This window comes from Aquimarina sp. AU58, assembly GCF_900312745.1.
Taxonomy (GTDB): domain Bacteria; phylum Bacteroidota; class Bacteroidia; order Flavobacteriales; family Flavobacteriaceae; genus Aquimarina; species Aquimarina spinulae.
Genome location: NZ_OMPD01000014.1, coordinates 2,364,530 through 2,422,200 on the forward strand (window position 1 = coordinate 2,364,530; position 57,671 = coordinate 2,422,200).

Sequence of the window (57,671 nt, forward strand, 5' to 3'; positions counted from 1 at the left end):
TCTATTAATTTGGTGATTACCGGTTTTGTATCTCCGTAAGTAAGATCCTTGACTAATGAGGTTAATTGCATAGTAATTGTTTTTATACAACAAAACTAAAGATATTCTTCTCCTTGTTTTATGAGCTAAATCATAAGGTGAAGTAAATTCCTAATCGTAATTTGCAGGCATAATTAGATGTAATGTATACGATAAATGTTATAGATACTATTGGAGATGCTCATGTTTTAGAGTTTAAAAAATTTGAGTATCGCAACCTTATGGAGTTATTAGTAAACAGACTACATGATGAAATAGGAGATTGTAAAGGCAGAGGGTTATGTGGTACCTGCCATATCCGGGTATATTCATCTAATACTTCAATGCAATTTTTTGAAGGACTAGAGAACAACATACTAAAAAATCAATTAGATTATTATCCCAATAGCAGATTGGCCTGCCAAATTCTTTTAGACGAACATATTGATACGATGCAAATAGAAATTATAGGAGGGGATTGACCGTTCAACTTTCTTTAATTGCTAGATGTGAACATCCAAATTTTATAATCGTTTCTAAAGCTATAAATTATGCATGCATAATAAATTAACAGGATTAATCGATTAGTAAATGGTTAATTTTTCTTTTTGAAATCTCCAACACATTGTTACCCAAATTAAGATTCTATTAAATAGAAAATTGCTTCTGTTTTTTGTTTGATCATTCCTATAATTTCGTGAGAAACTATCTAATACTAACTTAAACAAAACTCACATGAAATTATTCTCACAAAAGCTAATGGTGTTATTTTTTACAACACAATGTTTCTATGCTCAACATATAGAAACCAGGTTAATAAAAATTGATCGTACCACCAATAACAAAGCTATCGATGATTATTTTGATGCCAACCTTGCTCCTTTTTATCATGGAGTTGCATCTGGAGATCCATTAGAAGATGCTGTTATTATCTGGACAAGAGTTACAACAAACGATGCTTCGGTACCTGTACGTTGGACAATAGCAACGGATGCAACAATGACTCAAATTGTAAAACAAGGCCAGGTAATTACTAATCAGAATAAAGATTATACAGTTAAGATTGATGTAAAAAATCTGGATGCTTTTACAACGTATTATTACCAGTTTGAAGCGCTGGGAATAAAATCAATTATTGGTAAAACGAGAACTGCTCCGGCAAAAGAAGATCTTGTAAATAATCTAAGATTTGCTGTAGTATCCTGCTCTAATTATCAAAATGGATATTTTAATGCATATAATCAAATCGCAAGTCGTAATGATATCGATGCCGTCATTCATCTTGGAGATTATATTTATGAGTATGAGTCCGGAGGATATGGATATAGCGACGAAATAGGGCGAGGACACCTTCCTAAAAATGAAATTATTACGCTAGACGATTATCGTGTGCGCTACTCTTATTATCGATTAGATCCAATGCTTCGCAATGCTCATCAACAACATCCTTTTATTAATATTTGGGACGACCATGAGTTTGCAAATGATGCTAATAAATATGGAGCACAAAATCACAGTCCTGAAACAGAAGGTAGCTGGGAAGTAAGAAAAAATAATGCCCATAAAGCCTATTTCGAATGGATGCCTGTTCGTGCCAATACAATAGAACAATACAGGTTATATCGTACCATATCTTATGGTAAACTTATGGATCTTATTATGTTGGATACTCGTATTGAAGGTAGAGATACCCAGGTAAATAGTTCAAAAAACCTGATCAGTGCGGCGGCTTCTAATAGAGAATTTAAGCAATATGCTAAAAATGTTATTGCTAAAAAAGACCTTACGAATAAGGAAGATGTAAAAGAAATTTTGACTACTGTGCTTCCGATGATACTTACAATATCAAATGATTCAAAGAAAAATCAGGTTGGATTATCTAAAGAAGAATTTAAGACCGTCGTGCATAGTTTTGCCGATTTTATTGTCGAGAAAAAAACTATCGGTATAGAAAGCAAACAGCAAACAGAATTAGAAACATTGTTAAGAAAAGGCGTGATGTATGATGAGCAATTTAATAGTAAAGAAAATAAAGTTACCTATAAATCGATACTTGGATCAGAACAATTTGATTGGCTAACAGATCAGTTGTCAATTTCTACTGCAAAATGGAGAATTATTGGGAACCAGGTAATGGTGATGCCATGGAATGGGGTACCTTCTAATGATGCTTGGGACGGATATGCAGAAGAAAGAGATCGGTTATTAAACTATGTAAAAACAAATGCTATAACTAATGTAGTGGTTCTTACAGGAGATATCCACAGTACTTTTGCCGGAGAAATTAGATATAAAGGCGAATGTGAAATGTGTGAGTTTGTAGTTCCTAGTATTACATCACAGAACTTAGATTTTTTAGGAGGATTTGCCTCTGGAGTAGTAGAGTTCTATACAAAATTACTGAATAAACATATCAAAGATGTAGATATGGATAACCATGGATATTTTGTGCTGGATGTGACAGAAAATAAGGTGCAGGCAGATTGGTTTGATATCGATGATTTGTCAAAACCTGTTATCGGTGAAAAAAGATCAAGAAGCTGGTATGTAAGTACTAATGATTGTAGGATACAAGAAGCTTCAAACGCAGCTGTAGCAACAACCAGAAGTGTAGACCAGGAACTATCTAACACCAAAGAACCTATGATAGAAACCCCTAAAGAAGATTTTATAGTAATAGGAGTGTACCCAAATCCAATGGAGAATGAAGGGAATATTCATTATTTGGTCAATAAACCAACTACCAAACTACTCATTTCTCTTTATGATATAAACGGAAAGCGAATACAACAACTACAAAATCAACAAGTGGTCAAAGGGATTTATAACCTGGCTTTTGATGTAAGCAATATTAAAAAAGGAAATTATGTGGTGGTTATTGAAGCTGGAAACATAAAGACAAGTAGAAAGATCATACTTAGATAAGAATACATACGATCACCTAAAAAAAAGAGACCCCAGACGGGGTCTCTAATAATGGTATAGGGTAAATATTACTTTACAGCAATTACAGAGATTTCTACATTCACAGATTTAGGTAGCGTTAATACCGCTACAGTTTCTCTTGCAGGTGCAGTAGCTTCATTAAAATAACTGCCATATACAGCATTTACTTCGGCAAAATTATTCATATCACTTAAAAAAATAGTGGTTTTAATCACATTTTCGAATGTCATTCCGGCTTCATCCAACACAGCTTTTAGATTCTGCATTACCAGTTTGGCTTCAGTAGTAATATCATCCAGAACTAATGCTCCTGTTTCTGGATTAATTGCAATCTGACCTGATGTATATAATGTATTTCCGGTTAAAATAGCCTGACTATAAGGACCAATAGGAGCAGGGGCTTTGGTCGTAGTTATGATTTTTTTCATGTGATAGGATATAATATTAATTTATAATTTTATTGCTAATCTGAAAATTTGAAAACCAGAAACTTGACTCTAAACCAAGAACTTATAGTTGTCTGTCTGGTTCACGTCTTTTGTCCCATTTAATATCGCTAAGCATCGATGATTTGATACCTATAAAGAAGTTCCATGATGTTCTTTCACTAAAAGGAATCCAATTAAAATTCATCACCCAACTTTCCAGGTCCCGTTGAAACCTTAAATTAGTATAGGTAAACCCGGGATTCTTTAGATCATATCCCGAAGATACTCCGACCGACCATCGCGGTGCAAGTTCTACATCACCAGAAAACATGATAGAGTGCGATGATATTTCATTTTGCCTGGCGCTATTGCTATAATTAACATTGTATGACAATCGCAGAGTCCAGGGTATTTTATAATTATAGTTTTTTATGTCTTTATCGGCATCTTTACTTTTGTTTTTATCAAAAGAACGATCCTCTCCAAAATCGGTAACCCCACCAAATAGATTATCAGGCCGACCTTCATTTCTAAAGTTTTGATTATCTAATGGATCTTCATTAACTTTTCCTTTTTCAAAATCTTTACTCGAAAACGAATACCCAAAATTAGCACTAGCTCTGGTTAAACGAAAAAGGCTACCTCCATTATCGATATTCCACACATCGATTTTACGATTATTATTATCTAAAGCATAAGGGTCTAATTGTGCATTAAAGTTAATATCCAGCTTATTTTGGATTATCGGGATATTACCGGTAATAGATAGCGGACTTAGCTTTAAAGAGTCTCCAGCTACATTATAAGATGTACTAAAATTAAGGTTGTTTAATAAAGTTACTTTTTTAGCTTCTGTAGCCGTACTGTCCTTACTTTTTACCTTCATTTCTACATTGTTACTAAGAGAAAATCCAATACTGCTAGAAAATGTATTACTGGGTGCTCCAAAATAGCCTCCTTCAAATCTAGAATATTCTACAACTTCTGTTTCATCAATAGTAGTCGTATTGGGATCATCGGTAACCGTATAGCTATCATAAAACTCACTAAATGCAGGGTTAATGCTGTAACTAATTGACGGTCTCATGGTATGGCGAATCGCTTCTATTTTTTTGCCTTTCTTAAACTTGAAAGTACCATAAATAGTGGTCCCCAGACTTGTTGAAAAATTATATGTACGAAAAGCATCAAAACCTTTTATAGTATCCCGTACTACTTCGCCAGCACCATCATTGGCACTAGAATCATAACTTTGCTTTATCGTTTCAAATACCCAGTTTTCCTGAAAATTTGTTCCCGCAGTAGCACTAAGATATTTAAACAACTTAAAATTTGTTGATAAAGGAATGGTATGTTGCATTCCTAATTTAGCACCTTTAAACATATCAGACGAGAATAAATCATCATCGGTCGTTTGTATTCTGTTTTCTCCTTTAAAATTATATTGCGTATTTATATTCTGTATGATTCCTTTTTTTGCACCTACTTTTGGAGCGAACGGAAATACCCTTGATACGCTCACATTCATATTAGGAAGCGATAAATTTACAGTTCCGGTATTGGTATTAGAGTTATGAGTAGCAGCAAGATTAACATTAACTTGTGGGTCTCCCTGAAATGTCTTTGAATAGGATATATTAGAACTAATTTGATTATTCAGGAAATTACCCGTATTAAGCTGGTTGGTAGATTGCTGAAAAAAGTCACTACTACCAAAATTTACAGAGGCCGAGAACCTGGAGTTTGGATTAGCTTTTGCATCCTGGCTATGTGTCCATTGGATATTGTATGTAGTGGTTTTGGCAAAATCGGGAAACCCTCTTTCGCTACGCAGGTTGTTTTCATACCTAAACCTAAGACTCCCCCTGTATTTATAGCGTAAGGCATAGGCCGATTCTGCAGCAAAAGTATAACTACCATTGGTATAATAATCCCCCATAAGAGTTAGGTCTACATAATCGCTAATGGCAAAATAATACCCACCATTTTGAAGAAAATACCCACGGTTATTCTCTTCTCCCGGACTGGGAATAATAAATCCTGAAGTCCTATCCTCTGTTAAAGGAAAATACCCAAAGGGTAATCCTAATGGTGTAGGGACATCGGCAATAAACATATTCACAAGCCCCGTTACGATTTTCTTTTTAGGTACAAACTTAATTCTACGAGCATAGAAATAGTATTCGGGGTCTTCGATATTTTCTGAAGTAGTAAATTTTACATTTTTCATGTAAATCACGGAGTCATTCTCCCGTTTTGAAATCTCATTTTTAATTCTAAACCCGTTCTGTTCTGTTCTGGAATTGTATATCAGTGCTTTTTCGGTATCAAAATTAAAACGAATAGAATCTGGCTCTACTACATTTTGTGCCTGTTTAAAAACAGGAGTTTGTACATATTCGCCCAGAGAATCTTTAATTCCATAAGCATATACTTCATTTTTGCTATTGTCTACTACAATAAACCCCGCATTAATCTGCATCTCTCCATATACGATTTCAGCATTATCATAAAGATACATTTTGTTCTCTTTACGGCTCAATCTCATATAATCAGTAGCTTTATAGACCACTTTGTCTGTTAATAGCTGTGGTTCTGCGAGTGTGTCTTTTTTAACCGTATCCTGAGCTTTTTCGTTAAGTAATTCCTCTGGATTGATTTCAAGAGGTTTTATAGTGTCCTGATTAGCAGGAATGGGCACCTCCTTAGTTTCGTTTATTTCCTGTGCTGTAATTTGACAAATACAAAGCAGTGAAAAACTTAGTGAATAAAGTATGTAACGTACCGTTGTTTGCAATGGTTTAAATCCTATTTTTGTATAACTATGGCTCAGTTTTTGAAGTGCCAAAATTACATATATTTTTTATGCTTAGATTGTAATTCAGAAAAAAATAAAAAATTATGTCAAAAGCATACCTTCTAAGCTGTATAAACATAGAAGATATAGGTTTATTATATAAATCACAATCTTAAGATTTTTAACTTGTTATATTAAATACTGAAACATAACAGAAATGTTTCAAAATTAGTAGTAAAATTATTGTAGTTGATGAGACGAAGTATAGTATGTAGTGTTTTTTTATTGGTCTTTATTTTTATTGTATCTGTCTTTAACGCAGATGTGGTTGCCCAGGAAAAAGAAAAGTTTGTTGTTGTTTTGGATGCTGGACATGGTGGTCATGATCCCGGCAACCGAGGAAATGGCTATAAAGAAAAAGAAATTGCACTAGATGTAGTTTTGGCCGTAGGCGCGGCTTTAGAAGATGATGATAGGTTTAAAGTAGTGTATACCCGAAAAACAGATACCTTTATAGAATTACATGAGAGAGGAAGTATTGCCAATAAGGCGGGAGCAAATCTTTTTGTATCTGTACATTGCAATTCGCACCGCTCTCAGGCTTTTGGTACAGAAACCTTTGTTTTAGGACTACATGCTAACAATGAAAATTTTAATGTAGCAAAAAACGAAAACTCGGTAATTCTTCTTGAAGATAATTACGAAGCTAATTATGATGGGTTTGATCCTAATTCTCCAGAATCAATTATCGGACTTACTTTAATGCAGGAAGAATATCTGGATCAGAGCCTTACACTGGCTAGTTTTGTGCAGAATAGATTTAAAAAAGCATTAGACAGAAAGAGTAGAGGAGTAAAGCAAGCTGGTTTTGTCGTTTTACATCAAACCTATATGCCCAGTGTTCTTATCGAATTAGGTTTTCTAACTAACAATAGTGAAGGGAAATATCTTAACTCTAAAAAAGGACAAGGAGAGATGGCAAAATCTATCACTACCTCGATTGTAGATTATAAAGAGAGCCTTGATGCTATCTATAAAGTAGATCCGCCTAAAACTCCCGAAGTAACAAAAGTAACTGCCAAAATGGATGGGGATCGTGTGTATGATGATATTACGTTTAAGGTGCAAATAGCAGCTGGATCCAGTGATATAGAATTACAATCGTTTAATTTTAATGGCTTGGATCAACTGTCTAAAAGTAAAACAGGAGACCTCTATAAGTATTACTTCGGAAGTACGTCTAATTATACTTTAATACAGGAATTAAGAGAAATTGCAGTTGGTAAAGGATTTGATTCTAGCTTTATCGTTGCTTTTCGTAATAGTGAATCGATTCCTTTAACCGAAGCTTTAAAAGCTGATACATCTTCGAATTAATCTAAATAAATACTGATAATTCCTTAGGAAATTACCAGTAGAAATGTATTTTTATTCTAAATTTGTGTCCTAAAATGTAATCTATTTTGAAATTTACTCGAGAAGTCAAAACAGGAATATTAGCAATCTGCGCAATAGCACTTTTAATCTTTGGCTATAGTTTCCTGAAGGGAAAAAATCTCTTAGAAAATGATAGAACCTTTTATGCTGTTTATGATAATGTAGAAGGGTTAATACCTTCTTCTCCCGTAACCATAAATGGTATGGTTGTAGGGCAGGTGGTTTCTATAGGTTTTGCAGATACCAAGGGTAACCTTGTTGTAGAGTTTAATGTAGATAGCGATTTTTCGTTTTCAAAGAATAGCCTGGCCAAAGTATATGGAGGTGGCTTGATAGGTGGTAAATCCCTTGCTATAATGCCTATATATGAACAAGGCCTCGAAGCAAAAGATAAAGACACACTACCCGGTAGAATAGAAGCAGGTCTTCTAGAGTTGGTAAATGATAAGCTCGCGCCTTTGCAAGAAAAACTTGAAGCCGCAATTACAGATGCAGATACACTTCTAAACTCGGTTAATGGAATTCTTAATGTAGATAATAAAAATAATCTGAATTCTATTTTTAAAGATTTAAGCATAACAGTTAAGAATTTTAAAGGAGCTTCAAACTCTTTAAATACGATTCTTTCGGGTAATGAGGAAAAGCTAAACAATACATTTACCAATCTGGATAAAATGTCGACTAATCTTAATAAGGTTTCAGATTCCCTGGCTCAGATAAATGTAGCCAAACTAGGAAAAGACCTGGAAAAGGTACTAGCTAATTTTGAGAAGATTTCAAAAGACATTAATTCGGGAAGAGGAACAGTTGGAAAATTACTGAAAGATGATAAATTATATGATAATTTAGAAAAAACCAGTAAACAACTAGAATTACTGATACAGGATTTACGATTAAATCCAAAACGATATGTTCATATTTCGGTTTTTGGAAAGAAAAATGCGCCTTACGAAAAACCAACAGATTCAATAAATTAAAAAATTATGCAATACATACCTAATATCCTATTTATACTTGTTTTGGTAGCGGGTATTGGATATTTTACAAAAAATGTCCGTAAAGTCATTCGTAATATCCGATTAGGAAAAGACGTAGATCGTTCTGATAATAAAGGAGAGCGATTTAAAAATATGGCTAGGATAGCATTAGGACAGTCCAAAATGGTACGACGACCTGTAGCTGGGATATTGCATATTGTTGTATATCTGGGATTTATTATCATCAATATAGAAGTATTAGAAATTGTCATCGATGGTATTTTTGGTACGCATAGGATTTTTGCCTTTTTAGGAGGATTGTATGATTTCTTAATTGGTTCGTTCGAGATTTTGGCATTCCTTGTATTTGTAGGGGTGGTTTTATTTTGGATTCGTCGTAATGTGATTAAATTAAAACGTTTCTGGAACCCAGAGATGAAAGGATGGCCGAAAAATGATGGGAACTTAATCTTGTATTTTGAGATGGTTTTGATGACTTTGTTCTTGGTAATGAATGCATCAGATCTTCAATTACAAGCGTTAGGAGCAGAGCATTATGTCAAGGCTGGGGCGTACCCAATAAGTCAGTATATATCCCCACTTTTTAACGGGATGTCAGAAACAGCTCTAATAGTATTAGAAAGAGCATGCTGGTGGGTGCATATTATAGGAATATTAGTGTTCTTAAATTATTTATATTTTTCAAAACATTTACATATCCTGTTGGCATTTCCGAATACATATTATGGAGACTTAAACCCTAAAGGAGAGCTTGATAATCTCGAAGCTGTTACCAAAGAAGTGCAATTAATGATGGATCCAAGTGCAGATCCTTTTGCTGCTCCTGCAGATGATCAACAAGAAGGGGAACCCGAGAAATTTGGAGCATCAGATGTTGTAGATCTAAACTGGGTTCAGTTACTAAACGCATACACATGTACCGAGTGTGGGCGTTGTACAAGCGAATGTCCTGCAAATCAAACAGGAAAAAAACTATCTCCGCGTAAAATTATGATGGATACCAGAGATCGTTTAAAAGAAGTAGGAGACAATATTGATAAGAATGGTAGTTTTGTAGATGATGGAAAGCAATTGCTGAATGACTACATCACTCCCGAAGAATTGTGGGCTTGTACTAGTTGTAATGCTTGTGTAGAAACTTGCCCGGTAAGTATTAGTCCGTTGTCTATTATTATTGATATGAGACGTTATTTGGTAATGGAGCAAAGTGCAGCACCATCTGATCTAAATAATATGATGACCAATATAGAAAATAATGGAGCTCCATGGCCATTTAACCAAATGGATAGATTAAACTGGAGCAATGAATAATTTTTATTAAATAACCAATTAGAATACATTAAATTTTAACCAAAACTTTTAACCAATTAAACCACAAATTAATAGAAATTATGAAAAAAGAAGAAGTAGAAAAATTATTGCATGATAAAATAGAAGAAGGAGAGCATGTAAGTCCGGTCTTGCCAGAAGGTGTCAAGAATTACCTTATTGATATTGATGGGACTATAACCGAAGATGTACCTAATGAAGAACCAGAACGAATGGTTACTTGTGAGCCTTTTCCTGATGCATTAATTACATTAAATAAATGGTATGACCAAGGACATGTTATATGCTTCTTTACTTCAAGAACCGAAGAACACAGAGATGTGACCGAGACATGGTTAAGAAAATGTGGCTTTAAGTATCACAGTCTTTTGATGGGAAAACCAAGAGGAGGAAACTATCATTGGATTGATAATCACCTGGTAAAAGCAACACGATATACAGGTAAATTTACAGAACTGGTAGAAAGAGTTGTGACGATCGAAGTTTTTGATGATGGAAAACATGATTAAATATGAGTTTTAGGATGTTAACCTCTGGGTAAACTTCTAAACTTTAAATAGTATAATATGAGTGAGACAGTAAAGGTGCCAACAATGGCAGAATATATGGCAGAAGGCAAAAAACCAGAAGTTTTATTTTGGGTGGGTTGTGCTGGTAGCTTTGATGACAGAGCTAAAAAAATTACAAAAGCTTTTGTGAAATTACTTCATAATGCAAATGTAGATTTTGCTGTATTAGGTACCGAAGAAAGCTGTACGGGAGATCCAGCAAAAAGAGCAGGTAATGAATTCTTGTTTCAAATGCAGGCCGTTACAAATATAGAGGTAATGAATGCTTACGAAATTAAAAAAGTAGTTACCGCATGTCCTCACTGTTTTAATACTTTAAAAAATGAATATCCTGTACTAGGAGGAGATTATGAAGTAATGCACCATACGCAATTCTTAAAATCCCTTCTTGATGAAGGTAGATTAAAAGTTGAAGGAGGAAAATTTAAAGGCAAACGAATTACATTTCACGATCCCTGCTATCTCGGTAGAGCAAATAATGTATACGAGGCACCAAGAGATTTACTTAGAAAATTAGAAGTAGAACTTGTAGAAATGAAACGCTGTAAGCGAAATGGCTTATGTTGTGGAGCTGGTGGTGCACAGATGTTTAAAGAACCAGAACCTGGAAATAAGGATATTAATGTCGAAAGAACAGAAGATGCCTTAGAAACCAAACCAGATATTATTGCCGCTGGATGTCCTTTTTGTAATACAATGATGACAGATGGGGTAAAAAGTAAAGAAAAAGAAGAAAGTATACAAGTGATGGATGTGGCCGAACTTATTGCCAACGCTCAGGATTTGTAATTTTTTTCTTAATTATACACAATTTTATTAGAGTTAATATGTTTTTTCATATTAACTCTTTTCTATAATCGTAAATAGCAATAGTTTTTGTTACTTTAGTAAAAAATAGCTCATGTTGGTAGATTTTAATGACCTTCCGGAAACATCTCGAGTGTGGATTTATCAGGCAAATCGGTCATTCACTTTGGATGAACTGGAAGAGATCGAGAAAAAAATAAAAGAATTTATAACTCAGTGGACAGCCCACGGTGCTGATCTAAAAGCGGGTTATGAAATAAAGTATAAACGATTTATAACCATTGGACTAGATCAAGGAGTGAATCAGGCAACTGGATGCTCTATAGATGCTTCTGTTCGTTTTATTCAGGAATTAGAACAAGCATATAATGTAGATTTAATGGATAAGATGAACGTGTCTTTTAAACAAGGAGAATTTGTAGCCTATAAACCTCTTGCAGATTTTAAGAAAATGGCTAAAAATAGATCAGTATCCCCAAATACTATCGTTTTCAATAACCTGGTTACTAATATTGCCGAATATCGAATCAATTGGGAAATCCCTGCAAAAGATAGTTGGCATAACCGTTTTTTAAATTAAAATTTACGTGCGGCAGATCATAAAAAAGTATTTTTATTTTATATTTTTTCTAATAACTTTTGGCGTTGATGCTCAATCAGAAAATCCTTTATTAGTAGAAGATGTTGAGACCCAAAGAAGATGGGTAGATAGTATTTATAATAGAATGACCCTTAAGGAAAAAGTGGGGCAGTTGTTTATGGTAAATGTATCTTCTTCTGATCCCCAAAAAGAAACAGATAAAATAAAACGACTCATCGAAGAGTTTATGATCGGAGGCGTTATTTTTTCTAAAGGAGGACCTAAGCGACAGGTTAAACTAAATAATGAATATCAGAAGTTATCCAAAATACCATTGTTAATAGGTATTGATGCAGAGTGGGGACTTGGTATGCGATTAGATTCGACACAAGCTTTCCCTTGGAATATGACTCTTGGAGCAATACAAGATGATCATTTAATAGAAGAAACCGGAAGACAGGTAGCACGGCATTGTAAACGAATGGGAGTCCATATTAATTTTGCACCCGTGGTAGATATTAATACAAACCCCAAAAACCCGATAATTGGTAACCGTTCTTTTGGAGAGGATAAAGAAAAGGTAGCTCAAAAAGCACTGGCTTTTATGAAAGGTATGCAAAGAGAAGGGATTCTGGCTGCTGCTAAGCATTTTCCTGGCCATGGCGATACCGATACTGATTCGCATAATACATTGCCAACTATTAATTTTGATGCCAAAAGAATTGATAGTATCGAATTATACCCATATAAAAAGCTTATTAATGAAGGGTTATCTAGTATTATGGTTGCTCATCTTAATATTCCTAGTTTAGAATATAGATCAGACTATCCATCTTCTATTTCTAAAAAAGTAGTTTCTGGAGTATTAAAAGATAGCTTAAAGTTTGAAGGTTTAATTTTTACAGATGCTCTTAATATGAAAGGAGCTTCTGATTTTAAAGCGCCTGGAGATATTGATTTGGCAGCTTTTTTAGCAGGAAATGATATTCTTTTAATGTCTGAAGATGTACCGTTGGCATCTCAGAAAATAGTATCTGCATATTACTCTGGAGCTCTAACAGAAGAGCGTTTGTCTTATTCTGTTAGAAAGATCTTATTTGCCAAATATAAAGCAGGCCTTAATACCTATCAACCTGTAGAAACAGGTTTTCTTTATGAGGAACTAAATAGTGTTAAAAATAAAGTGCTACTTCATGATTTAGTCGAAAATTCTTTGACCGTTATAAAGAATGAAAGAGCAACACTGCCAATTAAAAATCTTGACCTGAAAAAAATTGCTTATGTTTCTCTTGGTGATGACTCTGGAGAAGCTTTTTATGAAGAATTAAGTAAATATACTCAGGTCGAATGGGTGAAAGCCAATCAATTGGGTGAAATGGTAGAACAATTGAAAAACTATAATTATGTTATTGTAGGTTTTCATAAATCAAACGATTCACCCTGGGCAGAATATAAGTTTAAGGATAAAGAATTAGTTTGGTTATACGAGATTGCCAGATTAAATACTACGGTTCTTAGTGTATTTGCAAGACCTTATGCTATGTTGGATATGTTAACCACTACGAATTTTGAAGGTATAGTGATGTCTTATCAAAATAGTAAAGTGGCTCAGGAAAAAACAGCACAATTACTTTTTGGAGCGTTAGAAGCCAAAGGAAAACTTCCTGTAAGCATCGGAGAAGAGTTTCCTGCTGGTACAGGGCATCATACCAGGATCTTAAATAGATTATCTTATGGGTTACCCGAAAGTGTTGGGATGAATTCTTATAAACTTAATAGAATTGATTCTATAGTGGATTTTGCACTAAAAGAAAAAATGGCACCTGGTGTGCAACTCATTGTTGCAAGAAAAGGAAAAGTAGTATTTAATAAAAATTATGGGTACCATACCTATAGTAAATTTAGAAAAGTTAAAGGATCTGATGTTTATGATTTGGCATCTTTAACCAAAATATTAGCTACTTTACCACTTACTATAGAATTAAAGGATAAGGGGATAATCTCCTTAAATACAAAGGTAGGAAAGATGTTGCCTTCCTTTAAAGGTTCTAATAAAGAGCATATTACTATAAGATCAATGCTGTCGCATTATGCAAGATTAAAGGCTTGGATTCCTTTTTATTTGCAAACAATGGATTCTATTACCCGAAAACCGGATAAGAAGTATTATCGAAATAGTCGCTCTAAAGATTTTAATATAGAAGTTACTAATAACCTTTATTTCAGAAGTGATATGAAGGATTCTTTACTGCTAAGAATTAGAGATAGTGAATTGAGAGATAGGTTAAAGTATAAGTATAGTGATTTACCGTACTATCTTTTAAAAGCATATATAGAAAGCCATTATAGTAATACATTGCATAAGTTAACCCAACAACATTTTTATAAGCCATTGGGAGCTAATAATACCTCGTATTTACCTCTAACACGTTTCAGAAAAAAAAGAATAGTTCCTACAGAGTATGATAAGATCTTTAGAGACGAAGTTGTTCATGGGTATGTTCATGATCAGGGAGCTGCTATGTTAGGAGGAATCGCTGGGCATGCAGGACTATTTGCTAATGCTAATGATGTTGCCAAGATCATGCAAATGTATCTCAATAAGGGGTATTATGGAGGTAAGCAATATTTTAGAGAAGAAACATTAGATGTGTTTAATACATGTCATTATTGTCATCGAAATGTACGAAGGGGAATAGGGTTTGATAAACCACAACTAGGAGATATAGGCCCGACTTGCGGGTGTATATCAATGACTAGTTTTGGGCATAGTGGATTTACAGGAACCTTTACGTGGGCAGATCCAGAACAGGAAATGATATATGTCTTTTTAAGTAACCGTACTTTTCCTAATGCCGCAAATAGAAAACTCATATCACATGATATTCGCTCAGAGATACAAAAGCTGATCTATGAGGCAATAGATTATTGATTGTATCTAGGAAGAAGAATAATTTTTAAAAGTTAAAAACATGAGTATCAGGGTTTCAAATCAAGATGCTATATGCTCGCGTATAATAGCCGGGTGTATGAATTGGGGAGAATGGGGAGCTAATTTAACCATAAATCAGGCTCAGGAATTGATAGAAGATTGTCTTGCTATAAATGTTACTACTTTTGATCATGCAGATATCTATGGGTATTATACCACAGAAACATTATTTGGTAATGCGCTTAAAAAACGACCTTCTCTTCGAGAAAAAATGCAACTTGTTACCAAATGTGGTATTAAACTAGTAACACCTAATCGCCCTAATACTGCTATTAAGTCATATAATACTAGTAAAGAATATATCATAAGTTCTGCAGAACAATCTTTACAGAATCTAAATACAGATTATATAGACCTGTTTTTGATTCATAGACCAAGCCCGTTAATGAATCCTGAAGAGATTGCAGAGGCTTTTACCCAACTTAAAAATGATGGTAAGGTATTGCATTTTGGAGTATCAAACTTTACGATACATCAATTTGAAATGTTACATAAGTTTATACCTCTGGTAGCAAATCAGATAGAAGTATCTCCTCTTCATCTGGATCCTTTTGTAGATGGTACTTTAGATCAGTGTATTACCAAGCATATTATGCCTATGGGATATTCTACATTAGCAGGAGGAAAATTCTTTGCCAAACAGCCAAAAGATAGAGTTATGAGGATTAATAAGGTGGTAAATGTATTGGCAGAAAAATATAATGTTGCCCCCGACCAGATTCTAATATCCTGGATCATAAAACACCCTTCTGGTATTCTTCCAATTATCGGTTCAACCAAAATAAATCGTATTAAATCTGCAATAGATGCTTTAGCTATTGATATTACAGATGAAGAATGGTTTATGATTTGGGAAGCTTCTACAGGGAAAGAAGTAGCTTAGAAGAAGACTGTGTTGGCTATAGAATATGTATCAAAGTATATGTAATTGGTTGCCAGTTTCTTTGCTTTACATACAGATGAGAGCACGTTAATTGGGTCTATACATAATGTTAAAATACTTGTAAATTACTGCATGTTGCTGTTTTTTACTATATATTTAATATTGAAAATCGAACGTTTATTTACAATTTTATGTAAAATTTGTAAACCGTAACATTTAAATTCTTCACAAATCGTTATTCCCCTAACCCCCTAACCTTAAACTAATGAATAAGTATAAACTAACATGTATCGGATTAGTGTTGTCTGTTTTTATTTATGTAACAACTATTGTTTTAGAATTAGAATTGTTTGAAAAAGCTATCGCATTATTGGAGAGTATAGAGCAATTTGAGTTTGACGAAATGATAATTCCATTAATAGTGTTTTTTGTATTTCTATTTATAGATACACAACAAAATGCTAAAAAAGTAAAGATGGAAAACGCTAAACTAAATATTTATAAAGCTATGCTTTCTTCTAGTCATCATATCCTAAATAATTTTATTTATCAAATGGATATATTTAAAATCACGGCAGAAGATACTCCTGGTTTTGATGTAAAAGTTTTGGCTTTTTATGAAGATATTATTAGTAATGCTGCTCATCAAATTCATTCTTTAAGCAACCTTACCACTATTGATGAATTTTCAATACGAACTTCGGTAATGAATGAGACTTAATGCGTAGTATGCGGGTTTTTACGTAGATTTATATTTCAAAAAAGCTAAAAACAGATCCTCCATATTTTCTCGAATTACTAAAATATGGTGATTCTTCGAGAGAGGTATGCTTAGAGTGCTCAATAATCAAGACCCCGTGTTCATTTAGTAATTCATTTTCAAAAACTAATGTTGCAATTTTGTGAAACTGATCTGTTGTAAAATCATATGGGGGATCAGCAAAAATAATATCTACTTTTCGTTTTACTTTTTCGAGGTAACTGTACACATCACTTTTTATAGTCTCAATAGGAGCATCTAGTTCTTTTGCTACGCTTTTGATATACCCAAGACAGGCATAGTGAGCATCTACTGCAGTTATATCCTCTGTTCCTCTGGATAAGAATTCATAGCTTATGTTTCCTGTACCTGCAAAAAGATCTAGAATTGATATCTGAGAGAAGTTATATTGATTTCTTATGATATTAAACAATGCTTCTTTTGCCATATCGGTAGTAGGGCGTACAGGCAGTTTTTTAGGTGCTGTAAGTCTTTTTCCTTTATATTTTCCTGAAATAATACGCATATTTAAAAATGGCTAAGTAATACAAAATGTTTATGAGGCTCAAAAGATGTTATATCTTCTGTTATTTGTGGTTTCTTAAGAAGGCTTCCGAAACGTATATGACGAATATAAGTATATGCAATATTGAAAAACTCACTATCCTTAGAAATATCTCCCAAAAACACTAAACTAAATTCTTCTGGATTTAGTTGTAGTTGTTCTGTTGTGTACAATAGATAATACAAAAAATCTTCTTTAGTTTGATATTTATAGGTGTTACTTAATATCAAATTCCCTTTATTGATTACTATAATATCGAAAGAAGCATCATTTATATTCGCAAAAACGGTGATAGATTCACTGTTTTTTTCTTGAGTAAGTAAAGAATTTATTAAAATGGTACTAGAATGCTTATAAGTAAAAGATCCAAATGTATCAAAAAAGAAATTATTGATGTTGGTGTAAGGAATGTAGACTGTTGCTATATTATGAGGGTGTAATTCATCATAGGCAATAAAATCATTTTGAAGCACTTTGGTGTTAAATTTAAGGTACTCCTTTAATGAATCTTCGTTAAATAGAGCTTTAGGAACAACAGTATATAAGTCATTTTGATGAATTACTTCGATGGTATCGAAAGTCCCTTTTAGATTATGATTGTGATCAAAAGTATATTTGATTTTATCAAGTACTTGTGTGGGAGTTAATTGTATACCAAAGGATTCATGCGCTATTGATGTTATTTGATTATTAGTATTTACGGTGCAAAAAGAAAGTCCATTCAAGCTTACCTGAATGGACAATGTTTTTGATGTATTATCAATTGTATTATTGATCGTTTGCACCATAAGTTCTTGGCCAGTTACCAGAAGTCATTACTTCTGTCATTGATCCTACCGAAAGGAATCCTCCATTAACTTCATCAACAGAACGTACTTCTTTCTCTTGAGCTAATAAATCTTTATCTTGATCGTGTAGTAGTATATCTTTAGCTACTTTAGCTTCAAAAACCGGAATTCGTAGATCATTTTTGTTAATAAAACCTGCATCCATTTCAAAATTAGATTCAACACCTTCGATCGGTATTTTAATCATATTTTTATGATTTCCTGTTTTAAATAAAGAATCTTTTACCGATGCATATCCAAGGGTATCAACAATAACTGTATCTCTTGGCTCATCAATTTTAAGTATCTTATTAAATGCAATATAACTAGAATCTCTTCTTTGGGTTAGTGTAAATTTAGCAGTATCTATAAAAGCAACTAATTTAACAGGATCTTTAGCAAATTTTCCAGTTACTGATCTGTATGCCAATTGAGCTGTACGAATATCTCTTAAATTTTCAACAGCTTTTGCATATCTAGCTTGCTTTATTTTATTGAACTTTACAGGACCATTAACAGAATTGAATACCAAGTATCCTAAAACTCCTATAATAACCCACAGAACTAATTGAACAACAATTTTCATTTTATGATTTAGCTTTAAACATTAGTGTATACGCAAATCTACAATTTTTTTTTAATCGTAAAAGTTTATTGCCAAAAAATCATCCCTATCTTTGATTTATTAATAGCGATATGAACCATATGGACAAGTTTTTTTAATGAAGGAAAAAGAATTTTATGAATTATTAAAAGAAGATTTTCCTTTTGAACCTACTATAAAACAAGATATTGTTCTACAAAAACTATCTTATTTTGTATTATCAGGGGCAAAAGAATCACTTTTTCTATTAAAGGGATATGCAGGTACAGGAAAAACTACTTTAATAGGGTCTTTAGTGAAAAACCTCTGGAAAGCTAAATTAAATGCTGTTTTACTTGCCCCCACTGGTCGTGCGGCTAAAGTGATTAGTAATTTTTCGGGAAAGCAGGCTCAAACCATACATAGGAATATTTATTATCCCAAAAAGGATAAAAGTGGGGGATTAGCTTTTCAATTAAAACAAAATAAAAGCCGTAATACTATTTTTATTGTAGATGAAGCTTCTATGATACCAGACACACCCAGTGATAGTAAATTGTTCGAAAACGGATCTTTACTAGATGATCTAATGATGTATGTGTATTCTGGATTTAATTGTAAAATCCTTTTTATCGGGGATACTGCACAATTGCCACCAGTAAAACTAGAAGTAAGCCCAGCACTTGATCCTAATAACCTTGCAATGGGATTTAATAAAGAGGTTACCCAGATAGAGTTAGACGAAGTAGTACGGCAAGCAGAGAATAGTGGCATTTTAATGAATGCTACCCAGCTAAGAGAAACAATTAATGATGGATTTTATGACTCTTTTCGGTTTCAGGTGTCAGGGTATCCAGATGTAGTTAGGTTTTTTGATGGCCATGAGATTATGGACGCATTAAATGAAGCATATGCTAGTGTGGGGCACGAGGAATCAGTGATTATACTTCGTTCTAATAAAAGAGCTAATATTTATAATCAGCAGATTCGCTCAAGGATACTTTTTCAGGAAGAAGAACTGTCACCCGGTGATTATTTAATGGTGGTTAAGAATAATTATTTTTGGCTGGATAACAAAAGCGAAGCTGGTTTTATTGCTAATGGAGATATAATTAAAATTTTAGAGATTTTTTCTATAAAAGAATTGTATGGATTTCGGTTTGCGATAGTTAATGTTAGTATGGTTGATTATCCAAATCAAAAACCTTTTGAAACGGTCTTGTTATTAGATACATTAACATCAGAAACTCCATCTTTATCTTACGAAGAATCAAATAAATTGTATCAGGAAGTCCTAAAAGATTTTGAAGATGAGAAATCGAAGTACAAACGGTTTATGGGAGTAAAGAATAATAAGTTTTTTAATAGTTTGCAGGTCAAATTCTCTTATGCCATTACATGTCATAAGTCACAAGGAGGGCAATGGGATAATGTTTTTATAGAGCAACCTTATCTTCCCGATGGGATCAATAAAGATTATTTGAGATGGCTGTATACTGCTGTTACCAGAGCTAAGAAAAAGTTATATTTAATAGGATTTAAAGATGATTTTTTTATTGAAAACTAAAATTTGCATAACATATGTATATTGTAGTTTAGTTTTTTTTAAATAAATTATGAAACTAAATATAAAGGTTGGCCCGAAAATTGATTTAAAAAAGTTATTTTTGCAACTCTAGAAAAGCAACAAATTTTGAACAAAAATACTCTAAAAACTATCGCAATGATACCTGCGAGGTATGCTGCCACGCGTTTTCCTGGCAAGCTAATGCAGGATCTAGAAGGGAAAAGCGTTATAAGAAGAACGTATGAAGCGACCCTAAATTCAGGACTTTTTGATGCCGTATATGTAGTTACCGATAGCGATGTTATATATAAAGAAATTACTTCTCATGGTGGCGTAGCTATAATGAGTAAGAAGGAACATAGCTGCGGTAGTGATCGAATAGCCGAAGCAGTCGAAGATATGGATGTTGATATTGTAGTAAATGTCCAGGGAGATGAACCTTTTACCGATAGAGAAAGCTTAGAAAAAGTGCTAAGCGTATTTTATCAGGAAGATTCTGATCGCATAGACCTAGCTAGTCTAATGACTCCTATGGATGACTGGGATGATATCATGAATCCTAATAGTGTAAAGGTTATTGTAGATGAAAATAATTATGCATTATATTTTTCTCGTGCACCTATACCATACCCAAGAGATAAAGAAATAAACCACGTTTACCATAAACACAAAGGTGTTTATGCGTTTAAGAAACAAGCTATTTTAGATTTTTACCGTTTACCAATGCGTTCTTTGGAAGCTTCAGAGAAAATAGAATGTATTCGATATCTCGAATATGGTAAAAATATTAAAATGGTTGAAACGCACCACGAAGGTGTAGAAATTGATACCCCGGAAGATTTAGAAAGAGCAAAAAGAATAATAAATAAAGAAAATCTATTGAATCCAAAATCTATAATTACTCCAGAAGAATCTACTTCTACGCATAAAAATTTCCCAATGGTACCAAAAGTAGTATTTGGGAAAGGAGCTTTTAATCAGATTTGTGATATTATTTCGCCCGAACGAAATGGTGTTGCTCCTTTTATCTTTTTGGTAGATGACGTTTTTAAGAACAATACCTCGTTTATAGAGGATAGAATACCATTATCTTATACCGATGAGATAATTTATGTATCAACTGTTGAAGAACCTAAAACATCACAGGTAGATGATATAGTCACTAAAATAAGAAATGATTATCAGTATGTTCCCAGTGGAATTATCGGAATAGGTGGGGGCTCTATATTAGATTTGTCCAAGGCTGTAGCGATCATGCTTACCAACCCGGGAAGTGCTGCAGATTACCAGGGATGGGATCTGGTAAAGAATAAAGCTGTATTCCATGTTGGGATTCCAACAATCTCAGGAACAGGAGCAGAAGTGTCTCGTACTACTGTACTAACAGGACCCGAACGTAAATTAGGAATCAATTCTGATTTTACACCCTTTGATCAGGTTGTATTAGATCCAGAATTAATAAAAGATGTTCCTAAAGACCAATGGTTTTATACAGGTATGGATTGTTATATTCACTGTATTGAATCGCTAGATGGGACGTATTTAAATGCATTTAGCCAGAGTTATGGCGAAAAAGCCTTAGACTTATGCAAAGAGATTTTTCTCGAAAATAATCTAAGCAAAGAAGAGATAGATGCAAAGCTAATGATGGCTTCCTGGCATGGCGGGATGAGTATTGCATACTCTCAGGTTGGTGTTGCTCATGCGATGAGTTATGGGCTGGCATATGTGTTAGGTACAAAGCATGGGATAGGTAACTGCATCGTATTTGATAAATTAGAAAAATACTATCCCGAAGGTGTAGCTGTGTTTAAAAAAATGAAAGAATTTCATAACATCAATTTACCCACAGGAGTTTGTGCTAATGTAACCGAAGAGCAATTAGATGTAATGACTAAGGTTGCACTAAGTTTAGAACCGCTTTGGGAAAATGCCCTGGGATGCGATTGGAAATCTAAAATAAATGCAGATATGTTGAAAGAACTTTATCGTTCTTTGTAAATTGTTTTTCAATCTTTTATTTTCATGCGATACTTTTCTTCCTTCATATATCATAAAATTATAGGGTGGAAGTTTATCGGTGATTTCAGTGCCGATACTGTAAAAAAATGTATTGTTATTGTAGTGCCTCATACGAGCTGGCACGATTTTTACATTGGCCTTTTGGTACGACAAGTAGCCGGAATTAAGATAAGTTTTTTGGCTAAAAAAGAACTTTTTAAATGGCCATTAGGTTGGTACCTTAAAAGAGTAGGGGGGATTTCTCTGGATAGAACTCCTGGTCAGAATAAGGTTGAAGCTATTGCAGAGTTATTTGAAAAAAAGGATGAATTGCGTTTAACTGTTGCCCCCGAAGGAACAAGAAAAAAAGTTAAAGAGTGGAAAACAGGGTTTTACCATATCGCCAAAGCTGCAAATATTCCTATTATTATGGTTGCTTTTGATTTTGGAAAAAAACAATGTATGGTCTCTGATCCTTATTATCCTACCGAGGATATTAAAAAGGATTTCGAATATATGTATCGTTTCTTTAAAGGTGTTAAAGGTAAAGTCCCCGAAAACAGCTTTGACGGGACTTAAAATTTATGAATTTTTTCTTCTGGGGTAGCATCTTTAGTTTTTTCCTTTATGCTTCCGGCTCCAAAAATAAGCTCTGTACTAGAAAAAGTAGTACCAAAAGTTTTTGCGGCATAATATACTTGTGATATGGCACTGTTTACCTGCTCATTCGTAAGTTCTTTTAAAGGATGGATATAAACCGACCATAAAATTTTATTGGTGATAGCATATTTTACATCAAGAGCAGAATGAAAATTGGCAGTCATTGCATCAAGTAATATATCTTTATCAAGACGATCTGATGCTGTAATAGGAGAGATAATTCTCATTCGATTATTGGTTTCATCAGTAACACAAAGCATAGGAGTGTCTTTGTATATAAATTTCCAGTTACCGGGAATACCATCTAGAGTATCTGCATTTTTTTTGATTATTAACTCTAGTTTGGTATTATCCATATGTTGAGCATGTACTATACCTGCAAAGGAAAATAGAAGAAGTATGGCTAATCTTTTCATAGCTTATATTTTATCTATAGTCGGGGTATTATAGTAAACATAACAAAAAAAAGTTTATCACGGTTCGGCAGAATGAATGTTAGAGAATCAAAAAAGTTTGATTGAGACCATAATACGAAAAGAAACTACCAGTATATCTAACGAGTTCAAAAACAAAAATAAAAAAACTTAAAGTTAAAAAGACGGGAAGATGGATTTAACTGTAGAAGCAATTTTGGATAATGAAGCTATAACAATAAAAACTAATGAATATAATTTATGCTCTCGAAATTAGAGCATGGAATTCTATGGTATATAGAAGTAAAATGATGTAATATATACCAATCTTTTTGTTTTTTTAAACATAATATTATCGAAATAGGTAAAATATAGTAACATTTTCATTAGTTGGGACATTAATAATAAACTTAAAACCTAAAAAATGAAAAAACTTCTTTATTTATTAGTAGCTATGTCGCTATTTATTTCTTGTGAAAAAGATAGCCCAGATGAAAATTCGACTGATCAAAATTTAACCTCTATTACTATTGATGGTATTTCAGATATTGTGAACAAAAGTTCATCTTCGGGTTGTTCTATTACTGGTCCTACAATTGTAACACCAGGGACGTTAGTGAAATTTGATATAATACGTGACACCAGTGTAGGAGCTTCAATATCTCTTCATCCTATTATTGGTAATAGTAGTGATTGGGCGATTAGACCTGGAGGTAATATTAATGAATTATTTGTTCAAATTGGACCATCTTTTACATGTGGAGAGATTCGACTGAGAAATGGTGATGGATGTAATTTTAATTTGGTTGTAAGTTCACCCGGTAATATATGTGGATTAGGTATTAGTGATGTAGGAGAACTTAATGGTAATCAGGCTGATGAAGTAGCATTTTTTACTATTCCAACATTAAGTTCAGGATGGTCAATAACTAGCAGTTCCTTTTCAGTAACTTATCAGTCTAATAATGTATCTAATTTTATTGGATACCAAAACCCTAATGGTTACCCTCAAATATTAATTCCAGTGTATTGTACAGATAGGGTTAAAAGTGTTACAGTTTCAGTAACAGCTTCATCAGGATCAAGCTCTGTTGTAAGAACTAGAACCACTAATTTTTCTCCACCGGTTTGCGGTAGTGGAGGAGGAGGAATAGGTGGTTTCTGAATTTAAAAAATAATTATCCCCTTCTGAACTACCATAGAAGGGGATTACTTTTATCTCTTTTTTTATAATAATATTGAAATATCTTTATCCTTCAGAAGAAGATTCTTCCATAGTATGATAAACGTTCTGCACGTCATCATCTTCTTCTATTTTTTCTAGTAATTTTTCTACATCTGCAGCTTGCTCTGGGGTTATTTTTTTAGTAACCTGTGGTATACGTTCAAATCCAGAGGATAGAATTTCGATTTCACGGCTTTCTAATTCCTTTTGTATCGTTCCAAAACTTCCAAAAGGAGCATAGATCAATATTCCATCGTCATCTTGAAAAACTTCTTCTGCTCCAAAATCAATAAATTCTAGTTCGAGCTCTTCTGGATCTAATCCTTCACCATTGATTCTAAAATTGCAAGTATGATCAAACATAAACTCTACAGAACCAGATGTTCCCAGGTTACCATCGCATTTATTAAAATAGGATCTAATATTGGCAACCGTTCTGTTATTGTTATCTGTTGCAGTTTCTACCAAAATTGCAATTCCGTGAGGAGCATACCCTTCAAAAAGAACTTCTTTATAGTCACCTTGATCTTTATCAGATGCCTTTTTAATTGCTCTTTCGATATTATCTTTTGGCATGTTCACAGATTTGGCATTCTGGATCACTGCTCTTAGACGAGAGTTAGAAGCTGGGTCAGGCCCACCTTCTTTTACTGCCATTACAATATCTTTACCAATTCGAGTAAACGCTTTTGCCATTGCCGACCAGCGTTTCATCTTACGTGCTTTTCTAAATTCAAAAGCTCTTCCCATATGCTAATTTTAAAATCTAAATACAAACATAAGTAGAAACCAAGTTTTTGACAAATGTTTGTATATGATCAATTTTGATTACGCCTAAAGTACCAAAATTCAAAAAGTAAAACAAGAAGTTTTGACCTTAGAATTTGATATTTGTTTTTTGATTTAAAATGAGTTCAATAACTATTCTCCTTCGATAATGTTATCTATGGTTTTTGCAAGATTAAAATCGTTTTCGGTTATACCGCCAGCATCATGGGTAGAAAGGCTAATGTGTAATTTGTTATAAACATTAGACCAGTCGGGATGATGTTGTTGTGCCTCGGCTTCAAAAGCAATACGAGTCATTACAGAGAAAGCATCTTTAAAATCGTTAAATTCAAAAGTGGTATGAAGGGCATTATCATGGTATTCCCAACCATCAATAGTGTTTAGTTTTTCTTTTATGTCAGATTCTGATAATTTTACCATTAGTATAGTATTAGTTAGTTGTAAATTAATTGATGTTTATTTTTGATTTGTAAGCCCTAATTCTTCACGCAAGACTTCGTCTTTATTACTGTTTTTACCCCAATAAGCAGATTTAATGCTTTTGATTTTAGTTGCTTTTGTAGTAAGCTTCTTTGCATTTGGCCCAAACCCACTTTTATAGGTTTCTGTCCAATACTCAATTTCATACGGAAAAGAGGCATTAAAAGTAATACTGATACTTCTATCGAGTTCTGGGTATTCTAGAGTATATGTATTAGTATCAGTATCTTTTTGTATAGATGCTTTAGCAGAGTATGCTTTGATTTCTTTGTGCCTTAATCTAGAATACTCAAAAGAAGGGATGATTTGTAGATCTCCTTGCGGCAATGCATCAGGATTAATTCTGATTTTTGTCCAAAGTTCATTTTCTAAAATAGCTTTGTCTAATTTAAAATCCTGATCTGATTCATTTTCAAAATAGGAATGCGAGGTAATCTCGAATTGTTTTCTGTTATTTAATTGCGCATATACATGACCACACCATTCCTGCATCGAATTAGATACTTTAATAGCATGTCGATTATCTGCTACGGGATAAAATGTACTCTGCATCACAGAATATGGATAGATTCCTGTATTAAATTTTTTGGTAGCATTAAGTTTTAGAACGGGTATGTTACTTGTATTTTGGCGATCTGCTTTTACCTGTTTTTTGGGTAAAAAATCCTCAGTAACATAAATAAGAACCGCAGTTCCTTTTCTTATTTCACCATATCGAGCTTGTTCTAGTTGATATGATGATATTTCTGCTTCACCAGCATACCAGTATTTCTTAAAATCTTCAGAGAGCGTTTTTGCAGGTGGTATCTTTTCTTTAATAACCTCTTCTGTTGTAGAGGCTTTGCTCACTTCGTCTGCCTTAATATTGCTACAAGCAATAAAGACTAATACGCCTAATAAAGCGAACAGTAGTATTGACTTTTTCATGATAACGTTTTTATATAGCAAATTACAATAAACCTTGGATTTGACAAGTACTGTTAACGTTTCAGTAACTATCTAACCTTTATAATTGACAAATGAATGAGAAATTATCTAATGTAATGAGTAGTTAAGAATGTTTTTTGGTATAGAGAGAAATTTATGTATAAGAATAAAAGAGAGAACAGACAAAAGTTAATAGAGACAACTTAGGAAATACCTCACAATTTAAAAACAGAAAACGGGATATTGAGATCCCGTTTTTATTTTTGATATGGTATTAGTTAGGCCCACAAAAAACCTGATTCATACACACGTATCCTGGAGGTAAATATTGATCACAAGAGTGACACATAACATAGGTCCAACCTCCTTTTAGAGATTTTTGTTCTGTTTTGTTAAGTGTTTTGATACCATCCAGGTTTAAGAGATTCTTTAGCATAATATTAAGTTTTAAAAATAATTAAAGAAATATAAACAAAATAAAAACCAGGTAATTACGGAAAAACCTCATTTAACATTTTGTTACGATAAGAAATATTAATTAAAAAATTAATATATTCTATGCGCTAAATTTATTGAGATGGTATTTTTAGGCTAGCTGTCTTAATGTTTCGTAGACAAGATGTGTGGGGAGCCCCATTACATTAAAATGACTCCCTTCTATATTGGATATACCAATAAAACCTATCCATTCTTGTATACCATAAGCTCCGGCTTTATCCAGAGGCTTATAAGTTTGTACATAGTATTCGATTTCTTCTGGAGATAACTCCTTAAAAGTAACCTTGGTGGTTTGATGCACTACAATGGTCTGATTGATTGTCTTAAAACACACCGAAGTAATAACCTCATGCGTATCTCCGGATAGAGAATTAATCATTTCTGAAGCTTCTATCAGGTTTTTAGGCTTACCTAAGGCGTTATTATTATGCCAAACAATGGTATCGCTGGTGATTAAAATATCTTTTGGATGTAAATCTGTAAAAGCATTTGCTTTAAGTTTAGCGAGATAATCCGAAATTTCTTCGGCTTTAAGATGATCAGGATAAACCTCGTCGACCTCTTTTATTTGTATTGTAAAATCCAGGTCCAGATCCTTAAAAAATTGTTGTCTTCTGGGAGAACCAGATGCAAGAATTATATTTTTATCTTTTAATATATTTTTTAACATATGTTATACTAAAACAAATTGATAAAATAACAATGAAATAGATGCACCAAATAAAATTATCTTTAAAAGCAATGCTAACCTTTTAAACTGTTTATCTGATTCGGCACTAAAGCTTTTGATCATAAAATAGAGTAAAGGAGCAACAATAAGGATCAGTACAAAAATAACAGCTTTACTGTTCGAAAAAAGATAAGTGTAGATGTAATAAATTACAGATATAATTGGAAGGAATGTTAATGCTCCGATTAATTTTGTTGTTCGATTTTTTCCTAGAACTATTGGGACGGTTCTAATTCCTATATTATGATCTCTATCTATATGCAGACAATCTTTTACAATTTCTCTTAAGAGTATAATCGTGAATGCAAATATTGAATAATCTAAAATAATAGAAAAAATAACGGTTTGTGATGCTCTATTCTTTTCGGTGATAGCAGGAAGAAGATCAAAAATCCCAACGACAATTAAACTCAATGAAGCAAGCAATGCAGGAATAAAATTTTTAAGAACAATGATTTCTTTTAAATAAGATGCGTAGATATAAAACACTCCAGAAATTACTATAAATAATGCGGCAAAACCTGGTCTGTTAATAAGGTTAGCTAAGTAAAATCCAATAAGAACACCGATTATATTAAGAATAATAAATAATCGATTGGCCGATTTTTCGGTTATAGAATCATATAATACACCTTTTACACCGGTATCTTCTTGATTGTAAATTTCGATAATTATGTTTCCTGCAGCAGCAATACAAAATGTAGCTACCATTAAAATAGCAATACCCAAGCCATTTAGGGTAATAGCAATATTAAAGGGTTCAAAAAGACCATATTTAAGACATAATTGTGCAAAGGCAATTATAAGTAAGTTATCAAATTTTATAAGCTTCAGATAAGATAGCATAGAGGTGATTGGTTAATTAGTCAGCAAATGTAATAATTAATACCAATTTTTGCCCTATTAACATAGATACTTAAAAGCCTTGTATTTATAGTAATGAAGAGGTGTATTAACGTTAATAGAGGGTTAATGGAGGCTGATTCTATTGAATAAAAGGATGTTTGCTATACTTTTGGAATCATCATCAATCAAAAAACGAATAAGTGTTAAAAAAACAAATAAGCTGTATATCACTACAATGAAGAAAAAGATAAACATACTCATTATTACATCTATTTTAACCTTATTGGCATTGTCTGGTATTCAGGGGTATTTGATTTATAACACGTATCAGCTTAAAAAGGATGTGTTTATTAAAGAAACCAAGAAAGCTGTCTCGAGTATCGATAATACCAAAGAAATGGATTCTATAGCAGAGCTTTGGTATAATCAGCTAACAAAGAATCTAATAGAGTATAGAAAGAATAATCTTCTTAAAAATGAAACTATAGAACGTTTCAAGCCTTTTACAGATTCGTTAAATGATACATTTAATGAATACTATGAAAAAGAAATGGGAAAAGTTAATCTGGGATATGAGTTAAAATATAAGAAAACAATAAAGAGTATTATTATTCATGATAATAACCTTTTAGATACCGTTTTTAAAGCAAAAGAAGAGGATAGTTACTTTTTGTTCGGAGAAGATTTTCCTGATAAAGAAGGTAATGTAATAAGTAGTGGTAGATGGTTTACAGAACAAGATATAGAGGATGATAGCGGTAGTGAAATTATAAAAACCCAGCTTAATCTCGAAATTCGAACAGTAGATGCGGTCAGTATTATCGGATGGAAGAGAATAGTTTTTGGGCAAATGGCAAGTCTGTTTTTATTCTCTGTTATATTGTTACTATTTGTAGTTGTCTTACTTTTTTATTCGATTAAAACTGTAATTAGACAAAAAAAAATAGCCGATGTGCGTAATGATTTTATAAATAACATTACTCATGAGCTTAAAACTCCTTTGGCAACTTTAGGTATTGCTTCGAAAAGTTTAAGGAGTAAAGAGACCCAAAATTCACCAAAAATATTCTCTAGTGCATTAGATATATTAGATCGACAAAATAACCGATTGCAGAAACTAATTGATCAGGTAATGAATAATACTTTAGGATCTGAAGAAATCGTTTTGAATAAAGAACAGGTTCTGGATACTAAGTATTTTAAAGAAGTTGTAGAGGATTTTAAGGTATCGGTTAAAGATAAGCAAGTCGACGTAAATATGAAGATAGAATTTAGAGATGTAAATCTTTATATCGATAAATTTCTATTTACCACAGCATTATTTAATGTATTAGAAAATGCTGTGAAATACGGGAAAGAAAAAGTCGAAATTAGAATACGAACAGAACGTAAAAACGATACGTATACAATTTCGATTCGTGATAATGGGATTGGGATTTCTGAAAAAGAACAGCATAAGATTTTTGAAAAATTTTATAGAGTAACAACAGGAAACGTACATGATGTAAAGGGATTAGGTCTGGGATTGTTCTATACCAATCAAATCATTAAAGCACACCAGGGAGAAATTAATATTGAAAGTAAACCCGAAGAAGGAACAAATTTTAAAATAACCATACCAATAATTTAATAGTTATGAAGCATATACTACTCGCAGAAGATGATTTTGATTTTGGAAGTATATTAAAGCAATATCTCGAAATACATAATTATAAGGTGACCTGGGCAAAAGACGGTAAAGAAGCGCTATCGATATTTTCTGAAGGAAAATTTGATATATGTGTCTTTGATGTGATGATGCCAAAAATGGATGGGTTTACATTAGCAGAGCAAGTAGTAGAAATAGATCCCGAAATTCCATTCGTTTTCCTTACTGCTAAGAAAATGAAAGAAGATAAAATAAGAGGATTAAAATTAGGTGCAGATGATTACATCGTGAAACCATTTGAAGCAGACATTCTAGTCCTTAAACTTCAGAATATTTTAAAGCGAACACAGAAAATAGAATCCTTAAAAGACGAGGTGGTAAAAATTGGAAAGTATGAGTTTGATATTGTTAATCATCAATTAAAATTGAATGGAGAATCACAACGATTAACCGAAAAAGAAACATTACTTATTCAATATTTATGGGAACATAGAAATAGAATGATTAAAAGAGAAGATGTGTTAAAAGATGTTTGGGGTAATGATGATTTCTTCTCTGGTCGAAGTATGGATGTATTCATAAGTCGATTAAGAAAATATTTTAAAGAAGACAACAATGTAAATATAGAAAGTGTACGTGGGGTTGGCCTCACATTTAGTATAGCTTAAATCATCAATCAAAAAACGAATAGTATGAAAACATTAATCACCATTTTGGTAAACCTGCTAATAGGATTACTAACCATGAATGCACAAACAAGTTCTACAAGTTCTTCTAAATCATCATCACAAGTAACCATAAGTATTAGTGATGATTCTGGAGAGAAAAGTTATTCTAGATCCTTTGCGATCATTGATATGGAAGAGAGTTTTAGGATCAAAATAAGATTTATGAAATATATGAAGGGCGATGTAAAGTCTTATCTGATCGATCAATTTGGAAAAGAAAATATGATTATCGACGATGAAGCCTATCTGTGGAGAAAAGAAATAGAAGATGATGAATTATATGAAGTGCGGCTCAAAGACAATAAATTAAGAATCAATGTAGATAAAGAACTGGCCTCGAATAAATTGATTAAGAAATTTGAACGAATCGGCAAAGAATTAAAATCAATTACATCAAAAAACGAAAATTAAATCAATCATCAATCAAAAAACAGAAATTATGAAAACAATTATTTGTACATTAAGTCTTGTATTTGCTCTTTCTTTGAGCAATGCTCAAACAACTTCAACTTCAAACTCTAAAGTATCTATTAGTTATTCTAGTGATGAACCAGGAGAAGGTAAGTATAGAGTTAATATTTCTATCTCTAATACAGAAGATATGTATACCTTAAAAGCTAGTTTTCCATCATCTAAAACAGGAAAATTAAAACAATTCTTAAAAGATCATTTAACTCCAAAAATGACTAAAAACGGAACGACATCTACCTGGAAATATAATGCCAAAGGAGAAACAGGATACGTTGTAAAACTGAAAAAAGGAAAGTTAAATGTTTTTATGGATAAAGAATTTGTATCTGCCGACTTAGTAGAAGATTTGATAGATATGTTTAGCGATCTTAAAGATATCGTAAAAGAATAACTAGATCTGTGGTAACAAGTTGTATATGAAAAAGATTATAGTATTTACAATTGTTTTGTTAGGACTAGTGAGTTGTAAAAAAAACGATTCTGATTTAATCTGTGAAAGAATCAATTATCTGGTAGATACAAAAAGTAATGTGGCAAAAAAATATTGGAAAGATTTTGATAAGCAGTTACTTTTTGGTCCTATGTTATATTATACAAAAGATGGTCTTTTTGCAATAGATGCTAATGAAGCATTAAAAGAAAAAATAAACCTAGTAGCATATAACTGTGATGATTCTAATATATCTGTAGGGTTTACTCCCATAATTGACACCACAAATTTTTATATGAATGTGTCTTATGAAGATAAAAACACATCGGCATTAGAGTATAAAAATACATTAGGAATGTTTAGTGATGTAGAATTAACAGAAAAATTCATCACCGATGTTAAAGATACAGAAGAATGGATGACAATGGTTATTCATGAAATATTTCATCAATATCAAAAAAAATTCAAAAAGTTTCGAGAAAAACAGATGTCGAGCCAAAGAGATTTTGATAGAGATACATTAAATTATTTCTTTAAAAACGAAAGTTGGTTTAATACAACGGTTAAAAACGAAAATCAATTTCTTCTTAAGATAATACAAGAAGATAATAATGATAGTGTTAAGAATTACATTTCAGAATATTTAAAAAGTAAAGAGCAAAGGTATGCTAAGATTAAGGATGAATTCAGAATTGATATATCTGCATTAGAAGCTAGCTTGTCTAAATCAGAAGGCACCGCCAGGTATATTGAATACTGTACCAAATTAGCGTTATCGACGAGTTCTAATAATCATACCTTATCCGAAATAGACAAAAAATATGTTGCTAATCGATTTAAAGGTTATAATTTAAAACAAGACGAGTGGATGTATAACTTAGGAGGAGGATATTATTATTCTTTAGGATTTAATTTAACTCGAGTTCTGGAAAAATTAAAAATAAAGTATCAAGAAGATATTTTTTTAGAGAACAAGTCATTTGATCAATATCTAAAAGAATACCTTGAGTAATATTATAATGAACCTTATCTGTGATGGTAAGGTTCATTTCTTAATATGGTGAATCCACGATATAATTGTTCTACAAAAAAAACACTTCAATTGATCAAAAAAACAGCTATTTTTTGCCAGAATCAAAAAAGTCTAAATCACTTCAAAATAAAAAAATAGACAATGTGAACAGGAGGTTTATAAAGTTCAAGAAATTGCAAAAAGGATGCATTAAGCTTGAAGAAATAAATGACACTACATTTTTTTATAATGCGTCTTACAAAGCTGAAATATTTCGGCATTAGAATATAAAAAATACTAAGAGGATATCGAGTGATATTGGATTGATAGAAAAAAATATAACTGATGTTACTATAGATATGGTTGACAACGATTATTCATGAAATCTATGTTTGTATAGTTACCAGATAATTGTATTTTTGAACATTTCACCAGGACTATAAAAATATATTACAACTTAATTTACCAAATATAAATATATACAAATGAGATATTTTTCACTAATCATCCTCTTGTTTTTAACAATACAATCCGGGTTTACACAAATAAGAAACAAATACTCGATTTCATTCGATAATGCAGAACATCATGAAGCAAATGTAACTGCAACCTTTACAAGTTTACAGAGTGGTACTATTTCTTTGAAGATGAGCAGAACGTCACCAGGGAGATACGCGTTACATGAATTTGCTAAAAATGTTTACAATGTGAAAATTACTGATAGCAAAGGTAAAAATGTAACGGTTACCAGGCCTAATTTACATCAATGGGATGTTACGGGACATGATGGGACTATACATGTGTATTATACTTTATTTGCAGATAGGGGTGATGGTACATATTCTCAAATTGATGAAACTCATGCTTTAATCAATAATCCAGCTACTTTCATGTATGTTTCTAGTTTAAAAGAACGACCTGTTGAGGTTTTATATGTAACTAGAGAAGATCTCGGTTGGAAAATAGCAACTCAATTAAGCCCTCAGGGAAGTAATAGTTTTCTTGCGCCTAACTTGCAATTTTTTATGGACAGTCCAGCTTTGTTAAGCAATCATGTTGTAAAAGAATATAAAGTTGGTTCTGGGAATAAAGAGTATCTTATTAAAATGGCTTTACAGCATAATGGTACCGATCAAGAAGCTAATGTTTTTTTTGATCAGGTCAAAAAGATTGTAGAAGAAGAAAAGAAAGTATTTGGTGATTACCCTAGTTTTGAAAATAACGAATATACATTTTTAGCTTGTTTTATGCCGCAGGTATCCAGAGATGGGATGGAACATCGAAATTCTACTGTTATAACAAATCCTAAAAGTATTGCAAATGGAGGCATGAAGGATAATATTAGCACATTTGCTCACGAGTTTTTTCATGCATGGAATGTAGAACGCATACGTCCTTTGGCTTTAGAGCCTTTTGATTTTGATAAAGCTAATCTTTGTGATGAATTGTGGTTTGCAGAAGGAGTCACAAGTTATTATACAAATTTATCCTTATGTCGATCAGGTATTATTAGTCAGGAAGAATATATAACACGTTTAACCAAAACTTATAATGAAGTTTGGAATTCACCAGCGCTGAAATACTATAACCCTAGAGAAATGAGCCGTAAGGCCCCTTTTGTAGATGCTGCTACTACTGTAGATCCTGTTCATAGAGAAAACACCTATGTTTCTTACTATTCTTATGGTAATATGTTAGGACTGGCACTGGATTTAGCCTTAAGAGATGAGAAAAATGATCTTAATCTGGATGATTTTATGAAGTTATTTTGGACAAAGTACGGTAAAACTGAAATCCCTTATACAACAGATAATCTATTTATTACTTTAAGAGAATATGCAGGAACATCATTTGCAGATAAATTTTTCTCTAGATATATTAATGGTAGTGAAGTACCAGACTTTAAAAAATTATTGGGCTCTGTTGCAATTTATCTTAAATCTGAAAAAGATCCTTATATAGGAGCAGAAATCGAATTCACAAAAAATGGTTTGGCAAGAATATCAGAATATACCAAACAAGGTACACCAGCGTATGAAGCAGGTTTGGAGAAAGAAGATATTATCATTTCTATAGGTAATAAATCTTTTTCTGATTTAGAACAATATCATGAAGTGGTTAACAAAAATAAATCCAGTAAAAAAGTAATTCTAAAATTTAAAAGAAACGGAAAAGATCGATCTACCTATGTGAAAATAGGAGAAGACCCTAAAGTAATACTTACAGAATATTCTAAACCTAACGAAAAAGCATTACAAAGACGTAAAGATTGGCTGGGTGCTGAGTAGTAGCTAGTATTTTTCTATAAGATATACAAAAAAACTTCAGAATAGTAATCGTGCTATTCTGAAGCTTTTTTTAGTTATCGTCTTAACGCATCTAGATATCGGTTTGCTTTCTCAAGTTCTTGATTTACCCGTTCTAATTCTTCCTCGTATTCTTCTAATTGAGCATCAACATCTTCAAACTCTTTTAGTTTTGTTTTTAGTCCTTGCAAGTCTACAAAAGACTTCACAATACTATTATACATATTATATCTGTATGTTGAATCCTCTTCAGGAATAGATTTTTGCAAATCCACAATTTTAGAGTTTATAAGTGCATTAATGTACTGTATATTTTGTCCTGGAGTGTCTAAAGAATCCAATAGTGATCGTATTGCAAACATCTCACTAGAAAACTCCTCTTGAAACTGCATTTCTGTTTTTATAGCCTTGGATTGTTCTCTTAGTACAGAATTTTCTTTTAAGGGAACTCTGTCAAAATCAAAAAAGAAAGCAAGTACAATTAGAGTTACGGTAAAAATAAATAACAACGAAAATTTTAATATACTATTTCTTCTTTCTTTACTGTTTTTTGGTTTCATTTTATGTTTTTATAAGTTGTTATTTTTAATCAAGTAGAAAACTTCTTCTGTTTTTAACATCTTGTTTGGCAAGAACTTCTTCTTTTACAAAGATATTTGAATCTGTTTTTTTACCTATGTAATCTAATTCGTTTAATTTTTTGAAAAGAGATAACATCAATTTTGTATAGTTTGAAACATGATTTAATGATGTATTGATATCTGTATGTGTGTATTGTAACTCGATCATTTCTATCAAAGTATTTTCAAAAGCTCCTTGATTGAGGTCGCACCAATCTGATAAATAATTCAATAGCTCTTCTTTTCCTGTACCTGCATAGATATCCAGATTATTTTTAATGACTCTTGCCATAGAAATAAGCTTACAGATCATCGATATTGGAGGTGCTTGTTTGTCATTAATACGGTACTCTGGTAATATACCTCCTAAATATTGAAGAGTGTTTTGACAAAGCGTTAATACCATTTTTGCAAGATCATTGGATTGTTTTTTCTGATAGATTTTTTGTATTATATTCATTGAGTACTTTTCTATTGCATTAAAAAAAGTACCAATCTCAGAGTAGGTGTATAAAAGATCTTGATGGCTAAGAATAGATGTGCAGGGCGGTATAAAATCTTCTGCAAGATAAGGAGTGGATCCTTCTTCAAACATTATTTTACCTATAGTGATATGATAATCGCCAAATTCCTCAGCATTAACTTCGCTTTTTTCTACAATACCAAGTTTGTATTCGGGTAATACATAAGGGTGGCGAGGAGGTTCTTCTTTAGGATCAGAGTCGCCTATTGGTATTCTTACATATGGATTAACACTTAAAACTACATAGCATTCCTCTTCAACACCACCAATAGGGAAATTTGTAGTAATAAGGCTCCCTTCGTTTTCAAGAAATGATGATATTTCTGGAGTAATATATATAAGATGTCCACCAGATGTAATTGCTCTGCACTTAACAAGTTGTATTTTGATAGTTTCCTGACCATCCATAGAAAAAATCATCTTTACAGCTTCTTCTGATCCTAAATCTGGTAACAAACCATAATTATTAGTGTTTAATCCTCGTGCACTAATTACCTTAGAAAATTGGAAAAGGGCATTTTCCATATCAATAAAACGATTTTTATTGATTTTCATTCCATCAACCCAGTTAACCCTATAGTAATTATTATCTTCTTTTTTCATTTTTTTAAAATAAACCAGTTTTTGAATATTGTATTGTAATATATTCTATGCAATTATTTTTCTTATTTCTAAATATTTCAAGCTCTTTTATTTTGATTCGTTTACCTTTTATTTTTTCACAAAATTCAATAAACGTTGTTCTTTTTCCTCTTGCGGTCATTTGTAATTGCAAATTATCACATAAGTACTTGCTGAAATCTTTTGCACTTGCTTTTTTATTAGAAACAGCCATTATTTTTGATGCAAAATTACTATCCTTAATATCAGGAGCTCTAAATTCTGTCTTTGGTTCATTTTTTATAGCATCCTTTGGTGCATATTTAATTGTTGAGGAAGATTCTTTAGGCCTTTTAATTCTCTTTTTAGGAGTATTAACTTTTTTATTATTAGGTAAAACTTTTATTTTTTTTCTTGTAGCATATCTATTATCATCATTTACAATTAGCGTAATAGTTTTTAAACCAGGAGACTCATAAATATATTGTGGGTTTTTTTTGATAGAATTTACTTTTGCTGTTTCTCCAAACCTCCATTCCCATTTATGAGCACCTTTGGTGTTATCTTTAAGTCGTAATACTTCACCAACTTTTATTGAAGCCGGGGCTTTAAAATTTGCCAGTTTAGTTGAATCTAGAATAAAAACTTTCTCTTTTATGGTAATCATTTTTATTCCTTCACATTGTCCATTAATTTTTAACTTAATATTGTATTGTCCGGGGCTTTCAAAAGTATGAAAAGGAGATAAACCAGAACGTATTTTAGAGCTATCTCCGAAATCCCATTCTCTTTTGAATGCACCTTTGGTTTTATCTTTAAATCTAATAATCTCACCAACCCTATAGTTTTTGGCATTGATATCAAAATCTATAATTTCACAGGGAACATAGTTAACATATTTAAATGCAAAAACAGCGGCTGTAACAAAAAATGTAATGACGAAAAACAAAACAATACTTCGATCCATATAAGTATTTCCTTGTGTATTTGATAGTTTCATTTTTGTGTAAAATTTTGATTAATTCATTAATGTAATATAATAAGGAAAAACATTTAGTGATTGTTTTTCTAATATAGATAAAATATCTATTGTTATAGAGTTCCATTCAAAATCAGAAACTTGCACGGTAGGATTAGGATAAAGCATTATTTCAATAGATGGAACCAATCCTTTGTTAGTTTCAATACTGGTTTTGAATATTTTTCTTATAACCACTTTTTCAATTTTATTACTACATATTTCATAACACAGTGCTTTAATGTCTTCTTTGGTAACAATCCTATTTCTAGAGAGTAACGCTTTACGGTATGCATAAAGTCGTTCTTCCATTGTAAGGTTATCTTTTCCTTGAAAACTAGGAGTAAGAAACCTTCCTTTTTTTTGCTTTAGCTCACTTCCTTTATAAATATTCAGAGAGCTTCCAGATTTTATTTGATTAGCTTCTTGTCCATTTGTTGTCCAATATTCTATCAAAAGTGTATCTTTTTTCTTAAAAGGTTTAACAGAAACATAATTTGTTTCTGCTACTGTTTTTGTCATATCTAAAACTTTTTTTTCTAATGTAGCTATATTTTGATTTAGCATATTGGCATTAGATTGTAAAAAATCGTTTCCATAAATAGAAAAAGCAGCACTTTCATCTTTTAGTAAATCTATAAGATGTAAAAGATATTCTTTGGCTTTCCGAGAATCAAGTTTACTTACATTGTCTCTTCGTATTACAAAGGTTCCTTTTAGATCTTTATCAGCATCATTTTCTCTTAGGTTGTATATCTGTCCCGAAGTATTACTTACGGTTTTAACATCCAGAAATAAATCCATTGTACTTAAAGGAGCAATATCTATATAATCTTTTAGTTGATAAGAAACACTCTCTAATTTACGATTTAATACAGGAAAAGCATTAAATGAGCAAAACAGGTTTGTTAAGATGGTATTGCTGATTACCTTGGGGAAAACTATTTTAATCCAATTTACATTCTGAAAATCTTCAGTATCATCATAATGTATAAAGTTAGTAATTTCTTTGGGAATTTTTATAGTTCTCTGTAATGAAATATCAGAGTTAATTGTTATAAAATGCTTTTCGTAGTTTTTTTTTACATCATTTTCAATATTTCTCGTTTTATTAGGAATATGAGAAAATATAGATTCTAAATCCAAGCGTTCAGAATTATGACTATTCATATATCCCGAAGTTACATCAACCAACGTACCGTTGTAATAAAATTTTGCTTGTTGTAGATAATGATAAAATAACTCTCTGTCTTGTATATCTAATATTTCAAAAAACAGAGAAGCGTTTTTTAAATGAATATTTTCGTGATCAGATTTGATACCCAAATACAGAGTAGAAGAAGGTAAAGAGACTTTGTCTTTATATGTAAGTACTATGTTGGATCTTGATTTTTCTTCAATTTCATATGCATCTTTTCCGCAAAGGATATGAGTGATGTTAGCATTTATTAATTTATTTTCCTGAACCGGAGAAAAGAATATGTTTTTTATGGTACGATCTGCACCTGTATTTTTTATTCTTTTATTATAATAGAATAAATTTTCTGGAGTAATGACGCTTTCTGGCGATATAGGTTCGGCATAAGCAATAGCATGAGCAGGACGAGCACCATATAAGGTTTCTGGAGTCATTAATTGTATAAGTTGCTCAGTTGCTCTTGTTTGTGAATTGTTGATTTCTCCAGAGATTTTTGCAATCTCAGAAGCGCAGGCATCAATCAGAAGCGTTACAATAGGATCAAAAGAGGTTTCTATCTCATTAGGAGGAACCCCCCAAAGCGAAGCAGCCTTTTTTATCATCCTATTTTTAATCTGGGTTTTATTTTCTTGAGCCATAATTAATATGAAAGAGGAGCGATATAAAATTTTTCTAAACAAGAAAAAGGCTCATTGGTTAAACAAATAGTTCCATTTACTTTTATATCTACACGTTTTTTTACTCTGTTTAAGTTAGAAATATTTCTAAACTCATCTTGTTGTATAGTAACCTTTAAACTTACGTTTTTCAATCTTTTTTCTTTACTGGTGATACTTTCTGAAAGAGACTCTGTTATGATATCTCTAAGTTTGTTGGTTGTTGTTAAGTTGTCAAAATCTACATTCCATATTGAGCACCCAAAAGACTCATCAAAAACACATTCTCCAAAATGAGTAGTTGTTATCAGATGTATGAAATTAACAATTGATTGTGTAATGTTACATTGTTTAGCCTCTTTGTTACTAACAATTTTTTTAGTTTGTATGGGTAAGCTATAATACGATTTCATCATAGAGTAAAGGCTAAGAAGTTTTGTAAATCATCGCAATTTAATAAAGTTTTTACATACTAGAGGTAAGTTAAATGATAAACACGAATCTATTTTTTATTAATATTTTTTAATAACCTAACTTAATAATCTATAAAAAAGAATAGAAGTTTTTATATTTGTATAAATAATCATGGGGTATGAAACTATTTTGTAAAATATTAATGGTCTTATTAATAGCTTTTATTGGGGTCATAGGATGTAAAGGTACAGATCCAATTGCTTATATGAAACAAAAAGAAGGGCAGGAAAAAGAGGTTTCTCCTATTCAAAAAAAGTACGCTGCTGTAATAGGAGTGTCTCCAAAAGAAATAAAAAATATACCTCTTTATACCTTTATAGATAGTTGGATAGAAACGCCCTACAGGATGGGAGGTGAAACCAAAAAAGGTATTGATTGTTCTTTTTTTACTCAATTTCTTTATCATGATGTGTATAATAATTTGATAGAGAGAACAGCAGAAAAACAATATATGGCTCCCAGTACAGATAAATTTATTGGGCAGGAGTTTTTAAAACAAGGAGATCTTTTGTTTTTTAATGAAAGAGGCTCTCAGCATCATCCTATAACTCATGTAGGTATCTATTTGGATAATAATCATTTTGTGCACTCTACATCAAAATTAAGTGGCTCAGGAATCAATGGAGTTCAAATAAGTAATTTTACAGATAGTTATTGGCAGCGAATGTTTGTAGCCGCAGGAAGAAAACCAAAAAACGCAAATGGTGAATTAAGTCAGAAGTAAAAATAAGCTTTTCAGATATTCTGTTGGTTTAAATATGCAAGATACCGAAATACAAAAAATATATGAAGAGTTGATATCAGCTTACAAAAATTTGAAAGCGGAAGTTTTTGTGGCTGAAATTCTCGAATCTTCAGGTATTAAATTGAGTGATATCGACATTTTAAATAAAAGTACATTTTCTAGGTCATATCGTAGAGATGTTATCGATTTTACTTTAGATACGTATTCAGGAACAAAAGATAAACTTCAGTTTAATTTGGCTCGCAATGGGATTTATGATCTACTCCCAGAAGGAATTTTTCATGAACAAGTAAAAACGAGTCAATCTTCATACAAAGAGATACGACAAAAACATAAACAAGAAGAAAAAGATGCTAGGTTTTTTTTCACACCTATAGAGAATGAGCTTTTTGTTCAGAAAGTACGAGTAGAACAAAATGAAAGAAATTTATTAGATGAGTTTGTAAATCTTAAAAATAGTTTTCTTCTTGATTTTTGGGGATTGGATGATGAAATTCCCGAAGAATATTGCATGAAATTATTAAAATTATTGCCTTTTGCATATAAGATATCGGGTGACCCTGAGCTTACGGCTTTAAGTCTAGAAAAAATTCTTGAAGAGAAAGTCAGTATAAAAAAAACATTTGAACCTTATCATAGTAATGAGGTGGATAGTAATAATAAATTAGGGTTAGATTTCGTATTGGCGTTAAATGATTCTCATGTCTCATACCCTGTTTTTGAAATAAGAATTGATCAGGTATCAAGAAAAAATATGAGTAAATTTTTGCAAAATGGGGAGGCAATAAAAATTATTAGTACCTTTTGTGACTATTTTATTCCAATAGAAATAGAAACTAAGCTAATGATTACGTATTCAGAAAAGGAAAGTGCATTTGTTTTAGATGAGTCGGATAGTCCAAGATTAGGTTTAACAACAATGATATAGATGAATATGGTTTTGATTGCAGGTTTTAGTGCAGGCATGTTTAAGGTAGGTATATTAATGCTGGTGATTACCGTTGTTTTAATGGGGTTTGTAACTGGGTTGAAAAAGCTATTCTTTAAAAATAAGAAGAAATTCTTTTTATACATATTGGTTGCATTGTTGCTTTTTGCAGCTACAGCTTTGTTAAGCAATGAGAATGTACTTAATAACATACCTCTTAATAATTTTATAAGTTTTCAGGTTGTGTTTTTGCTACTTGGTGTTTTGCATATTTTGGCATTACGTAAATTTTTTCCTGATTTGTCAGAAACTCCAACAATGTTTTGGTCAGAGTTTCTATATACTATCGCGGTAACATGCGTAGGATTAATTTCATTCATGTTTGTGGTTGGAATTTATAGACCAGAATATACATATATCTTTCTGGTATCTGCTATCACGTTTTTGATTCCTTTTATGGTAGTAAAATTATACGAATATGCAGTATCTGTGCCTGTTCCGATTTATAAAAAATGGTATTACCCAGTAGATAAAAAGATAAAGGATCCCAAAGACGAAGAATTGGTAAACCCTCTTGTAATATCATTTGAATTTAATAAAGGGAATGCAATTGAGGAGATTAGTAATTTTAGGCTGAAGGCTCCTGAGCGAATGGAATTCGGTAAATTATTTTACTTTTTTATTAATGATTATAATGAGCGACATCCTGGGGGGGAGATTATTTATGTAGATGAAACTAATAACCCAGCAGGATGGATTTTCTATACAAGACCAAATTGGTTTGGTGTTCAAAGGTTTATCAACTACGCTAAAACCGTAGAAGCCAATAATATAAAAGAAAATGATGTTATTATTTGCAAGAGAGTTTAATAAAAAGTTAAATTTTTCAAAAAAAAGGATTTTAATTTTTAGGTTAAAATCCTTTTTTTATGGGGTTAAATTAAAAGCAGTACGGGTTTTAATTACCAATATGTAATACTTTTCTTTCTTTAGGTTGATTTTGAACGATTTCATGTTTTTTGTTTACCAGATAGTTCTAATTTTTTGAGTACATTTATAATGTGCAAGTCACATTTATTATAATCATTTATTATTATTAATTTAAAATTTTATTATTATGTCTTTTAAAGCAAAATTTAAAGTTGGAGGTAAAGAGTATAACGTATTAGATTGTAGTTATCAGCTTTTACAAGAAGTAGATCCAACTGGTCGTCCATCTTCTGTAGCCAGGGGAGGTATGATTCAAATCAAAGTAGAATCTACAGGAGATACAAGTCTTTCTGATTGGATGTTCAATAACTTTGAAATGAGAAGCGGATCTATCGTTTTTCTAAAAAGAGATACAGATGCAACATCAAAAGAAGTAGAGTTTATTGATGCATATGCAGTAAAGTATAAAGAAAACTTTGATGCAGGTGATAAAACTCCTATGACAGAAATGATTACGATTTCTTCAAGGGTACTTAAGATTGGTAATGGAGAGCATGTGAATGAGTGGGTATAATTTTAATATCTCAACATTTTTAGTATAAATTTCCAAAGGGAGTGTTTTTCACTCCCTTTGTTATCTAATTTTTTTATGAGATTTATACAGCATTTTCATTAATAAATTCATCAAATTAAACTTATTTATTATGTCTTTTTTAGCAAAATTGAATATTGACGGAGAAGAATTTAATGTACTAGAGTGTGATTTTGGGATCAAACAAAATATGGATGAAACTGGAAGACCCAGTGCTAAACCCAAAGGAGGACAAATACACCTTTTGATTGAATCAAACTTGAAAATCGATTTTTTTGATTGGGCAATTTCGGGATCTGCAATGAAATCAGGAGAAATCGTTTTTTATAGAAGAGATAATGTGTCATCTCTTAAAAAAGCAGAATTTAGAGATGCCTATTGTGTAGAGTACAGAGAACGTTTTAATGCAGTAGATTCTGAGCCTTTGCGAGTGTTTTTAGTGCTTTCTGCAAAAGAATTGGTGATGAGAGGAACTACATTTACCAATAACTGGCCCCTCAAAGCTTAAAAACAAGCTATGGGAAAGCAAGAAAAAAAGAAATCTAAACTTCAAAGAAAAAAGGAGCTAGGCAAGCAATATGGTGTTTATATGAACGCATATGGCGGTTATGCAGATGAAGAAAAAGAACGCCCGTTAGTTGATATCATAGAAAAAGTAGCACTTCATGTAGATATGATACCATCTTATTTGCATACTATAATTATGGGAGAAGGATTGGGGGATTTATATATAGATTTGGATACTAATTATGAAAAAGGAAAGCTTGTAACAGATAATACGATTAGTGGATTTCAACATTTAGGGCTTGATTTTTTTAGCTCTCCAAGAGAATTACCAAGGTTTAAGAAATACCTTCCGACTGGTTATAATGAAGGAGATGAGTATACTGCTGTGATGGAGGATCGTAATGAGAGGTATGGAGTAGAACAAGTTCCTAGTGCTAATTTTAAAGATTTAGAAAGTGCAATATATGGTTTTGCTGCTGTGATCAAACATCGTCAGGAGTTATTTGTAAGACATTACAAACAATATGGGTATACTAACCCAGATGAAGATCAGATCGCATATTGGACCTATTACTACTATCAGGCAGAAGGAGATGCTCGACGTGCATTGCAATCCAGAGGAGAATTTGATATCTTTAAGGATAAAGCTACTTCTAGATCGGCAATACATGTAAAAGCTTTAGAAAGAGTGGCAGCTTGGAGATATGTACAACACTATAATATATTTTCACAATGAGAAAATTCATTTTTTATAGTTTACTATCGATACTTAGTTTGTCCTGTAATGCTCAAACCAAAGAGAACTCTAAATCAGACTATGATGCAGAATTGGTTGGTTTATATGAGAAGTTTAGGGATAGTCTATATAACGATGATTTTACGATTAGCAGAAAAGTTATTAAAGAATTCAAACATAAATTATATCAAATCTTAGAAGAGACAGAAAGTTCAAATTTTAAGTTTGATAATTTAGAACAAAAAATAAAAATAGCATCTTCAGAGGATAAGCGACTTATGATTTTTAGTTGGAACGAATCTAATGGGATGAATCGAAGAGATTACAACTCTGCTTTTAGATATAATGATGGCAATAAAGTATATGTTCGTGATCTGGTAAATACTCATAAAAACCCAGAAGTAACAGATGTTAATGTCGGTTATTTCGAAATTTATACTATAGAAAAGAATAATTATCTTGTTTTGGGATATGGAACTTATGGAGGTGGACAAGAGTTCTATACTGCACGATCTTTATCGTTTAAAAAAGAAACCTTTAGTGATTGCAATGCCTGTTTTAATGGAAAAAACATATTGGTATTGAGAAAAACCAGAGGAAATAAAGATAGTATTATATATAATCCAGAACGTATGTCTCTTACATACCCCGAATATATAGAAGATGAAAAAAGTGGTTTTATGAAACCTACGGGTAGAATAATTACTTTATCTTATAAAAATGGTATGTTTTCTATGGGTATAGAATAAAAATAATCTGAACACAAAATAAAAAATTATGGCATTACAATCCAATATTCAGATATTTATAGGAGGAGCTCTCATTCCTACTTATAAAAGATTAATGCTCCGACAAGATCTAGATTCACATCATATACTAGAGTTGGTATGTCGTATGGATGTACTAGAAAAACTTGGTCAGGAGATGGCCTCAGAGAGTAAAAATTTTCTGGGAGAAATTATTACTTTACAAGTTTCCTCTTCTCAGGGTTTTTCGGGTTATGGAGAACTAGAGTTTAAAGGAGTAGTGACCAAAGTAAATAACACCAAAGGTTTTGATAATGGAGGAGAGGATACTGTAGAAATAAAAGCCCAAAGTGCTAGTATTATTGCAGATGATGGCCCTCATTTTGCTTCTCATAATGATGTAGGGTTGACAGAAATATTAAACAAAACATTTCAAGGATATGATCAATCCAAATTAGAAACTAGTTTTAATCCAACAATTACTTCTAATATACACTACAGTGTTCAGCATAATGATAGTGCTTATCAATATGCAAGTAGATTAGCTGCGCAATATAGTGAGTGGTTCTATTATGATGGAAAGGCTCTGATCTTTGGGAAACCAAAAGATAGCGAAGAAGTAATTTTGACATATGGCCATGATCTTAAAAAATTCACTTTAGAACTTAACCCAACTCCAAATAACTTCAAGTACTTTACCAATGATTATCTTACTGATGGATTGCATGAGAAGACGACTACGGGAGTAAATTCTGGTGTAAATGGATATAATAGCTTTACAAGTAATAAAAGTGAAGAGATTTATGCAAAGGAGACTAGTGTTTACCTTAATTCATATAATGATCCAGAGTTAAAACAACGTTTTGATAAACATGTAGAACAGCAAAAGAAAACACAAGAACTAAAACAAGTTCTTATTAAGGGAGTTAGTGATAACCCGGGAGTTTATCTTGGACAAGTAATAAAGATAAAGGAAGCGTCTGGCGCTCAGGGAAGCTATCGAATTACCAAAGTGATGCATACTGCCACAGAAAATGGTAATTATGTAAATCGTTTTGAAGGGGTTACAGCTGATATCGATGTGTACCCAAATACAAATACGATGGCATTTCCCAAAAGTGAATCTCAAGTAGCTATTGTAACAGAAAATTCGGATCCTGATGGATTGAGTCGAATAAAAGTACAATTTCCGTGGCAAAGACCAGATGGAGAGATGACCCCCTGGCTTCGTATGATCACTCCACATTCTGGAGGGGAGAAAGGTTTTCATTTTATTCCTGAGATAGGAGAAGAGGTACTGGTTGGTTTTGAAGGAGGTAATGCAGAACGCCCTTATGTAATGGGAGCTTTGTATAACGGAGGTAAAAATGCGCAGAACTGGCAATCCCAAAATAATGATGTTAAAGCAATTAAAACAAGAGGAGGACATTTAATAGAGCTTAATGATGCCGATGGAGAAGAAACTATTACGATATCAGACAAGAGTGGTAACAAAATACATCTGGATGTAAAAGGTTCAAGCATGAGTATAACTGCTCCTGCTAATCTTTCTCTTACAGCTGATACCATTGATATAAAAGCCAAAAATGCGCTTACTATCAAGTCCGAAGAAGCAACTATTGCTATCGATGCCAAGCAAGATATAGGTATGCATAGTGCAGATGCTACTGTAAAAGTAAGTGGTAAACAAAATGTAGATATGCGTAGCCATGAAGCAGAAGTTACTGTAAAGGCTAAAACAACAACTAATGTTGTAGGAGATCAAAAAATAGATATTATTTCTGGTAATGAACTAGCTATGCATGGTAAATCTACTAGCAAATTAACAGGAGGAGAAGTACATGTAAACAAAGGGTAAAATGGATAAAACTTTGGAGCTAGAAACTTATGCCGTAGAAGGTAAACTGTATAAGCACGAATCGAAATCTATTGTAGCTACAGAAAAAATGATGATGAAAAACTCATCAGAAGCCATATTAGAACAAACCTATGTGCGACAAAATCCATTAAAAAATGGTAATATCTTTCATGTTAAGACTCATTCAGAAAACTATGGTAAAGAGAATGCTACTTTAAAGATTACCAAAGACATGAATTCTCTGATTAATGATATCGGGGTTATTACTGATCAAACGGGCAAAGTAATAAAAATAACCAATAAGCATGAAGTGTTAGATAAGTGGGGTGATCTAAAAAAACGATGGAAAAAAGAAACCACCAAAGAAGATAGAGAACAAGTGCTTAGAACTATTGCAACTATAGACCATAATATAGTACAAGATAATTTTGATACCGATGTGACTAATCAAGGAGCATTACACTTTTTATTTTCTGGATTATACGGTGCCTATCCCAAAAAAGAAGGAAAAGTGATGCAAAAAGATTTATCAAAATTTTTGGTAACGCAACCTTTACCTCTTTTGATAACCTATACTATTGTAGAACATAATAAACGTACTAATGCTATGGTGATCGAAGGTGTTGGAGAATTAGACGAGGATAGATTGGATAAAGAAACGTTAAACAAACTAATACGTGCCTTAAAAGATAAAATTAACCTAAAAGTAGAACTACAAGTATCTTACAAAGAACGTTTTGAATTTGATTCCCACCACTGGTTGGATAAAGCCATGCAGCAGGTAAAAGTAAAAATCCCTGGATTTTATATGACAGAAAGTGAGCAGACCATATCTCAAATCGATCAATATGAGTAATAAAAAATATGTGCCAGAAGGAGTATATCTTGCCTGTGATAAGGGTACCACCCCCACAGAATTTAAGATTACTAACAACAACAAGACTTTTTTGTTCGAGAACCCTGTTGCCAATACCGGGGATATGGCACCTATGGTAAATGTAATGCCTTTTGGTAGCTGTTCTTTAATGAATGGTAATCCATGTGCGCCGGCACCAGTAGCCTGGCAGGGTTTTGAAGATGGGATATTTATCGGTAACTTTAATCCTTTATTAGAAGATAGTATACTGCCCTGTGGTGTAGGGGGTAAAATAGAAATACATTACTCGCTAGAAGATGCGCAGGCTGCCTGTGAAGAAGAAGGCTGGAGCTTTTGGGAGGTTGTAGGAGCAGCCGTACTGGTCGTAGCAGCCGTAGCCCTTATTGTAGTATCTGGTGGAGCAGCCATAGCAGCAGTAGGCGCCATAGCCGCAGCAACCACCACTACCGGTGTTGTGATAAGCAGTGTAGTACTGGTCGCAGAAGTAGCAGGTATGGCAATGGGAGCAAAAGCCCTCTACGATTATTCGCAAGATGGTGATGAGTGGGCGTTGTTTAAAGATGTAGCACTAGGCTATCTGTTCTTAGGAGCTGGTGCCGCGATTGCAAAAGGATTTAGAGCCTGGAAAGCTGCTAGAGCTGCCGATGAGGTGGTAGAAGTGGCTGATGATGCGCTTAGGGCTGGAGATGAACTTTCTGAGGCGGCAGCAAATCAACAAAGGGTAATTGATGATGTAGAAGAAGGTATAGAAGCACTCGGTACTAATAAAAGAAAAGGTAATTATGGCGAGATGAAAATGGATCGTCATTTAGAAAGTGTTACAGATATAAATGGTAACCCTGCAAATCTTACCAGAATAAGTGATGATGCTGTAGAAAGTTTAGATCAAACTATTGCAAAGGGTATAGATGGTGTGTATGAAAATGCTACACCTCCTCCTCAATATGTGATTGCAGAAGCTAAGTATAACACATCCAAGCTTGGTAATCCAGCAGATGGGCCTCAAATGAGTGATGATTGGATCGAGGGTAGTGGACGTTTAGAAAATGCAGTTGGTGTGGAAAAAGCTGATGATATTTTAGCAGAAGGTTATGAAAGAGTCTTAGTTCATATAGACGAAGCCGGAAACGTGACAACTAATAGCATAGATTCAGCAGGAAATATTGGTGGATTGTGGCCTTAAAATAAGTATTTTTAAAAAACAAATAATAAAAAAATCAAGAAAGTGATAAGAGACAGTATTAAGACAACAGAATATTTTAATATATTTATTCAAAGGGAAAGAGAAAGAATAAATAAATTTCAAGATAAATTAGATAAAAATGAAATTAAAGAAGATAGGGTAATTTCTGTAAAAAAAAAGATATTTAATATACAAAATGGGCTTATAAATGCCAAATATTCTTATGGAAATGAGATCTCAGAAATTAAAGAAGATTTTGTGAAATTGATTCCTAAGATATCTAAATACTGGACTTCAGTAAGTGGGTATGTAGATATGATTTGGATACTATCTTTAAGCATTTTATTAGATATTAAGGATACTGAATTTGAAGAAATTGTTGAAGTTTTAAAAAAAGACAATCCAAATGACATATTAGTAGATTTTTTGATTAATTCGCAGTCTAAAGATTGGAATATAAAAGCAACAGGCTTCAAATTTAATACTCCTTATAAGAATCTAGAATCGGTAATAAACGAAACAGATAAGGAAAAAGCAATTGAAAACTTAAAGTTATATCTGGATAAAAAATGGTATCAAGGTCATAAAGCTCTAGGAGTAGGCTGGGTAGATAATCATAAAAGTAAACATGATACCTATTCTGGTTACTGGTGTTGGGAGGCAGGTGCTTTGGTCAAAATATTAGGATTAGATGATAGTAGCTTAAAAGAACAACAGTATTACCCTTATGATATGGTACATTATAAAGAAGAATTAGTGTAAAACATAACTAGTATGAAAGATCCAGAACTTATACTTGTGTTATCCAAACTATTTTGCAAAGATAAAACTTTGCAAAAAGAAATCGAATTGGCAATAACAACCCCAAAAAAATATATAGAACGTTTTCAAAAGGATTTGCTAAAACGAGGTATTCGTGAAGACGTTGATAGTATACCTTGGATAGCATTGGTAGATGGGTTGTATCGTAGAAATTTACTAAAAGAACTAGATTGGAAATCTGATCCAGAAGAAGTTATAGTAATATGCACGACCTTATTAGAAAGTTATCCAAAGTTCGATATCATATTTAAAGAACTATCCTCTATAGAAACAGAAGAAGATATCGAGGATATAGAAGAGTTTATTCCTACAATAAACGAGAAATTAATTCTCTTTGATTTACAAGTAGTGGTTATTGATATTAATAGTGATAGTTATCCATTTACAATACTACCAATACCCCAAGTAAAAGAGGCCATAGGTTTGGCAACATCTTCAGGTTATGGAGAGATAAAACCATATACAGCTCCTAAAAAAGAATCTCGGTTTTTGATTTAACCTATTTACAATTAGTTTTTTAAAGCACAAGATGCTGATTGCATAGGTATGAAATTTGAATAATTTTCAGTTGCATACTACAAGTCTATTGACTTTTTCATAAAAGGATCGGAAAAATTGGTTTTGGAAGAATTACAGCAATAATCATTCATTGATTATATCACAATTTTCAGAAACGACTATTGGAGGGCTTACATCGGCAGAAGGTTCTGAAAAGGGACATACCATTTTACTTTATTTTTTCAAAACAGATGAGAAGATTGATTACCCAAATGGTCAAATTGAAGCCATTGGAAAAAGATTAGTGAAGCGTTTTTCAAGATAAGAATAGAAAATTTTTGAATGAGAAGTATATAAATGCAAAAAGAAGTAAATTAGAACATTCTTATTTTTATTTATCAAAGGATATTTCTACTGGTAATTATAATAATTTCAGATAGAAAATCAAAAATAGCAAAAACTATTCTTCCTAAACTTGAAACAAAAAAAACCATTAAATTTGGAGAGGCGAAATGATGAAAATAACTTCAATATTGATTATTTTAATTTGTTTTACTGGATGTAAAAAGAAAAACGTGCAAAAAATTAATCAGGAGGAAACCTCTCAAAATAATATAAAGAAAGATAAAATGAAAAATAATGTGTATTTTTTAAATTATGATTTTGAAGGTTACTATGAGATATTTTTTAATGGAATTAGTGTTACAAGAAATTATGAATCTGGTGTTTCTAATGGTTTTAGATATTTGAATCCGTTAATTAGTTCTTCAGGAGAGCAAATTATTTCCATAAATTATAAAAAATCAAAACTCAAAGAAAATTTTTCTGCAAAGCTATTGAAAGATGTATCATTAGAGATTTTTATGAGTGAAACGGGTCAAGAGCCTCCTTTTAAATTAATTAAAAAATGTGTATTTCCTGAAATAACAAATAAAAGTATAGATTCTATTTCTCATTCATGGGTTTTTAACTCAGATGTTTCATATAATATAAGAACTCTTCAAAATGCAAAAAAAATATCAAGCGAAGATTCTATTGAGATTATAAAAGATGTATTACAATTTTATAAAAAAGTTCATGCTATAGTAAATAATGCAAAAACTGATGATTTTTTATCCTTGTATAAAAAATCTCATGATAGAGAGATAATCTCAATGGGTTTATCCAAACCTGAAATTTCTAAATATCTAACTTCAATTGTCCAAAGAGTCGAATCTAGTGCAGGTTTTATGCAACCTATAAAAGATTATGAATTAAAAATTCATCCCAATGGAAAAATAATAACTCTAGAGAATTCTATAGGAAAAACTCCTTTATATTCTGAGGATAATAATGGTAATATAAAAACTTATGGATTAATGCTCATTAAAAATTCTGATGGAGAATTAGAAGTTTATTAGCGTGAAGATAAATTTGATGAGGATTAATAAATCATAACCTTTTACTTGTAGTATATTACATGGTAACCTGATAATTTTTTGAATTTACCGCTCCCAATATTGGTGTAGGTATTGGTATTGGGTATGGTGAACACAGAGTTATGAACTAGAGGGAAGAATATTAATGAACCCCATTATTGGAGCCAATGTTACTTTGGATGTGTTGGCTTTGGGTAGTAAAATTAAGCCTTGGGGAGCTATTATTGATGCTCTGGATATTGCAGCTTGGTTGGCTGAGTTTTGTTCTGGTGGCAAGGTAGAGCTTGAATATCAGATTTTGGTCAAATTTACTGCCGAAATACTATTGGTAGGTGCAGGAAGTAAGGATGGAAATAATAAACCAGCAGAGTTAACCTATAATTTTGCCAGCAAGAAATATGCAGGAAATATTGCATTACAAGGAAGGTTAAAAGGAGAAATCATATTTAAGTTTGGTATAAAGTTAAAAGCTAAAGTAAAAGTGGCAAGACCTGAAGTTGGTGAAGAAGAAAATCAAAAAATGAAAGAAGTTGCAGGAGCAGGTATTGAAGCAGGTGCGGATTCTGAAGTAGCTTTGACTTTAGGTAAAAACTTTGGTGAAAGAGATAACTTCACTTCAGATTTTTATTTTTCTGGTGTTACTGTGTTTATCAAATTAAAAGGTGGTAGAAAAAAAGAAAAAGATGAAGCTAAAACTTTAAAAGTAATTCCAGATTTTGAAAAATCTTTTGACGTATTAAAAAATAAAGGAGAATATAAATGAAAATAAGAAATTGTTTTATTTAGCAATCTTATTCCATGGTTGTAAAGGGCAAAATAAACAAATGAATATAGAAACATTAGACATGTACGATAATACGATTCTTAAGTTAGCATATTATTTAGATTTTAATCTAATTATGCATTATGAAATTTATTTAAACGATATAAAAATTACGAGTAACCGAAGAATGGGCTCTGTTTCAGGAATGGAATATTTAAATGAGTTTATCTTGAACTCTGGAACACAAACGATACGACTTGTTGATAAAAATTTGGGTCATGAGAGTAGACCATTACCTGACAAGATTTTTGACAAAATGAGTATGGATATTTATACTTCTGATGAAAATGAAGAAAATATTCAGAAAGTAAAAGAATTAGATTTTCCAGATATCCCAACACCCAATCCTTATGTTTTTGAAAAAACATGGACTTTTGAAGCTAAAGTACCTTTTAACCTTGAAGGGTGGAAAAATGGGAAAGACCTGACCAAAATGGATGAAAAAGAATTAGGAGAAATGGTCATAGATAAATTTCAACATTTCCGTAGACTGTTGAATAATGGGGATGTTGATCAATTTATGGAAGAAAATAAAAAGAATTTTGAAGAGTTTGTTATTGCCAATTATTATCAAAAAGGATGGTCTGAATACAACGAAAACATTAGAGAAACCATTGGTAATCAGAAAGGTAAAATGTTGCCGCTAGAAAATTATACTATGAAAATTTATGGTAATGGCAAATTGGTAACTTTAGAAAGAAACGATATTAATAAAATCTTTTTTGGTAGAAGTGCTTTAATGGCAATATGGGAAGAGAAAAATAAGCTTTATGATGATTATATTCTTTTATATATGCCTAAAGATAAAAATACCTTAGAACCTATTAGAGCAATAATTGATTATGATATTTATGATACTTCAAAATAATAATTGCACTTTACAAAAATGTGATTTTGTAAAGTCTATTATCTTATTGATCTATATGTTTTTATTGACATGCAAATTGTATGGTCAGATAGATAATACTAATGGCCCAGAGCAATGTGATTGCTCTTATAAAAACCTAATTGGGAACATAAATGATTTTACAATAATAAAATATGATCCAATTGTAGATGCAGAAAGTAAACAAATAAAAAAAGGAGAGGAAATTGGTAAAGAATTTACATGGATCTATGATAGTAATAATAAATTAGTAAAAAGAATACTCTATGCTAATAGTGATTCCCCAGTATCTGAAACAATAATAAAATATAACAAAGATGGTCTTAAAGAAAGATCTATAAGTTATGAAAACAATGATACAATAATTAACAAAATTTTTTATAATAAATATAAGAAAGAAACATCATGGAAAACATTAAAGAATAATGTTTTGATGTCTAAGATTGAGAATATATACCTCAATGATTCTATTCTTAAAAGTAATAGTACTATATTCTATGATAAAGATGTAGTAGACCTTATGATTATAGAAAAGTTTGAATATTTTAATCAAGGAGACTCAATTATTAAGAAAACATTTCGAGATAATGTACTATCAGAAAAGAATATCACTTCAACAAAAGATAAAAAAAAAGAAACTTATCTTATTGATAAAAATGATGAATTAAGTATGTACATTTCTGAAACATACAACCAATTGGGATTAGTGAAACATAAATACATTTTCAATGGACTCTCAGAGTCCTACGAAACTTTTACTTACGACTTAAATAATAATTTGATAGAAATTAGAAAAACTGATAAAAATAATATTTTAAAAGAATTAAGAATATTTACTTACGATAAGCAAGGAAGTTTTGTTAGTGATACTTGGAAGTCATACTCAGATGGTGAGGTTTTTAATAGTAGTAAAACTAAAATAGTTTATGAGTATGATGAAAGAGGTAATTGGATAAATTGCATTAAGTTTTTAGATTTTTATAATGAAATGAAAACACCCTATACCTATAGTTCTCGAGAAATAAACTATAGGAATTAAAAGAGTTTGGCTAGTATTATTTATCTAAGTACATGACAAAAAATAATGAATGCGTGCTTAATTAATTGATTGTTAGTTGTTAATGTGAGAGTGTTTTTTATTAAATACTTAAAATAAGAATATATAGATAATCACTATGTCTAATTCAAGTATGGGATGTCTTTCTTATGGGTTAATATTTTTTTTAGTGTTATTAGGAGGGTATTTAACCTATTTAGGAAGTAACACAATTATAAAAGGAATTTATTATGAGATTTACGGTATAGAAACTAGAGGAAAGATTATAGAATATATAGAAATTTGGGATGAGGATGAAAATACTTATTATTATCAGCCGATTATTATGTATTCAGACATAAAGAATATCTCATATACTATTCAATCAAAATCATCAAGTAATTTAAAATCAATCAGTACTACCCGAAGAATTTTGTATTTAGAAAAAAATCCCAAAGATGGGATTGAGGCAGGGTTTCTATACATGTGGGTTTTCCCTGTAATTCAATTGTTTTTTGGGATGGTATGCCTTGGAGTTCTGTATACTATTAGTAAACAAATAAAATAATAGTGTAAAAAGCTTGATGTGTATTAGCATTAGGGAGTAAATTTAAGCCTTGGGGACTCATTATTGATGCTTTAGATATTGCATCATTTGCTGCAAACTTATTTTTAGGAGCTAAAATACGAGTTAAAAGTCTAAGTACTGGGTTATATATTAGTAGTTTAAAACAAAACAAAGCAGTGAGCATCGCCCCTTTACGCCACCTTAAAAACCCAGAAATATGGTAGATTTTAAAAGAGAAATTACCCATACGGGATATAAGTTCGAAAAACAACTCAAAAAATACTATCATCGGGTAGAAAAACAAATATTTAAGTTACCTCATGGAATGGATAAACTTAGTAAAAGGGAGGAAGAAAAATACCGATATACCACTGATCAATTTATTATGTTTCATACCAAAGGTTCTATAACTCCTCTTTTAGGTGGAGGTATATCTCTAATATTAGCTTTAATTTTTGTGGATAGTTTTTTTTCAGGAGAAAAGTTAGAATGGTTTGAATTATTTATCTTTAGTTTATCCTGCATTTTAACATTTTTTTTTGCCATATATTATTTTACTAAACCTAAAAAAGAACAGATACTAAATCGAAGGGATGGGTTAATTACTATGACAGGGTTTTATTGGCAAAAAAACATTACCATGCCTTTTAAAGATTGTTTATTTGCGTATACTACAGGGGGGGGAGATGGTACAGGAGCTTTTATGTTACAAGCCATTCGACCTACCAAAAGTCGACTAAATTCATATGACGATTTTATGATCTCAGCCGATTGTTATGATTCTATGTCCTTAATCTGTTGGTATATGGACAAAAATAGGCCTTTACCTCCAGGAGATGCATTTGATGAGTTTCGCCAACAAGATTATGAGCGCCGTAAGGCAGAGGGGTTCCCACGCCCTTTATATCCAGGTATTGCTACACCAGAAGCAACAAAAGAACAACAAAAAGAACGAATGGCTATTGGTGGTTGGTAGATGTTAAATGACTTTTTTCTATTGAAATAGGTTTTTTCAATGGGTTAAAACTAAGTGCAAATCTAATATCATTGATTCAATAATGTTATGGGAATTGTATATGCACTCAATATAGGTTGACTATTCTCATCCAATGCAGGAGCAATTGTCTTAATATTATTAATAATTAATTTTAGATCATAAGACAACGTCATATCTTGAGATTTTACATCTATATTTTTGATAATTCCATCAACGTCAATTACAAAATTCAAAAAAATCTTAATTCTTTGATGTTCAACTAATGATTTATACTTTTTTAACTCAAGTTTATCTACAATACTTTTCTGAATAGTATTATTCATACAGTTTCTTAAGTAACTACTATCTTTTCTTTCCTGACAATCTTCTAAAACGGGATATTCTGAAATAATGATATTTTTAAGATACCCATCATCAACTTTAACTTGTTTAAAAATAGAATCAACCTTTTGTTTGGCAACAATATTTTGTTGTGTATTCCCTTCTATTGGTAAAAAAATGACTTTTTCATTTTGAGTCTTCAGTACTTGAAACTTTATCCCTTGGATAAGTCCAAATGTTATTTTTTCCTCAAAATCAACAGGCATAATGGTTAATAACTGTTTCTTTTCTAAAGAAATTAAATTTTCTCCTTTTATTATACGCCAAATAGAATTCTCGAGATCTTTAATATTTCTTTTAATTTCTTGATTTTCGCCATCATAAATAAACGAAAAACGACCATTTCCTTTAAAATGTAGAATAGTTTTAGCTAACTCCTCAAATATTTTTTTTTCTCTTTTATCAGTGAATGTATGGTTTAGAAATAGAAACCATTTCTGTAGATTAAGCTTGTATTTCTTTACAACGGGTAGTTATTTCTGTAGAAGACAAGGTTTTGAAGATAATTTTTTATTGACAGTTTTATCTCATTATCAGAACAGGATATCTTGTTGTATTGTGGAGGGGAAAAAAGAAGTATATAGCATACAAAATCAATGATATTCAGAAACCAAAATAATTCATCCCTAATTATACGGTATTCATCACAAAATCCAAATAATGCTGTATCTCCAATAAGGATTGTATCTATTTTTATCATGATAAAAAATAAGAGTTAAATCATCAGAAAAAATAATAGTTTGATTATGTCCTGATTTCTTGAAAATCAAATAATCAGGATATTTTATTTTTTATGATGAT

At 31.9% G+C, this 57,671-nt stretch carries 59 protein-coding genes and 2 pseudogenes (1 of these 61 cut by a window edge); 41 read left to right on the forward strand and 20 right to left on the reverse strand.

Annotation, left to right across the window (positions count from 1 at the left end):
- Positions 1–71 carry the start of a cupin domain-containing protein gene (locus DK441_RS21610; RefSeq protein WP_109852644.1) on the reverse strand. It extends 271 nt beyond the left edge of the window, so only the first 71 of its 342 coding nucleotides appear in the window; the start codon lies at positions 69–71; its stop codon lies beyond the left edge, outside the window.
- 111 nt (positions 72–182) lie between these two features.
- Here DK441_RS21610 and DK441_RS21615 point away from each other — a divergent pair, with 111 nt between their 5' ends.
- Together DK441_RS21615 and DK441_RS21620 are read left to right on the forward strand one after the other, a co-directional pair.
- Positions 183–500: a 2Fe-2S iron-sulfur cluster-binding protein gene (locus DK441_RS21615; protein ID WP_109852646.1), complete on the forward strand. Its 318-nt coding sequence runs from the start codon at positions 183–185 to the stop codon at positions 498–500.
- Positions 501–753: 253 nt separating this feature from the next.
- Positions 754–2,943: an alkaline phosphatase D family protein gene (locus DK441_RS21620; protein ID WP_109852648.1), complete on the forward strand. Its 2,190-nt coding sequence runs from the start codon at positions 754–756 to the stop codon at positions 2,941–2,943.
- A gap of 68 nt (positions 2,944–3,011) precedes the next feature.
- On the opposite strand, the gene DK441_RS21625 is transcribed toward DK441_RS21620, so the two are convergent.
- Both DK441_RS21625 and DK441_RS21630 read right to left on the reverse strand, forming a co-directional pair.
- Positions 3,012–3,392 (reverse strand): RidA family protein, encoded by a 381-nt coding sequence (locus DK441_RS21625; RefSeq protein WP_108807658.1) that lies wholly within the window; start codon positions 3,390–3,392, stop codon positions 3,012–3,014.
- A gap of 82 nt (positions 3,393–3,474) precedes the next feature.
- On the reverse strand, positions 3,475–6,189 hold the full coding sequence (locus DK441_RS21630) for a putative LPS assembly protein LptD (protein ID WP_235015801.1): 2,715 nt from the start codon (positions 6,187–6,189) through the stop codon (positions 3,475–3,477).
- 252 nt (positions 6,190–6,441) lie between these two features.
- Between DK441_RS21630 and DK441_RS21635 the strand changes: the two genes are divergently transcribed.
- The 9 genes from DK441_RS21635 to DK441_RS21675 all read left to right on the forward strand — a co-directional run bounded on the left by DK441_RS21635 (position 6,442) and on the right by DK441_RS21675 (position 16,505).
- Positions 6,442–7,566, forward strand: coding sequence for an N-acetylmuramoyl-L-alanine amidase (locus tag DK441_RS21635; protein WP_109852652.1), 1,125 nt, complete (start codon positions 6,442–6,444; stop codon positions 7,564–7,566).
- Positions 7,567–7,652: 86 nt separating this feature from the next.
- On the forward strand, positions 7,653–8,603 hold the full coding sequence (locus tag DK441_RS21640; protein ID WP_109852654.1) for an MlaD family protein: 951 nt from the start codon (positions 7,653–7,655) through the stop codon (positions 8,601–8,603).
- Positions 8,604–8,609: 6 nt separating this feature from the next.
- On the forward strand, positions 8,610–9,935 hold the full coding sequence (locus DK441_RS21645; RefSeq protein WP_109852656.1) for a (Fe-S)-binding protein: 1,326 nt from the start codon (positions 8,610–8,612) through the stop codon (positions 9,933–9,935).
- 80 nt (positions 9,936–10,015) lie between these two features.
- Positions 10,016–10,462, forward strand: coding sequence for a phosphoheptose isomerase (locus DK441_RS21650; protein ID WP_109852658.1), 447 nt, complete (start codon positions 10,016–10,018; stop codon positions 10,460–10,462).
- Between the two features lie 57 nt (positions 10,463–10,519).
- Positions 10,520–11,311, forward strand: coding sequence for a (Fe-S)-binding protein (locus DK441_RS21655; RefSeq protein ID WP_024769023.1), 792 nt, complete (start codon positions 10,520–10,522; stop codon positions 11,309–11,311).
- Positions 11,312–11,423: 112 nt separating this feature from the next.
- Positions 11,424–11,909 (forward strand): ABC transporter ATPase, encoded by a 486-nt coding sequence (locus DK441_RS21660; RefSeq protein WP_109852660.1) that lies wholly within the window; start codon positions 11,424–11,426, stop codon positions 11,907–11,909.
- Positions 11,910–11,916: 7 nt separating this feature from the next.
- The gene (locus tag DK441_RS21665) at positions 11,917–14,841 is read left to right on the forward strand and encodes a glycoside hydrolase family 3 N-terminal domain-containing protein (RefSeq protein ID WP_370444336.1); all 2,925 of its coding nucleotides are present in this window, start codon (positions 11,917–11,919) and stop codon (positions 14,839–14,841) included.
- Positions 14,842–14,881: 40 nt separating this feature from the next.
- Entirely contained in the window at positions 14,882–15,784 is a 903-nt protein-coding gene (locus tag DK441_RS21670; RefSeq protein WP_109852662.1) for an aldo/keto reductase family oxidoreductase, read from the forward strand.
- A gap of 265 nt (positions 15,785–16,049) precedes the next feature.
- Positions 16,050–16,505 carry a hypothetical protein gene (locus tag DK441_RS21675; protein WP_109852664.1) on the forward strand — a complete coding sequence of 152 codons (456 nt, stop codon included), beginning with the start codon at positions 16,050–16,052 and terminating at the stop codon, positions 16,503–16,505.
- 28 nt (positions 16,506–16,533) lie between these two features.
- Here the strand turns inward: DK441_RS21675 and rsmD are convergent, their stop codons facing one another.
- Genes rsmD through DK441_RS21690 form a run of 3 tightly spaced genes read right to left on the reverse strand, consistent with a single transcriptional unit; the run spans position 16,534 to position 18,522 of the window.
- Positions 16,534–17,070 (reverse strand): 16S rRNA (guanine(966)-N(2))-methyltransferase RsmD, encoded by a 537-nt coding sequence (gene rsmD, locus DK441_RS21680; protein WP_109852667.1) that lies wholly within the window; start codon positions 17,068–17,070, stop codon positions 16,534–16,536.
- A 2-nt stretch (positions 17,071–17,072) separates the two neighbouring features.
- Complete coding sequence (locus DK441_RS21685; RefSeq protein ID WP_109852669.1) at positions 17,073–17,897, reverse strand: DUF3822 family protein; 825 nt, start codon at positions 17,895–17,897, stop codon at positions 17,073–17,075.
- Positions 17,878–18,522: a type II secretion system protein gene (locus tag DK441_RS21690; RefSeq protein WP_109852672.1), complete on the reverse strand. Its 645-nt coding sequence runs from the start codon at positions 18,520–18,522 to the stop codon at positions 17,878–17,880. The genes DK441_RS21685 and DK441_RS21690 overlap by 20 nt, the downstream gene beginning before the upstream one ends.
- 136 nt (positions 18,523–18,658) lie before the next feature.
- Here DK441_RS21690 and DK441_RS21695 point away from each other — a divergent pair, with 136 nt between their 5' ends.
- The 4 genes and pseudogenes from DK441_RS21695 to DK441_RS21705 all read left to right on the forward strand — a co-directional run bounded on the left by DK441_RS21695 (position 18,659) and on the right by DK441_RS21705 (position 22,666).
- Positions 18,659–20,086 (forward strand): ATP-dependent RecD-like DNA helicase, encoded by a 1,428-nt coding sequence (locus DK441_RS21695; RefSeq protein WP_109852674.1) that lies wholly within the window; start codon positions 18,659–18,661, stop codon positions 20,084–20,086.
- Positions 20,087–20,242: 156 nt separating this feature from the next.
- Positions 20,243–20,947: pseudogene (gene kdsB / locus DK441_RS27075) on the forward strand (3-deoxy-manno-octulosonate cytidylyltransferase); the annotation flags it as partial.
- 78 nt (positions 20,948–21,025) lie between these two features.
- Positions 21,026–22,087, forward strand: coding sequence for an iron-containing alcohol dehydrogenase family protein (locus DK441_RS27080; RefSeq protein WP_235015849.1), 1,062 nt, complete (start codon positions 21,026–21,028; stop codon positions 22,085–22,087).
- Between the two features lie 24 nt (positions 22,088–22,111).
- A complete protein-coding gene (locus tag DK441_RS21705; protein ID WP_109852676.1) occupies positions 22,112–22,666 on the forward strand; it encodes a 1-acyl-sn-glycerol-3-phosphate acyltransferase in 555 nt (184 codons plus the stop codon).
- On the opposite strand, the gene DK441_RS21710 is transcribed toward DK441_RS21705, so the two are convergent.
- Positions 22,663–23,163, reverse strand: coding sequence for a hypothetical protein (locus tag DK441_RS21710; protein WP_235015802.1), 501 nt, complete (start codon positions 23,161–23,163; stop codon positions 22,663–22,665). The genes DK441_RS21705 and DK441_RS21710 overlap by 4 nt on opposite strands.
- 421 nt (positions 23,164–23,584) lie before the next feature.
- Here DK441_RS21710 and DK441_RS21715 point away from each other — a divergent pair, with 421 nt between their 5' ends.
- Entirely contained in the window at positions 23,585–24,325 is a 741-nt protein-coding gene (locus DK441_RS21715) for a hypothetical protein (RefSeq protein WP_109852680.1), read from the forward strand.
- Between the two features lie 84 nt (positions 24,326–24,409).
- Here DK441_RS21715 and DK441_RS21720 read toward each other — a convergent pair whose 3' ends face one another.
- The 6 genes from DK441_RS21720 to DK441_RS21740 all read right to left on the reverse strand — a co-directional run bounded on the left by DK441_RS21720 (position 24,410) and on the right by DK441_RS21740 (position 28,655).
- A complete protein-coding gene (locus DK441_RS21720) occupies positions 24,410–25,135 on the reverse strand; it encodes a YebC/PmpR family DNA-binding transcriptional regulator (protein WP_109852682.1) in 726 nt (241 codons plus the stop codon).
- A gap of 171 nt (positions 25,136–25,306) precedes the next feature.
- Positions 25,307–25,594: a 4a-hydroxytetrahydrobiopterin dehydratase gene (locus DK441_RS21725; protein ID WP_109852684.1), complete on the reverse strand. Its 288-nt coding sequence runs from the start codon at positions 25,592–25,594 to the stop codon at positions 25,307–25,309.
- 36 nt (positions 25,595–25,630) lie between these two features.
- Positions 25,631–26,581: a septum formation inhibitor Maf gene (locus tag DK441_RS21730; protein ID WP_109852686.1), complete on the reverse strand. Its 951-nt coding sequence runs from the start codon at positions 26,579–26,581 to the stop codon at positions 25,631–25,633.
- Positions 26,582–26,855: 274 nt separating this feature from the next.
- Entirely contained in the window at positions 26,856–27,017 is a 162-nt protein-coding gene (locus DK441_RS26785) for a hypothetical protein (RefSeq protein WP_159099197.1), read from the reverse strand.
- 150 nt (positions 27,018–27,167) lie between these two features.
- Positions 27,168–27,749 (reverse strand): Maf-like protein, encoded by a 582-nt coding sequence (locus DK441_RS21735; RefSeq protein WP_109852688.1) that lies wholly within the window; start codon positions 27,747–27,749, stop codon positions 27,168–27,170.
- Between the two features lie 3 nt (positions 27,750–27,752).
- Positions 27,753–28,655 carry a geranylgeranylglycerol-phosphate geranylgeranyltransferase gene (locus DK441_RS21740; RefSeq protein ID WP_109852690.1) on the reverse strand — a complete coding sequence of 301 codons (903 nt, stop codon included), beginning with the start codon at positions 28,653–28,655 and terminating at the stop codon, positions 27,753–27,755.
- A 235-nt stretch (positions 28,656–28,890) separates the two neighbouring features.
- Between DK441_RS21740 and DK441_RS21745 the strand changes: the two genes are divergently transcribed.
- From DK441_RS21745 to DK441_RS21765, 5 genes are read left to right on the forward strand one after another with little or no spacing between them, the layout of a single operon-like run.
- Positions 28,891–30,285 (forward strand): sensor histidine kinase KdpD, encoded by a 1,395-nt coding sequence (locus DK441_RS21745; protein WP_109853603.1) that lies wholly within the window; start codon positions 28,891–28,893, stop codon positions 30,283–30,285.
- A 5-nt stretch (positions 30,286–30,290) separates the two neighbouring features.
- Complete coding sequence (locus DK441_RS21750) at positions 30,291–30,971, forward strand: response regulator transcription factor (protein ID WP_025666956.1); 681 nt, start codon at positions 30,291–30,293, stop codon at positions 30,969–30,971.
- 24 nt (positions 30,972–30,995) lie between these two features.
- Positions 30,996–31,442, forward strand: a complete 447-nt coding sequence (locus DK441_RS21755) for a hypothetical protein (protein ID WP_025666957.1) — start codon at positions 30,996–30,998, stop codon at positions 31,440–31,442.
- A 28-nt stretch (positions 31,443–31,470) separates the two neighbouring features.
- Entirely contained in the window at positions 31,471–31,893 is a 423-nt protein-coding gene (locus DK441_RS21760) for a hypothetical protein (RefSeq protein ID WP_109852693.1), read from the forward strand.
- 25 nt (positions 31,894–31,918) lie between these two features.
- The gene (locus DK441_RS21765; RefSeq protein WP_109852695.1) at positions 31,919–32,944 is read left to right on the forward strand and encodes a hypothetical protein; all 1,026 of its coding nucleotides are present in this window, start codon (positions 31,919–31,921) and stop codon (positions 32,942–32,944) included.
- Positions 32,945–32,958: 14 nt separating this feature from the next.
- Here the strand turns inward: DK441_RS21765 and DK441_RS27170 are convergent.
- Positions 32,959–33,024, reverse strand: a pseudogene (locus tag DK441_RS27170) (23S rRNA (pseudouridine(1915)-N(3))-methyltransferase RlmH); the annotation flags it as partial.
- 405 nt (positions 33,025–33,429) lie between these two features.
- Between DK441_RS27170 and DK441_RS21775 the strand changes: the two are divergent.
- On the forward strand, positions 33,430–35,232 hold the full coding sequence (locus DK441_RS21775) for a M61 family metallopeptidase (protein WP_109852697.1): 1,803 nt from the start codon (positions 33,430–33,432) through the stop codon (positions 35,230–35,232).
- Between the two features lie 74 nt (positions 35,233–35,306).
- Here the strand turns inward: DK441_RS21775 and tssO are convergent, their stop codons facing one another.
- From tssO to DK441_RS21800, 5 genes are read right to left on the reverse strand one after another with little or no spacing between them, the layout of a single operon-like run.
- Positions 35,307–35,810: a type VI secretion system TssO gene (tssO, locus tag DK441_RS21780; RefSeq protein ID WP_109852699.1), complete on the reverse strand. Its 504-nt coding sequence runs from the start codon at positions 35,808–35,810 to the stop codon at positions 35,307–35,309.
- A gap of 25 nt (positions 35,811–35,835) precedes the next feature.
- A complete protein-coding gene (locus tag DK441_RS21785) occupies positions 35,836–36,996 on the reverse strand; it encodes a hypothetical protein (protein WP_109852701.1) in 1,161 nt (386 codons plus the stop codon).
- A 4-nt stretch (positions 36,997–37,000) separates the two neighbouring features.
- Positions 37,001–37,993: a PKD domain-containing protein gene (locus tag DK441_RS21790; protein WP_109852703.1), complete on the reverse strand. Its 993-nt coding sequence runs from the start codon at positions 37,991–37,993 to the stop codon at positions 37,001–37,003.
- Positions 37,994–38,011: 18 nt separating this feature from the next.
- Positions 38,012–39,847 carry a type VI secretion system baseplate subunit TssF gene (locus DK441_RS21795; protein ID WP_109852705.1) on the reverse strand — a complete coding sequence of 612 codons (1,836 nt, stop codon included), beginning with the start codon at positions 39,845–39,847 and terminating at the stop codon, positions 38,012–38,014.
- Between the two features lie 2 nt (positions 39,848–39,849).
- Positions 39,850–40,281, reverse strand: a complete 432-nt coding sequence (locus DK441_RS21800; protein WP_109852707.1) for a GPW/gp25 family protein — start codon at positions 40,279–40,281, stop codon at positions 39,850–39,852.
- A 176-nt stretch (positions 40,282–40,457) separates the two neighbouring features.
- On the opposite strand from DK441_RS21800, the gene DK441_RS21805 reads away from it, so the two are divergent.
- The 19 genes from DK441_RS21805 to DK441_RS21895 all read left to right on the forward strand — a co-directional run bounded on the left by DK441_RS21805 (position 40,458) and on the right by DK441_RS21895 (position 56,468).
- Positions 40,458–41,063 (forward strand): C40 family peptidase, encoded by a 606-nt coding sequence (locus DK441_RS21805; RefSeq protein ID WP_109852709.1) that lies wholly within the window; start codon positions 40,458–40,460, stop codon positions 41,061–41,063.
- Positions 41,064–41,097: 34 nt separating this feature from the next.
- Positions 41,098–42,012 (forward strand): hypothetical protein, encoded by a 915-nt coding sequence (locus DK441_RS21810; RefSeq protein WP_109852711.1) that lies wholly within the window; start codon positions 41,098–41,100, stop codon positions 42,010–42,012.
- Complete coding sequence (locus DK441_RS21815; protein ID WP_235015803.1) at positions 42,013–42,882, forward strand: TssN family type VI secretion system protein; 870 nt, start codon at positions 42,013–42,015, stop codon at positions 42,880–42,882.
- Positions 42,883–43,129: 247 nt separating this feature from the next.
- A complete protein-coding gene (gene tssD, locus DK441_RS21820; RefSeq protein WP_109852713.1) occupies positions 43,130–43,516 on the forward strand; it encodes a type VI secretion system tube protein TssD in 387 nt (128 codons plus the stop codon).
- Positions 43,517–43,646: 130 nt separating this feature from the next.
- Positions 43,647–44,042, forward strand: coding sequence for a type VI secretion system tube protein TssD (gene tssD / locus DK441_RS21825; RefSeq protein ID WP_109852715.1), 396 nt, complete (start codon positions 43,647–43,649; stop codon positions 44,040–44,042).
- A gap of 9 nt (positions 44,043–44,051) precedes the next feature.
- Positions 44,052–44,777 carry a hypothetical protein gene (locus tag DK441_RS21830; protein WP_109852718.1) on the forward strand — a complete coding sequence of 242 codons (726 nt, stop codon included), beginning with the start codon at positions 44,052–44,054 and terminating at the stop codon, positions 44,775–44,777.
- The gene (locus DK441_RS21835) at positions 44,774–45,526 is read left to right on the forward strand and encodes a hypothetical protein (RefSeq protein ID WP_109852720.1); all 753 of its coding nucleotides are present in this window, start codon (positions 44,774–44,776) and stop codon (positions 45,524–45,526) included. Before DK441_RS21830 ends, DK441_RS21835 begins: the two co-directional genes overlap by 4 nt.
- 28 nt (positions 45,527–45,554) lie before the next feature.
- Complete coding sequence (locus tag DK441_RS21840) at positions 45,555–47,381, forward strand: type VI secretion system Vgr family protein (protein ID WP_109852722.1); 1,827 nt, start codon at positions 45,555–45,557, stop codon at positions 47,379–47,381.
- Position 47,382: 1 nt separating this feature from the next.
- Entirely contained in the window at positions 47,383–48,237 is an 855-nt protein-coding gene (locus DK441_RS21845) for a hypothetical protein (protein WP_109852724.1), read from the forward strand.
- The gene (locus tag DK441_RS21850) at positions 48,230–49,441 is read left to right on the forward strand and encodes a PAAR-like protein (protein WP_109852726.1); all 1,212 of its coding nucleotides are present in this window, start codon (positions 48,230–48,232) and stop codon (positions 49,439–49,441) included. The genes DK441_RS21845 and DK441_RS21850 overlap by 8 nt, the downstream gene beginning before the upstream one ends.
- Positions 49,442–49,483: 42 nt before the next feature.
- Positions 49,484–50,203, forward strand: coding sequence for a PoNe immunity protein domain-containing protein (locus DK441_RS21855; protein ID WP_109852727.1), 720 nt, complete (start codon positions 49,484–49,486; stop codon positions 50,201–50,203).
- A gap of 12 nt (positions 50,204–50,215) precedes the next feature.
- Complete coding sequence (locus tag DK441_RS21860; protein WP_109852728.1) at positions 50,216–50,761, forward strand: DUF6630 family protein; 546 nt, start codon at positions 50,216–50,218, stop codon at positions 50,759–50,761.
- 151 nt (positions 50,762–50,912) lie between these two features.
- Positions 50,913–51,086 carry a hypothetical protein gene (locus tag DK441_RS26790; protein ID WP_160112224.1) on the forward strand — a complete coding sequence of 58 codons (174 nt, stop codon included), beginning with the start codon at positions 50,913–50,915 and terminating at the stop codon, positions 51,084–51,086.
- Positions 51,087–51,273: 187 nt separating this feature from the next.
- Positions 51,274–52,161 carry a hypothetical protein gene (locus DK441_RS21865; RefSeq protein ID WP_160112225.1) on the forward strand — a complete coding sequence of 296 codons (888 nt, stop codon included), beginning with the start codon at positions 51,274–51,276 and terminating at the stop codon, positions 52,159–52,161.
- 163 nt (positions 52,162–52,324) lie between these two features.
- Positions 52,325–52,942, forward strand: coding sequence for a hypothetical protein (locus DK441_RS21870; protein WP_109852730.1), 618 nt, complete (start codon positions 52,325–52,327; stop codon positions 52,940–52,942).
- Between the two features lie 61 nt (positions 52,943–53,003).
- On the forward strand, positions 53,004–53,870 hold the full coding sequence (locus DK441_RS21875; protein WP_109852731.1) for a hypothetical protein: 867 nt from the start codon (positions 53,004–53,006) through the stop codon (positions 53,868–53,870).
- Positions 53,871–53,934: 64 nt separating this feature from the next.
- Positions 53,935–54,927 (forward strand): hypothetical protein, encoded by a 993-nt coding sequence (locus DK441_RS21880; protein WP_160112226.1) that lies wholly within the window; start codon positions 53,935–53,937, stop codon positions 54,925–54,927.
- 136 nt (positions 54,928–55,063) lie between these two features.
- Positions 55,064–55,492, forward strand: a complete 429-nt coding sequence (locus DK441_RS21885) for a hypothetical protein (protein WP_109852733.1) — start codon at positions 55,064–55,066, stop codon at positions 55,490–55,492.
- Between the two features lie 217 nt (positions 55,493–55,709).
- Positions 55,710–56,468 (forward strand): hypothetical protein, encoded by a 759-nt coding sequence (locus DK441_RS21895; protein ID WP_109852735.1) that lies wholly within the window; start codon positions 55,710–55,712, stop codon positions 56,466–56,468.
- A gap of 68 nt (positions 56,469–56,536) precedes the next feature.
- Here DK441_RS21895 and DK441_RS21900 read toward each other — a convergent pair whose 3' ends face one another.
- Positions 56,537–57,076, reverse strand: a complete 540-nt coding sequence (locus tag DK441_RS21900) for a hypothetical protein (protein ID WP_109852736.1) — start codon at positions 57,074–57,076, stop codon at positions 56,537–56,539.
- Positions 57,077–57,671 lie beyond the last annotated feature (595 nt).

Bases quoted from the DNA above. Each gene is read 5' to 3' on its own strand.
- DK441_RS21615 (WP_109852646.1), top strand. From the start codon at position 183: ATGTATACGATAAATGTTATAGATACTATTGGAGATGCTCATGTTTTA.
- DK441_RS21620 (WP_109852648.1), top strand. From the start codon at position 754: ATGAAATTATTCTCACAAAAGCTAATGGTGTTATTTTTTACAACACAA.
- DK441_RS21625 (WP_108807658.1), bottom strand. From the start codon at position 3,392: ATGAAAAAAATCATAACTACGACCAAAGCCCCTGCTCCTATTGGTCCT.
- DK441_RS21635 (WP_109852652.1), top strand. From the start codon at position 6,442: ATGAGACGAAGTATAGTATGTAGTGTTTTTTTATTGGTCTTTATTTTT.
- DK441_RS21645 (WP_109852656.1), top strand. From the start codon at position 8,610: ATGCAATACATACCTAATATCCTATTTATACTTGTTTTGGTAGCGGGT.
- DK441_RS21650 (WP_109852658.1), top strand. From the start codon at position 10,016: ATGAAAAAAGAAGAAGTAGAAAAATTATTGCATGATAAAATAGAAGAA.
- DK441_RS21655 (WP_024769023.1), top strand. From the start codon at position 10,520: ATGAGTGAGACAGTAAAGGTGCCAACAATGGCAGAATATATGGCAGAA.
- DK441_RS21660 (WP_109852660.1), top strand. From the start codon at position 11,424: ATGTTGGTAGATTTTAATGACCTTCCGGAAACATCTCGAGTGTGGATT.
- DK441_RS21670 (WP_109852662.1), top strand. From the start codon at position 14,882: ATGAGTATCAGGGTTTCAAATCAAGATGCTATATGCTCGCGTATAATA.
- DK441_RS21675 (WP_109852664.1), top strand. From the start codon at position 16,050: ATGAATAAGTATAAACTAACATGTATCGGATTAGTGTTGTCTGTTTTT.
- rsmD (WP_109852667.1), bottom strand. From the start codon at position 17,070: ATGCGTATTATTTCAGGAAAATATAAAGGAAAAAGACTTACAGCACCT.
- DK441_RS21685 (WP_109852669.1), bottom strand. From the start codon at position 17,897: ATGGTGCAAACGATCAATAATACAATTGATAATACATCAAAAACATTG.
- DK441_RS21690 (WP_109852672.1), bottom strand. From the start codon at position 18,522: ATGAAAATTGTTGTTCAATTAGTTCTGTGGGTTATTATAGGAGTTTTA.
- DK441_RS21695 (WP_109852674.1), top strand. From the start codon at position 18,659: ATGAAGGAAAAAGAATTTTATGAATTATTAAAAGAAGATTTTCCTTTT.
- DK441_RS27080 (WP_235015849.1), top strand. From the start codon at position 21,026: ATGGTACCAAAAGTAGTATTTGGGAAAGGAGCTTTTAATCAGATTTGT.
- DK441_RS21705 (WP_109852676.1), top strand. From the start codon at position 22,112: ATGCGATACTTTTCTTCCTTCATATATCATAAAATTATAGGGTGGAAG.
- DK441_RS21710 (WP_235015802.1), bottom strand. From the start codon at position 23,163: ATGAAAAGATTAGCCATACTTCTTCTATTTTCCTTTGCAGGTATAGTA.
- DK441_RS21715 (WP_109852680.1), top strand. From the start codon at position 23,585: ATGAAAAAACTTCTTTATTTATTAGTAGCTATGTCGCTATTTATTTCT.
- DK441_RS21720 (WP_109852682.1), bottom strand. From the start codon at position 25,135: ATGGGAAGAGCTTTTGAATTTAGAAAAGCACGTAAGATGAAACGCTGG.
- DK441_RS21725 (WP_109852684.1), bottom strand. From the start codon at position 25,594: ATGGTAAAATTATCAGAATCTGACATAAAAGAAAAACTAAACACTATT.
- DK441_RS21730 (WP_109852686.1), bottom strand. From the start codon at position 26,581: ATGAAAAAGTCAATACTACTGTTCGCTTTATTAGGCGTATTAGTCTTT.
- DK441_RS26785 (WP_159099197.1), bottom strand. From the start codon at position 27,017: ATGCTAAAGAATCTCTTAAACCTGGATGGTATCAAAACACTTAACAAA.
- DK441_RS21735 (WP_109852688.1), bottom strand. From the start codon at position 27,749: ATGTTAAAAAATATATTAAAAGATAAAAATATAATTCTTGCATCTGGT.
- DK441_RS21740 (WP_109852690.1), bottom strand. From the start codon at position 28,655: ATGCTATCTTATCTGAAGCTTATAAAATTTGATAACTTACTTATAATT.
- DK441_RS21745 (WP_109853603.1), top strand. From the start codon at position 28,891: ATGAAGAAAAAGATAAACATACTCATTATTACATCTATTTTAACCTTA.
- DK441_RS21750 (WP_025666956.1), top strand. From the start codon at position 30,291: ATGAAGCATATACTACTCGCAGAAGATGATTTTGATTTTGGAAGTATA.
- DK441_RS21755 (WP_025666957.1), top strand. From the start codon at position 30,996: ATGAAAACATTAATCACCATTTTGGTAAACCTGCTAATAGGATTACTA.
- DK441_RS21760 (WP_109852693.1), top strand. From the start codon at position 31,471: ATGAAAACAATTATTTGTACATTAAGTCTTGTATTTGCTCTTTCTTTG.
- DK441_RS21765 (WP_109852695.1), top strand. From the start codon at position 31,919: ATGAAAAAGATTATAGTATTTACAATTGTTTTGTTAGGACTAGTGAGT.
- DK441_RS21775 (WP_109852697.1), top strand. From the start codon at position 33,430: ATGAGATATTTTTCACTAATCATCCTCTTGTTTTTAACAATACAATCC.
- tssO (WP_109852699.1), bottom strand. From the start codon at position 35,810: ATGAAACCAAAAAACAGTAAAGAAAGAAGAAATAGTATATTAAAATTT.
- DK441_RS21785 (WP_109852701.1), bottom strand. From the start codon at position 36,996: ATGAAAAAAGAAGATAATAATTACTATAGGGTTAACTGGGTTGATGGA.
- DK441_RS21790 (WP_109852703.1), bottom strand. From the start codon at position 37,993: ATGAAACTATCAAATACACAAGGAAATACTTATATGGATCGAAGTATT.
- DK441_RS21795 (WP_109852705.1), bottom strand. From the start codon at position 39,847: ATGGCTCAAGAAAATAAAACCCAGATTAAAAATAGGATGATAAAAAAG.
- DK441_RS21800 (WP_109852707.1), bottom strand. From the start codon at position 40,281: ATGATGAAATCGTATTATAGCTTACCCATACAAACTAAAAAAATTGTT.
- DK441_RS21805 (WP_109852709.1), top strand. From the start codon at position 40,458: ATGAAACTATTTTGTAAAATATTAATGGTCTTATTAATAGCTTTTATT.
- DK441_RS21810 (WP_109852711.1), top strand. From the start codon at position 41,098: ATGCAAGATACCGAAATACAAAAAATATATGAAGAGTTGATATCAGCT.
- DK441_RS21815 (WP_235015803.1), top strand. From the start codon at position 42,013: ATGAATATGGTTTTGATTGCAGGTTTTAGTGCAGGCATGTTTAAGGTA.
- tssD (WP_109852713.1), top strand. From the start codon at position 43,130: ATGTCTTTTAAAGCAAAATTTAAAGTTGGAGGTAAAGAGTATAACGTA.
- tssD (WP_109852715.1), top strand. From the start codon at position 43,647: ATGTCTTTTTTAGCAAAATTGAATATTGACGGAGAAGAATTTAATGTA.
- DK441_RS21830 (WP_109852718.1), top strand. From the start codon at position 44,052: ATGGGAAAGCAAGAAAAAAAGAAATCTAAACTTCAAAGAAAAAAGGAG.
- DK441_RS21835 (WP_109852720.1), top strand. From the start codon at position 44,774: ATGAGAAAATTCATTTTTTATAGTTTACTATCGATACTTAGTTTGTCC.
- DK441_RS21840 (WP_109852722.1), top strand. From the start codon at position 45,555: ATGGCATTACAATCCAATATTCAGATATTTATAGGAGGAGCTCTCATT.
- DK441_RS21845 (WP_109852724.1), top strand. From the start codon at position 47,383: ATGGATAAAACTTTGGAGCTAGAAACTTATGCCGTAGAAGGTAAACTG.
- DK441_RS21850 (WP_109852726.1), top strand. From the start codon at position 48,230: ATGAGTAATAAAAAATATGTGCCAGAAGGAGTATATCTTGCCTGTGAT.
- DK441_RS21860 (WP_109852728.1), top strand. From the start codon at position 50,216: ATGAAAGATCCAGAACTTATACTTGTGTTATCCAAACTATTTTGCAAA.
- DK441_RS21865 (WP_160112225.1), top strand. From the start codon at position 51,274: ATGATGAAAATAACTTCAATATTGATTATTTTAATTTGTTTTACTGGA.
- DK441_RS21870 (WP_109852730.1), top strand. From the start codon at position 52,325: ATGAACCCCATTATTGGAGCCAATGTTACTTTGGATGTGTTGGCTTTG.
- DK441_RS21875 (WP_109852731.1), top strand. From the start codon at position 53,004: ATGAATATAGAAACATTAGACATGTACGATAATACGATTCTTAAGTTA.
- DK441_RS21885 (WP_109852733.1), top strand. From the start codon at position 55,064: ATGTCTAATTCAAGTATGGGATGTCTTTCTTATGGGTTAATATTTTTT.
- DK441_RS21895 (WP_109852735.1), top strand. From the start codon at position 55,710: ATGGTAGATTTTAAAAGAGAAATTACCCATACGGGATATAAGTTCGAA.
- DK441_RS21900 (WP_109852736.1), bottom strand. From the start codon at position 57,076: ATGCCTGTTGATTTTGAGGAAAAAATAACATTTGGACTTATCCAAGGG.